We start from the raw sequence: 57,671 nt of genomic DNA, 5'->3' as shown, positions 1-57,671 counted from the left end.
CGCCGCTGACGTACAGGCCGTCGAGTTTCAGTTGGCGCAGGCTCCAGACACTGGAGGCGAGGTCGCCGACGACGGCATCCACCTCGTCGGTCGCCAGCGCCTGCAACGCCGAACTGACGTTGGGCATGGCCACCAGGTTCAGATCCGGATGGTGGGTGCGCAGGAGCTCATGGGGCGCGTAGTTTTCCACCACAGCAATCTTCAGGCCGTACAGGTCTTCGAGTTTGCGTGGTTGCGCGCCGCCGACGTGGGCGAGGATGACGATCGGGAAGTCGAGATAGGGCCGGGTGAACGACAAATAGGTCTGGCGCTCCGGCGTGGACATGATGCCCGGTAGCAGGTCGATCTTGCCTTGCTTGACCTGCTCCAGCACCACGGTCCAGCTCACGGGCTCGATGGGCGTGAGTTTGACCGCCAGGCGCTGGCGGATCACATCAATATAGTCCGCCGCCAGCCCCTGATAGCGGGACTGATCGTCGCGAAACTCAAAGGGCGGCCACGACGCATCTACACCCAGGCGCAAGTCCGGGTGAGCCGCCAGCCAGCTACGTTCTTCATCGGTCAGAGTCAGCGCGTCAGCCGTTGCGGTCCAGATCATCAGTGACAGCAAAAAAAGCACGGACGCCAGTCTGGGCATAACGCTCTCGTTATGGCACGGGGGTGATTGTTTCGAGTGTAGACGGGCTATGCGGGGGAGGGGCGGTGCGCGGAATTTAATCTGACCGGAAAACAAAACCCCCGGCCTGGGCCGGGGGTTCTGGTATCACTCGTCGAGGAAGGAGCGCAGATGCTCGCTTCGCGTCGGGTGGCGCAGCTTGCGCAGCGCCTTGGCTTCGATTTGACGGATCCGTTCACGGGTTACGTCAAACTGTTTGCCCACTTCTTCGAGTGTGTGGTCGGTGTTCATGTCGATACCGAAACGCATGCGCAGTACCTTGGCTTCACGGGCAGTGAGGCCGGACAGCACTTCGCGGGTCGCTTCTTTCAGGCTTTCAACGGTTGCAACATCGATTGGCGACTGCATGGTCGAGTCTTCGATGAAGTCACCCAGATGAGAGTCTTCGTCATCACCGATCGGGGTTTCCATGGAGATCGGCTCTTTAGCGATCTTCAACACCTTGCGGATCTTGTCCTCAGGCATTTCCATGCGTTCGCCCAGCTCTTCCGGAGTCGGTTCGCGACCCATTTCCTGTAGCATCTGGCGGGAAATACGGTTGAGCTTGTTGATCGTCTCGATCATGTGCACCGGAATACGGATGGTGCGGGCCTGGTCGGCGATCGAGCGAGTGATCGCCTGACGGATCCACCAGGTGGCATAAGTCGAGAACTTGTAACCACGACGGTATTCGAACTTGTCCACCGCTTTCATCAGACCGATGTTGCCTTCCTGGATCAGATCGAGGAATTGCAGGCCGCGGTTGGTGTACTTCTTGGCGATCGAGATCACCAGACGCAAGTTCGCTTCAACCATCTCTTTCTTCGCGCGGCGGGCCTTGGCCTCACCGATCGACATGCGACGGTTGATGTCCTTGATTTCAGCGATGGTCAGGCCGGTCTCGGTTTCCAGCGCAATCAGCTTCTGCTGGCAACGGATGATGTCCGGCTGTACGCGACCAATGGCTTCGGCGTATTTGCTCTTGCCTTTGGCCAGCGCGTCGGACCAGCTTTCGTCGACTTCATTGCCCGGGAACTGACGCAGGAAATCGGCGCGTGGCATACGTGCATCACGTACGCACAGTTGCATGATCGCGCGCTCTTGCTGACGCAGACGATCCAGGGCGCTGCGAACACGCTCGACCAAGGCTTCGAATTGCTTCGGCACCAGTTTGATCGGCATGAACAGCTCGGCCAGGGCCAGCAACTCGGCAACCGCTGCCTTGTTGTGACGACCGTGCTTTTTCAGGGCCTTGCGGGTGATTTCCATCTGATCGGCCACAGCGCCGAAACGCTGGGCAGCGATGACCGGATCCGGACCGCTTTCGGCTTCTTCTTCGTCATCCGAAGCTTCGGCGTCATCGTCGTCGGTGTCGTCGTCAGCCTTGGCGGCTTTCGCGTCGATCGGCGGCGGCACTTCGGCCGCCGGCGGCGCAATGCCGTCGTCCGGGTCGATGTAACCGCTCAGTACGTCGGACAGGCGACCACCTTCGGTGGTGACGCGGGTGTACTCGGAGAGAATGTGGTCAACCGTGCCAGGGAAGTGCGCGATAGCGCTCATCACTTCACGGATGCCTTCTTCGATACGTTTGGCGATTTCGATTTCGCCTTCACGAGTCAGAAGCTCGACCGTACCCATTTCACGCATGTACATGCGCACTGGGTCGGTGGTGCGACCGATATCGGTCTCCACCGCTGCCAACGCGGCGGCTGCTTCTTCCGCAGCGGCCTCGTCGGTATCGGCGTCGGCCAACATAAGGGCGTCCGCATCCGGAGCACTCTCGTGTACGGGGATCCCCATGTCGTTAATCATGCGGATGATGTCTTCCACCTGCTCCGGATCTGAAATATCCTCGGGCAGGTGGTCGTTGACCTCGGCGTAAGTCAGATACTTCTGCTCACGACCCAGTTTGATCAACTCAATAATACGAGACTGCTGTTGCGCTTTTCCGGACATAACACCCTATCCACTGAAGGTCTTGGCGGGCAAAAAACAAGCCGAGGATTATACCTGAGCTATGACCTCACGCGCCAGTTGAGGTCGGGTTTGATGCGGAAACATTGCGACTTAAAAGGTCGCGCAGTTGATTTTTCTCTTCGGCACTCAGTTCGCTTTGACGCGCTTTCCTGAGCAACTGTTCCAGATTTCGCTCGCGTTGGCGGGCTGACAAGCTAGTAATGGTGTCGAAAAACTGTTGTTCAAGGTTATCTCCGTCAATCAACCATTCCTTTTCAGCCAGTGCCTTGAGCAGACGCCCCTGTTCAGTGCCGTGCCATCGCGCGATCAACTGAAATGAGTTTAGCTTGGGATTCTTCTGTACGGCTTCGAGCAAGGCCACAAGCAACTGGGCATTGGTCTGGTTTTCGTCCGCAATGTGCCCGGCGTCTTCAACGCGCTCGGCCAGTTGCGGGTGATGAAGCAAGGTGCGCAGGGCGGTCAGGGTCGGCGATTCGACGCCAATCGGCGTGCGCTGACGCTGCGGTTGATCGCGATCGCCACGCTTGCCGTTCTTGTCCCAGGGCTTTTTGTCCCATTTCTTGCCGCCAGCGCCGGGTTTCTTCGGCGTCCACTCCTGCTGCGGCACGTACATGTCCTGTGCCTGCGGCTGATGGTAGTCGCTGTAATCCGGCATTGCGTCGTAGTCGATGCCCGGATCGTAGGCGGGCGGCGCTTCCTGCGGCGCACTTTGCGCCAGCTGGCTGACAGTTTCGCTGCTCAGGCCGGTGATTTCGGTCAGGCGCTGCCGCATCAGGATGCGCAAGTTCGCGCCCGGCACTTTGTCGATCAACGGTGCGGCGAGGGTGGCCATGTGCGCCTTGCCCTCGAGCGAGCGCGGATCGGCTTCTTCGGTCAATTGCTGGAAGAAATAATCCGCCAGTGGCTGCGCATGCTGATTGATTCGCGCCTTGAAGGCGTCGGTGCCTTCGGCGCGGACCAGGGTGTCCGGGTCTTCGCCCTCCGGCAGAAACAGAAAGCGCGCGCGGCGTCCGTCTTGCAGGCACGGAAGGGTCGCTTCCAGTGCGCGCCAGGCGGCATTGCGGCCGGCCTGGTCACCGTCGAAGCAAAACAATACGTTCGGCACCACGCGAAACAGGCGTTTCAAGTGTTCTTCGCTGGTCGCGGTACCCAGCGTCGCAACGGCATTGCGCAGGCCTTGCTGGGCGAGGGCGATGACATCCATATAACCTTCGACGACGATGATTTCGTCGAGGTTGCGGTTGTTTTTGCGCGCCTCATAAAGGCCGTAGAGCTCCTGGCCTTTATGGAATACCGGGGTTTCCGGTGAGTTCAGGTACTTCGGCTTGTCGTCGCCAAGCACCCGGCCACCGAAAGCGATGATTCGGCCACGGGTGTCGCGGATCGGAAACATCACGCGATCGCGGAAGCGGTCATAGCGTTTGCCGGTTTCGGCGTTCTCGATCAGCAGGCCGGCGTCGATCATGGCCTTCTGTTGCAAGGTGTCGCTGCTCAGGTGCTTGAACAGGTTGTCCCAGCCCGGCGGTGCAAAACCGAGGCCGAAATCCCGGGCGATTTCGCCGGTCAGGCCGCGGCCCTTGAGATAGTCGACTGCGGCTTTGCGTGCCGGGTGGCTCTTGAGCGCCTGCCGGTAAAAATCGGCGGCGGCGGTGAGCAGCGGGTACAGCGGCGAATCCGTCGGTTGACGCGGTTTGTGCGGGCGACCGCTTTCTTCGCGGGGGATTTCCATGCCGGCGGCTTTGGCCAGATCCTCGACGGCCTGGGGGAAGTCCAGGTTGTCGTGATCCATGAGAAAGCCGAGGGCATTACCGCCGGCGCCGCAGCCGAAGCAGTAATAGAACTGCTTGTCGGGGCTGACGCTGAAGGACGGGGTTTTCTCTTTGTGAAACGGGCAACAGGCGGTGTAATTCTTGCCGGCCTTCTTCAATTGCACGCGCGAGCTCACCACATCGACGATGTCGGTGCGGTTCAGCAGGTCGTCAATGAAGCTCTGGGGAATCAGCCCGGCCATGGCGTTCTCGTCTGCGCTGTAATGAGTCCGATGCGAAGGGCGGCCGGACGCAGGTCTTGAGTGAAACGCACACAATGGGCGGTTCGACCGGGTTCGGTTGCGTAATCGCTGTCGGGAAGTGTATCTGCCGAAAATCCACTGACGTTAGTAACAATCAGCCTTCGACTATTTGAAAGTGTTGCGCTGAATCCGCTGACGGCCAGTCAAGGGCCTCGGATAGCTCAATAAAGCGGGCACGCATGCAGGTGCCTTGGGCTGATCGTCGTGAGAGGAATCAGTGGGTGTGCTCGTCAGTAGCCTTGAAAGGCTCGTCAGAAAAGACGTGCACCGCTGGCAAAAGAGCCAGGCCTGACGCGGTGAAGCGGGTTTGTCTAGGTCGCGTGTGCGGCTTCGACGGTGAAGCATCAAGCGTTTTTACGCAAATGCCATTAGCCCGGCTGAGGGCCGGGCTTGGCAGAAGCTTGCTACGATCGTCTGCGTATTAGTACAGACGAACGGCGCGGCGCTGTTCGCGCTGAACTTTCTTGGCGTGACGCTTAACAGCGGCTGCTGCTTTGCGCTTACGCTCAGAAGTTGGCTTCTCGTAAAATTCGCGGCTACGAACTTCAGCCAGTACACCGGCTTTTTCGCAGGAGCGCTTGAAACGACGCAGAGCTACGTCGAAGGGTTCGTTCTCTTTAACTTTGACGGCTGGCATCCAGAGCTACCTTCATTCATTACCGGGGTCAACATCCTCGCGGCAAAAGAGCACTTGAAGACGTCGGTTTTTAAGGGTTGCGGATGTTAACCCCTCATCGCTCGGAATGCAAAGCCTCTGATCGAAAACCGCTAGTCGGGGCATCGCGTGGCGACTATTATGCGCGCCTTCGAATTCAGCCTAAACAAGGCGCAAACCCATGCTAGTACTGGGATTAGAAACCTCCTGCGACGAAACCGGCGTCGCATTATATGACAGTGAACGCGGTCTGCTGGCCGATGCGCTGTTCAGTCAGATCGACCTGCACCGCGTCTATGGCGGTGTAGTGCCGGAGCTGGCCTCGCGTGACCACGTCAAGCGCATGCTGCCCTTGATTCGTCAGGTGTTGGCCGAGGCTGACTGCGTGCCGACCGAGATCGACGCCATCGCCTACACCGCGGGTCCTGGCCTGGTCGGCGCGCTGCTGGTGGGTGCTTCCTGCGCGCAGGCACTGGCGTTTGCCTGGGGCATTCCGGCACTCGGTGTGCACCACATGGAAGGCCACTTGCTGGCGCCGATGCTGGAGCCAAAACCGCCGGAATTTCCGTTCGTCGCTTTGTTGGTCTCCGGCGGTCATACGCAACTGGTTCAGGTCGATGGCATCGGCCAATACAGCCTGCTCGGCGAAACGCTCGACGATGCCGCCGGCGAAGCGTTCGACAAGACCGCAAAAATGATGGGCCTCAATTATCCGGGCGGACCGGAAATCGCCAAGCTGGCCGAGAAGGGCGTCGCAGGACGTTTTACCTTTCCGCGTCCGATGTGTGATCGCCCGGGCCTGGATTTCAGCTTCAGCGGCCTGAAAACCTTTGCTCTCAACACCTGGCAGCAATGCGTCAGCGCCGGGGACGACGGCGAGCAAGCCCGTTGCGACATCGCGCTGGCGTTCCAGCAGGCCGTGGTGGAGACTTTGACCATCAAGTGCAAGCGTGCCCTGAAACAGGCCGGGATGAAGCGTCTGGTGATCGCTGGCGGCGTCAGTGCCAACAAGGCGTTGCGTGTTTCGCTGGAAAAGATGCTCGGCGATATGAAGGGCGATGTGTTTTATGCCCGTCCCGAGTTCTGCACCGACAATGGCGCGATGATCGCGTTTGCCGGTTGCCAGCGTTTGCAGGCCGGTCAGCAGGAAAGTCTGGCGATCAGCGTGCAGGCGCGCTGGCCGATGGAGCAGTTGTCGGCGCTGTGATGAGCGGCGTTCACGGGCGGTATTTAAAAATGCCGTTCGCGCCCGGCAAACAGGTCGCGTAGATTGCCGCGGTGGCGCCAGACGATCAGTAGCGTCAACGCGCTCATCGGCAATAGCGCTTCCGGTTCCTGCCAGGCCAGCAAGGGCAGGGTCAGCGGCGTGGCGATCAGCGCCGCCAGCGAGCTGGTGCGGGTCAGGTAGAACGTCAGCAGCCAGGCACACACCGCCAGCAGCGCGGCGGGCGGATACAGGCCCAGCAGCATGCCGGCAGCCGTGGCGACGCCTTTGCCGCCGCGAAAGCGGAAGTACAGCGGGAACAGGTGACCGATCACGGCGCACACGCCGATCCAGGCCTGATCCTGCAGCGAAAGGCCCATGGCCGCTGCGATCAGCACCGGCACCAGGCCTTTGCACAGATCACCCAGCAGGGTCAGGATCGCCAGTTTGCGACCGGCCAGGCGCAGCATGTTGGTGGCGCCGGCATTGCCCGAGCCACTCATTCGCGGATCCGGGTTTCCGGTGAGGCGGCTGAGCAAAATGGCGAAGGACAGAGAGCCGAGCAGGTAGGCGAGAGTCGCCAGTAACCAAAACATGCTAACTATTCCGGGCGAGGACGCCCTGATTCTAACGGCGCATTGCGCCCTTGTCGTGCAGCGGAGAGAAGTGCTTGGACAGAGTGTTTATCGAGGGCCTGGAAGTCGACACCGTGATCGGTGCCTACGACTGGGAGCGCGGCATCCGCCAGTGTCTGCGTCTTGACCTGAGCTTCGCCTGGGACAATCGTCCGGCGGCGGCCGGTGACGACCTGACCCTGGCGCTCGATTACGCCAGCGTCTCCACGCGCATCCAGGCCTTTGCCGAGCAGGCACAGTTCCAATTGGTCGAGACGTTCGCCGAGCGTCTGGTGGAAGTGCTGATGAGTGAGTTCAAGATCACTTGGGTGCGTCTGAAATTGACCAAGCCCGGCGCCGTGCCGGCGGCCAAGGGTGGCGTGGGCGTGGAGATCGAGCGCGGATGTCGCTGACTCAGATTTATCTCGGGCTCGGTAGCAATATCGAGCGTGAAACCCATTTGCGTGCAGGTCTCGACGCATTGGCGACGTTCTTGGTCGATATCCGCTGTTCGGCGGTATTCGAAAGCCAGCCAGTGGGAATCAAGAGTGGGCCGTTCTTCAACTTCGTGGTGTCGGCCTACACCGATCTGTCGCTGATGGAGCTGGATCGCCGCTTGAAGTTCATCGAGGCTGACAACGGCCGTTACGCGCCGGATCGCAAGGGTTTGCCATTGGATATCGACGTGCTGTTGTACGGCGATCTGGTGGGGAATTTCGATGGATTGACGCTGCCGCGCGCCGAAATCCTGAAAAACGCCTTTGTGCTGTGGCCGCTGTCGCTGATTGCGCCGGATCGCCTGCATCCGGGTGTGGGAAAAAGCTTCGCGACAGTGTGGGCCGAGGCGCAGATTGATCAGGTACTGGCGCCAGTGGCGTTCGAGTGGCGGGGCGAACAGCTCACGCCTGCTGATTTGATGTGAGCTGACCGACGCCTTCGCGAGCTAGCCCGCTCCCACAGAGAAGTGCATTGCAATGTGGGGGAGGGCTTGCTCGCGAAGCCTTTCAGGCTGACGCCGCTTCTTTGTAAGCCTTCAATGCCTTGAGCCGCTCGCGCTTGAGCGCCTCGCCCAGCTCCGGGCCTTTGAACCCTTTCTCCAGCAACGGCTGTACTGCCACGCCACGCGCTACCTTGGCCGCGCCGCGCAAATAATCCGCTTGTGGATAACTACGCTGCTCCAGCCCTTTGCGTCCGCGCGCATCCATTTCGCAGGCGACGATGAATTCTTCGAAACGCTGCGGCCGGCGATACACATCGAAACTGTGCAGCAGCTCCAGCAGCGTCGATGCTTTCAGTTCCAGGGCGCGATGGCCGTGGGTGTGATACTGGCCCACCAGCAACGCCAGTTCCTGGCAATCCTTCGGCGCCTTGAAGCGCTCGTTGACTGCTTTGATCAGCCGCAGGCCTTTATGCTCATGGGCAATGTGCCGAGGCCACTCGTCTTCCGGTGTCAGGCCTTTACCGAGATCGTGCAGCAGGCAAGCCCAGCGCACGGTCAGCGGTTGCTTGTGCAGGGCTGATTGCTCCAGCACGCTTAGGGTGTGCACACCGCTGTCGATTTCCGGATGATGAGCCTCGGGTTGCGGTACGCCGAACAGCGCGTCAACTTCCGGCATCAGCACTTTCAGTGCACCGCAGTCGCGCAGCACCTGGATGAATACCTGCGGCTGATCTTCCATCAATGCCCGAGAGATTTCTTTCCAGCTGCGTTCAGCCGTCAACGCTTGCAGTTCGCCGGAATCGCTGAGCTGACGCATCAACGCGAGTGTCTCGGGGGCGACCGTGAAACCCAGTCCGGCATAGCGGGCGGCGAAGCGCGCCACACGCAGTACCCGCAGAGGATCTTCGGCAAACGCCGGGGAAACGTGGCGCAAAATCCGGTTCTCGAGATCACGTTGCCCCTGATACGGATCAGTCAGATGCTGCTGATCGTCTTCGGCCATCGCATTGATGGTCAAGTCGCGGCGGATCAGGTCTTCTTCAAGCGTGACGTCGGGGCTGGCGTGAAAAGTGAAACCGCCATAGCCGCGACCGCTTTTGCGTTCGGTGCGGGCGAGGGCGTATTCCTCGCCGCTTTTGGGATGGAGAAACACCGGGAAATCCGCACCGACCGGGCGATAACCCAGGGCGAGCATTTCATCCGTGGTTGCACCGACCACCACCCAATCGACATCGGTAACCGGGATACCCAGCAAGCGATCGCGAACCGCGCCGCCAACCTTGAAAATCTGCATAAAAAACCTCCGTTAGCCTGACAGGATAACCCTTGTGTCAGGCTTTCGGAGGCCGCAAGCGGATCAAAGATGAATGACGGCGAGGTCAAGTCGGCCGTAATCCCCTTCGCTGTGTTCACTGCGTGGCGGAACGTGATGGGTTTTCATGATCTGGTCGCCTTGCAGGGTTTCCAGATGAATGTCGAAGCCCCACAGGCGATGCAGGTGTTTGAGCACCTCGTCGGTGGAGTCGCCCAGCGGTTTGCGGTCGTGCTGCTGATGGCGCAGGGTCAGCGAGCGGTCGCCACGGCGGTCGATGCTGTAGATTTGCACGTTCGGTTCGCGATTGCCGAGGTTGTACTGCGCAGCGAGGGTTTCGCGAATGATTCGGTAGCCACCTTCGTCGTGGATCGCCGGTACCAGCAGATCATCCTTCTGATCATCATCGAGAATGCTGAACAGTTTCAGGTCGCGGATCACCTTCGGTGACAGGTATTGCAGGATGAAACTCTCGTCCTTGAAGCTGCTCATGGCGAACTTGATGGATGACAACCAGTCAGTGCCCGCCAGGTCCGGGAACCAGCGCCGGTCCTCTTCAGTCGGCTCTTCGCACATGCGCCGAATGTCGCGGTACATGGCAAAGCCCAGGGCATACGGGTTGATCCCGCTGTAGTAGGGGCTGTCGAAACCTGGCTGGAACACCACGCTGGTGTGCGAGGTGAGAAATTCCATCATGAACCCATCCGTGACCAGGCCCTCGTCATACAGGTCGTTCATGAGCGTGTAGTGCCAGAATGTCGCCCAGCCTTCGTTCATCACCTGGGTCTGGCGCTGTGGATAGAAATACTGGGCGATCTTGCGCACGATCCGCACGATCTCGCGCTGCCAGGGCTCCAGCAGCGGCGCGTGCTTCTCGATGAAATACAGAATGTTTTCCTGCGGTTCGGCCGGAAAGCGTGCGTTGTCCTTGTCGCTGTATTTGTCTGCGCCTTTGGGAATGGTGCGCCACAGATCGTTGATCTGCTTCTGCATGTGCTCTTCGCGGTCCTTCTGCCGCCGGCGTTCCTCCTCGGCGGAAATCGGATACGGACGCTTGTAGCGGTCGACACCGTAGTTCATCAGCGCATGGCAGGAGTCGAGCAGGTCTTCCACCGCGTCGATGCCGTGGCGTTCCTCGCACTGCATGATGTACTGCTTGGCGAACACCAGGTAATCAATGATCGAGCTGGCGTCGGTCCAGGTGCGGAACAGGTAGTTGCCCTTGAAGAAGCTGTTGTGGCCGTAGCACGCGTGCGCTACCACCAGTGCCTGCATGCAGATGGTGTTTTCTTCCATCAGGTAGGCGATGCACGGGTCCGAGTTGATCACGATCTCGTAGGCCAGGCCCATCTGCCCGCGACTGTAGGATTTTTCGGTGCTGAGGAAATGCTTGCCGTAGGACCAGTGGTGATAACCCAGTGGCATGCCCACCGAGGCATACGCATCCATCATCTGCTCGGCGGTGATCACTTCGATCTGGTTGGGATAGGTATCCAGCGCATAACCGGCCGCGATACGGGCGATTTCGCGGTCATAGGTCTGGATCAGCTCGAACGTCCATTCGGAGCCGGTGGAAATGGGTTGGCGCTTCTGCTCTTTGGCGGTCATGTCACTAACCTGCGCTGGAAGAGTTCACGGAAGACCGGATAGATATCCCCGGCCGAGACCAGTTGCTGCTGGGCAAACGTGTCGGAAAAGGCTTCGGCGATGCGTTCGTACTCGTACCACAAGGCCTGATGTTCGCGCGGGGTGATCTCCACATAAGTGTAGTACTGCACAAACGGCATGATCTGGTTGATCAGGATATCGCGGCAGATCGGCGAGTCGTCGTTCCAGTTGTCGCCGTCGGAGGCTTGGGCGGCGTAGATATTCCACTCGTTGCTCGGATAACGCTCGGCCATGATCTCCTGCATCAGCTTCAGGGCGCTGGAAACGATGGTGCCGCCGGTTTCCCGTGAGTAGAAAAACTCCTCCTCATCGACTTCTCGGGCGCTGGTGTGATGGCGGATGAACACCACGTCGATCTTGTCGTAGTTCCGCTTGAGAAACAGGTACAGCAGGATGAAGAAGCGTTTGGCGATGTCCTTGGTGGCCTGGGTCATGGAGCCGGAGACGTCCATCAGGCAGAACATCACCGCTTTCGAACTGGGGTTGGGCTGCTTGATCAGCAGGTTGTATTTCAGGTCGAACGTGTCGAGGAACGGAACGCGATGGATACGCGCGCTGAGTTTCTCGATTTCTGCCTCAAGCTCCTGAATATCGCCGAAGTTGTCTGGCTCTTCGCGTCTCAGACGCTCAAGTTCTTCTTTGACTTCCCGCAGTTTTGCCCGGCTGCTGCCGGACAGCGCGATGCGCCGCGCGTGAGCCGAACGCAGTGTGCGGATGATATTGATGCGAGAAGGGTTGCCTTCGTTGCTGATCCCGGCGCGCACGGTCTTAAAGGTGTCGGTACCGCTCAGGTTGCGTTTGACCAGATTCGGCAGTTCGAGGTCCTCGAACATGAATTCGAGAAATTCTTCCTGAGTGATCTGGAAGACGAACTCGTCCATGCCCTCGCCGGAATTGCCGGCCTTGCCCGGCCCGCGTCCGCCGCCGCCTCCCGGTGGACGAGCGATGTGTTCGCCGGCGGTGAATTCCTTGTTGCCGGGATGCACCACGGTCTGCTTGCCGCCGCGGCCATGATGAAGCACCGGTTCGTCGATGTCGCGACCGGGAATACTGATTTGCTCGCCGTGCTCCATATCGGTAATGGAACGGCGGCTGACCGCCTCTTCGACAGCCTTCTTGATGTGATCACGGTAACGCCGCAGGAAACGTTGGCGGTTCACCGTGCTCTTGTTCTTGCCATTGAGACGTCGGTCGATCACATAGCTCATAGACCCCTCCGGGGAGCTTCAAGTCATAAGCCCCAAGCTGCAAGTGAAAGCTCTCCCGTTCCCGAAACCGGTCTCTGCTGTTCTCTTGCAGCTTGTCGCTAGAAGCTTGCAGCTGCTTTATTGCGATTTGCGGACCCGTAGGTACCATTCGGAAAGAAGCCGTACCTGTTTATCGGTGTAGCCGCGTTCGACCATTCGTGTAACGAAGTCGTTGTGTTTCTGTTGATCCTCTTTGCTGGCCTTGGCGTTGAAGCTGATGACTGGCAGCAGGTCCTCGGTGTTCGAGAACATTTTCTTCTCGATGACCACCCGCAGTTTTTCGTAGCTGAGCCAGGTCGGGTTCTTGCCGTTGTTGTTGGCCCGGGCGCGCAGGACGAAGTTGACGATTTCGTTGCGGAAATCCTTCGGATTGCTGATGCCCGCCGGTTTCTCGATTTTCTCCAGTTCTTCGTTCAGTGCCACACGGTTGAGGATCTCGCCGGTTTCCGGATCGCGGTATTCCTGATCCTGAATCCAGAAGTCCGCATACAGTACGTAGCGGTCGAAGATGTTCTGCCCGTATTCGCTGTAAGACTCGAGGTACGCGGTCTGGATCTCCTTGCCGATGAATTCGATGTAACGCGGCGCCAGGTATTCCTTGAGGTAGCGCAGATAGCGCTCGCGGGTTTCGGCCTGGAACTGCTCCTGTTCGATCTGCTGTTCCAGCACGTAGAGCAGGTGCACCGGGTTGGCGGCGATTTCATGCGGGTCGAAGTTGAACACCTTGGACAGGATCTTGAACGCAAACCGGGTCGACAGACCGTTCATGCCCTCGTCGACGCCTGCCGAGTCGCGGTATTCCTGAATCGACTTGGCCTTCGGATCGGTGTCCTTGAGGTTTTCGCCGTCGTAGACGCGCATCTTCGAATAGATGTTGGAGTTTTCCGGCTCCTTGAGGCGTGACAGCACAGTGAACTGCGCCAGCATCTTCAGGGTGTCGGGTGCGCAGTGGGCTTTGGCCAGGGAGCTGTTGAACAACAACTTGTCGTAGATCTTCACCTCGTCGCTGACGCGCAGGCAGTACGGCACTTTGACGATGTAGATCCGGTCGATGAAGGCTTCGTTGTTCTTGTTGTTGCGGAAGGTGTGCCACTCCGATTCGTTGGAGTGCGCGAGCAGGATCCCGGTGAAGGGGATCGCGCCCAGACCTTCGGTACTGTTGTAGTTACCTTCCTGGGTGGCGGTCAGCAATGGGTGCAGCACCTTGATCGGTGCCTTGAACATTTCGACGAATTCCATCAGGCCCTGGTTGGCCCGGCACAGCGCACCGGAATAGCTGTAGGCGTCGGCGTCGTTCTGTGGGTATTCCTCGAGTTTGCGGATATCGACCTTGCCCACCAGTGCCGAGATGTCCTGGTTGTTCTCGTCGCCCGGTTCGGTCTTGGCCACGGCGATCTGGTTGAGGATCGACGGGTACAGCTTGACCACGCGGAACTGACTGATGTCGCCGCCGAATTCGGCCAGGCGCTTGGTCGCCCATGGCGACATGATGGTGTTCAGGTAGCGCCGTGGAATGCCGAAGTCTTCCTCGAGGATCGCGCCATCTTCGGTAGCGTTGAACAGACCCAGAGGCGATTCGAATACCGGCGAGCCCTTGATCGCGTAGAAGGGCACTTTTTCCATCAGTTGTTTCAGCTTCTCGGCTAGGGACGATTTACCGCCGCCGACGGGGCCGAGCAGATAGAGGATCTGTTTCTTCTCTTCCAGGCCTTGGGCGGCGTGGCGGAAATACGAAACAATCTGGTCGATGCATTCTTCCATCCCGTGGAAGTCTTCAAAGGCCGGATAGCGCCGGATCACCTTGTTGGAGAAGATGCGCGACAGCCTCGAGTTGGTCGAGGTGTCGAGCAGTTCCGGTTCGCCGATAGCCATTAACAGACGCTCGGCGGCGGAAACGTAGGCGCTGCGATCCTTTTTGCACAGTTCCAGGTACTCCTGCAGCGAGAGTTCTTCCTGGCGTGTGGACTCGAAGCGTTGTTGGAAGTGGCTAAAGATACTCATGACGTCACCTCGCTCGATACGTGGAGCCGACGCCGGATCAGTCAGTCGATGCTGGCAAGCAGCCGCGGTGGCCGCTTGTTTACCCCCCAGAACACTTTCGCGGTCGACAACCTTGAAAGTCACTCCCGATGACCCGTGCGCCGGTGTACCGGCTCTCCCCTGTTTTGGATGGCCTGGGCTTAAGGATAGTTGGGAATTCGCGAGGTAAAGGCGAGATACGTAATTATGTGTGGCAGACCGTTCGTCTGCCCCGCGCAGGCCCACGGCAGCCGGGGCCTGCACGTGACAAAAAAATTATTCGGCGGTGCCTTGCGCGGTTTCCGACGGATAAGTCGTACGCCACAGCTCGAAGCCGCCGTCCATGCTGTAGACGTCGGAGAAGCCTTGGCTGACCAGATAGGCCGCAGCGCCCTGACTGGAATTGCCGTGGTAGCAGACGACAACCGTCGGTGCGTCGAGATCGGCACCTTGGATGAAGGCGTGCAGCGAGTGGTTGTCCAAGTGCTTTGAACCGCTGATATGCAGGGCGGCATAAGTCGCAGGATCGCGGACATCGACCACCACGGCGCCTTGCTCGCGCAGGGCCTGGGCCTGTTCCGGGGGGATTCGTTTGAATTCGCTCATGGCGGGTTCCTGTTGCTCGGCTGAAAGCGCAGTCTAACGCGGCGCGCTGACTGGCGATGGTTCGGGGATAAGTGGTGCGACGGTTGGCGCAAGGCCGCCGTGTGCATCGCATTTGCACGACACGCGCTCGCCGCTGTCGACGTTCATCAGGGTCAGGCTGCCACCCCAGACACAACCGGTATCCAGCGCCGAGATACCCGGTTCATGGACATCGCCTTCCAGCGCCGCCCAGTGGCCAAAGATGATACGCAGGCCACGGGTTTTGCGCTCTTTATGCTGAAACCAGGGTTTGTAGCCTGGCGGGGCGGTGTCGAGGCCTTCCTTGCTTTTGAGATCAAGCTTGCCGTCGGCGGTGCAAAAGCGCATGCGGGTGAAATAGTTGGTGATGACGCGCAGGCGGGTCACGCCGGTGAGATCGCTGTCCCATTTCGCCGGTTCGTTGCCGTACATGCCATCGAGGTACAACGGAAGCAGGTTGTCGTCACGCAGTGCGGCTTCGGCTTCGGCGGCATACTTCAAGGCCTTGCGCAGGGACCATTGCGGGGGAATGCCGGCGTGGACCATGGCGACGTCGCGCTGCTCGTCGTAGTGCATGAGTTTCTGCTGGCGCAGCCACTCGAGCAGGTCGGTCGCGTCCGGCGCTTCGAGAATCTCGCGCAGGGTGTCGGACTTCTTCAGGCGCTCGATATTGTTAGCGGCGGCGAGCAGGTGCAGATCGTGATTGCCGAGGACGCAGACCAGCGATTCACGCATGCCATAGAGGAAGCGCAGGGTCTCCAGCGATTGCGGGCCACGGTTGACCAGATCGCCGACCAGCCACAGCCGATCGTGTGCCGGGTCGAACGCCACTTGTTTGAGCAGGCATTTGAGCGGTTCGAGGCAGCCTTGCAGGTCGCCGACGGCGTACGTCGTCATCAGTGCAGGGCTCCGGGCACGGCAAGGCGGAAGGGCTTGATGACTGCGTCGAAATGTTTGCCGTCATTGGCGACCATTTCATAGGTGCCCTGCATGGTGCCGACCTTGGTGGTCATGACCGTGCCGCTGCTGTAGGTGTGACTTTGGCCTGCAGCGATCAGCGGTTGCTGGCCAACGACACCGGCGCCGCGGACTTCCTCGACATGGCCGTCGCCATCGGTAATCACCCAGTGCCGGGACATCAGGCGCGCGGGCTGCTCGCCATTGTTCTGCACGGTGATGGTGTAGGCGAAGGCGAAGCGGTCGTGCTCGGGTTGCGATTGGTCTGCCAGATAGCGGGTAACGACGCTGACATCGACCTGGTAACGGGAATCGGACATGCAAAAGGCCTTAACGAAGCGGAACGCGGGGCGTAGCTGATGGGGATTCAGTCTAGGCAAGTATCGGGCAGTAAACCAGAGTGGCGTCCTGCCCGATAGCGTTCATCGCCAGTCAGTCGGCGACGGGAGAGGCCGGAACCTGTTCGGCGAGCTGGTCGGCCAGGCGCACGAATGCGGCCAGGTCCAGTTGCTCGGGGCGCAGGCTGCCGTCAACACCGGCGGCCTCGATCTCGGCAGCGGTCATCAATTGCTTGAGGGTATTGCGCAGGGTCTTGCGACGCTGGTTGAACGCTTCGCGGACGACGCGCTCCAGCAGGCGATGATCCTTGGCCGGGTGTGGCAGTACCGTATGCGGCACCAGGCGGACAATGGCCGAGTCGACCTTCGGCGGCGGGTTGAATGCGCCCGGGCCAACGTTGAACAGGTGTTCCACGCGGCAGTGGTACTGAACCATGATCGACAGGCGACCCCAGTCACCGCCACCCGGGCCGGCCGCCAGACGCTCGACCACTTCTTTCTGCAGCATGAAGTGCATGTCGCGAATGATGCCGGCGTTGTTCAGCAGGTGAAAGATCAGCGGCGTGGAGATGTTGTACGGCAGGTTGCCGACCACTCGCAGGCTGTTCGGCGCGGCATTCAACGTATTGAAGTCGAACTTCAGCGCATCGCCCTGATGCAGGTTGAAGTTGCTCTTGCCGGCGAACTGCTGGTTGAGGATCGGAATCAGGTCCTTGTCCAGTTCCACCACATCGAGTTGCGCGCCGGAGCTGAGCAGGCCGGCTGTCAGTGCGCCCTGGCCCGGGCCGATTTCCAGCATGCGGTCGTCAGGTTTGGCGCTGATGGAGCGCAGGATGCGGTCGATAACGCCGGCATCGTGCAGGAAGTTCTGGCCAAAGCGTTTGCGCGCCTTGTGTTGGTATTGCTCGGTCATAAACGGGTCTCGGCCATCTGGTAGGCGGTTTCCAGGGCGACCTGCAGGCTGCCGGTGTCGATCTTGCCGCTGCCGGCCAGATCCAGGGCGGTGCCGTGGTCGACCGATGTACGGATGATCGGCAAGCCAAGGGTCACGTTGACGGCGGCGCCGAAGCCTTTGTACTTCAGCACGGGCAGGCCCTGGTCGTGGTACATCGCCAGCACTGCGTCGCAGTGCTCCAGATATTTGGGGGTAAACAGAGTGTCGGCAGGCAGCGGGCCACGAAGGTCCATGCCCTCGCCGCGCAGGCGCTCCAGAGTGGGTTCGATGATGTCGATTTCTTCATGGCCCAGGTGTCCGCCTTCGCCGGCGTGCGGGTTGAGCCCGCAGACCAGGATGCGTGGCCGGGCGATGCCGAATTTTTCTTGCAGGTCGCTGTGCAGGATCCGCGTGACTCGCTCCAGCCGCTGCGGCGTGATCGCATCGGCGATGTCGCGCAGGGGCAGGTGCGTGGTGACCAGTGCCACACGCAAACCGCGGGTGGCGAGCATCATCACGACCTGCGCGGTGTGGGTCAGGTCGGCGAGGAATTCCGTGTGCCCGGAGAACGCGATGCCCGACTCGTTGATCACACCTTTGTGCACCGGAGCGGTGATCATCCCGGCAAAGTCGCCGTTCAGGCAGCCGTTGCCGGCGCGGGTCAGGGTTTCGAGAACGAAAGCGGCGTTGGCCTTGTCCAGTTGCCCGGCAACCACGGGGGCGCTGAGCGGAGTATCCCAGACGTAAAGGCTGTTGGCGGGTGCAGGAACATCCGGCCACTGGCCAGGCGCAACGTCCAGCAAATTGACGACCAGCCCCAGTTGCGCGGCCCGCTCGGAGAGCAGGTCGCGGCTGGTAATGGCAATCAGGGGATGTGGCTGGGCTTGCGAGGCGAGCAGCAGGCACAGGTCGGGACCGATGCCGGCTGGTTCGCCGGGTGTCAGCGCAAAACGCTTGGGTTTCACTGCGCTGCCTGGTCTGCACCAGGGAGTTTGATCTCTACGTACGCTTCGTCACGGATCTGACGCAGCCAGGTTTGCAGCTCTTCGTCGTACTTCTTGTTACGCAGAACCGTCATCGCCTGTTGCTCGCGAGCCTGCTCGGTGCTGTCGGTGGCGCGACGGCCAAGGACTTCCAGCACGTGCCAGCCGTACTGGGTCTGGAACGGCTTGGACAGCTGACCTTGCGGGGTCTTGGCCATCACTTCGCGGAATTCCGGTACCAGTGCGTTCGGGTCGATCCAGTTCAGGTCGCCGCCGTTGAGCGCGGAGCCCGGGTCTTCGGAGTAGTTCTTCGCCAGTTCAGCGAAATCTTCACCGGCCAGGATACGCTCGTACAGCGATTGCACCAGGGCTTTGGTCTTGGCTTCGTCGCGGATCGGGCTTGGCTTGACCAGGATATGGCGCACATGCACTTCATCACGCATCTGCGCTTCGCCACCGCGTTTTGCCAGCAGCTTGAGGATGATGAAACCACCCGGAGTGCGTGCAGGTTGGGTGATGTCGCCAACGGCCATGCTGCTCAACTCGCGGTCGAACGGCGGTGGCAGTTGCGCGGCTTTACGCCAGCCCATGTCGCCGCCTTCCAGCGCGTTGTCGCTGCCCGACTTGGCAACGGCCATCTGACCGAAGTCAGCGCCTTGCTTGAGCTGCTGGTAAACCTCCATCGCCTGACGTGCAGCGCTCTGAATGGCTTCAGAGTTGGCACTTTCCGGGGTCGGAATCAGGATGTTGGCCAGGTGCAGTTCTTCGGACAGTTGCATCTTGCCTAGGTCGGAAGCGAGGAAGTTCTTCACTTCCTGCTCGGAGACCTGAATGCGCTCTGCCACGCGGCGTTGACGCACGCGGCTGATGATCATCTCGCGCTTGATCTGGTCACGGGCGTCGTCGTAGTTCAGACCGTCGTGAGCCAGGGCTGCGCGGAATTGCTCCACAGTCATGTTGTTGCGCTGGGCAATGGTGCCGACAGCCTGATTCAGCTCTTCATCGGTAATGCGGATGCCGGAACGTTCGCCGATCTGCAGTTGCAGGTTTTCGACGATCAGACGCTCCAGCACCTGCTGGTCCAGCACGCCCGGAGGCGGCAGACCGCCGCCACGCTTGGCGATGGTCTGTTGAACTTCATGGACGCGTTGATCCAGTTGGCTCTGCATGACCACATCGTTATCGACGATGGCGACCACTTTATCAATGGATTGCACGGCGGCGTTGGCCGCCGTGCCCAGGAACAGCGCGCCCAGCATCAGCGGGCGCAGACAATCAGAAAGCTTGGTCTTCACGTTCACGATAACCTTGAATGCCTTTGTCGAGGAAGCTCTCTACCTTGGCGCCAGTCAGGCCGCCGAGTCCCTTCAGAACAATTTGGAGGAAGACGCCATGGTCGCCTTTTTCGTTTTGCGGAGCTTCCTGACTGAATTCGTCGTAGGAAACCCAGTAACGGTTGATCAGGCGCAGTTTCCAGCAGCAGTTGTCGTACTCAAAACCACCAAAGGCTTCCAGCGTACGGTTACGGTTGTAGTCGTACTGCCAGCGGCTGATCGCGTTCCACTGTGGAACGATCGGCCAGATGACCGAGAAGTCATGCTGCTTGATCTTGTAGTAGTCCTTCACGTAGCCATCTGTGCCTGGAGTGCCGTAGCTAACGTTGCCCACCGTCCACTTGCCGGTACTTTGGTCATAACGTACCTGATCGTTGCGATAGCGATAACCGGCGTTGATAACCTTGTTCGGGTTGTCTTCAGGCTGGTAGTGGAACATCGCACTGCCGGAACGTGGGCTTCGGCTATCCGGATCCCAGTTGTAGTCAGCCGTGGTGCGCCAGTCGCGGTTCCAGCGGTATTCGTATTCCAGTGCATACGGCGATACTTTGGATTTCGCGTCTTCACGAGTGCTTGCATCGATACCCGGCAACTGTACTTCACGATCCTTGAAATACATGGCCTGGCCAACACTGATACGTTGACGTTCAAACCCGTTGTCTTCGATCCAGCGACTGGTCACGCCCAGCGACAGCTTGTTCTCGTCGCCGACGCGGTCGGCACCGGTGAAGCGGTTGTCACGGAAAAGAGACGAATAGCTGAACGTCGATTCGCTGGTGTCGAAAATCGGAATGTCTTCCTGATCAACCTTTGGTACGTAGAGGTAGAACAGGCGAGGTTCCAGGGTCTGCCGATAATCCTTGCCGAACCACTGAGTATTGCGATCGAAGTACAGGCCACTGTCGATGCTGGCAATCGGAACGGCACGGTTCTGATTGCGATCATACGTTCCCAGGAGCTTGTCCTGCGCTGCGGTTTGCTTGTCGATCTGGGTTTTGCCGGTGCTGTCCAGATCCAGGTCATATTGCGTGTACTGGTATTTCAGCGTTGGCTTCAGGAAGCCATAAGACCAGTTCAGCGGCAAGCTGACAGCAGGCGCCAGGTTCAGGCGATTACCGTTGGCGCGAGCCAGCCCCTGCACGTTTTCATCAAGACGATCGGCACCGACTGGAAAACCGTTGGCATCAAACGGGCCGCCATCCTTGTCGAAAACCTTGCCCGATCTCAGATCCCGGTCGAATCGAACGAGCTCGGTGTTGTACGAGAAGTTCAGACCTTCCGGATGATAAGGCAGCAAACCGCCAAGGGTGATTTGCGGCAAGCGATCATACGGCGTGATATTCGAAATGGTCGCCAACTGATAAGCCTGGGCGTTCAAGCTTGCCGTGTAGTTATCGCCACGATAGGAGACGGACCCCATCTGGTTCACGTAGTCGGAGCTCTTGACGCCGATCTGGTCGGTTTCCAGGTCCTGGAAGTAAAACGGGTCGCTGATTTTGGTGTAGTCGACGCGGGTCAGCACACGGGAATCGAGTCCGCCTGTGTGTTGCCAGTTGTACATGTAGCGGGTTTTTTCGGAGTCGGTCTGCTTGTCGCGCTCGTTGCTCTCGTCGTTGAGGTACGCCGCACCGAACTGACCTTCGCTGGACTTGGTGAGGTAGCGGAATTCGCCTTCCATCAACAGCCCGTGCTTGGCCATGTAACGCGGGTACAACGTGGCATCGTAGTTCGGCGCCAGGTTGAAGTAGTACGGGGTCACCAGCATGAAGCCAGTATCGCTGCCGGTGCCGATGGTCGGCGGCAGGAAACCCGACTGGCGACGGTCGTCGATCGGGAAGTAGATGTACGGCGTGTACAGAACCGGGATGTCTTTTACGCGCAGCGTCACGTTGGTCGCGGTACCGAAACCGGTGGCCGGGTTCAGGGTGATGTTGTTGCCCTTGAGCTGCCACGCGTTGCTGTTCGGTTCGCACGTGGTGTACGTGCCGTCCTTCAGACGGATGATCGCGTTTTCGGCACGCTTGGCGTACAGCGCGTTACCGCGGATGCGCGATTTGTGCATCACGTATTCGGCGTTGTCGACCTTGGCTTCACCGGTGTCGAGCTGCACATCGGCATGGTCGCCGACGATCAGCGCGCCGTTGTCACGGATACGCACGTCGCCATTGAGTTCGGCGCGGCTTTCGGCCTGATACAGGCTGGCCTCGTCGGACTCGACCTGCATGCTGCCCTGACGCAGGACGACATCGCCGGCCAGCGTACCGACTTGATCATCGGTGTTATAGCGCGAGGCTTTCGCGCCGATAAAGGTCGGGGCGTCACTTTTATTCGTCTTGTCATTCATGCCAGGACGAATCGGTTCGATATAGGCACCAGAGCAGTAAGGTCCGGTCTCGGCCAATTGGGCGGCGGTGAGCTTCTCGCGCGGAACCCAGTCGAGGTGACTGAAGTCTTCGCTACGGGATTTCAGGCCACGGCCCTTGGCTTCGGTGACGAGGACCGGTTTGGCGCCAGTGTCGGCAACCGAACCGTTCTCGGCCGGGGCTTCGCCGGTGGCGCTGACGGCACTGCCGTCATGCACCGGACGCGGTGGCAATGCAGCCGCCGGCGTCTTGGGCGAACAGTCCCAGCCACCCGTAGCCGAGACGGAGCAGTCATACTGCTCGGCGGCAACAACGAATTGACTGGCCAGAGGTTGCATAGCCAGCAGACTGCCGGTTACCAACAACGGAAATTTTTTACGAAACGCGGGGGATTTCAATGCCATCTTATTAGTCCGGGCTTCCTGCGTGCCATCTGCCCGCGGTGTGGGCCGCACGCCTCTCGATGGTCTGAAAAAGATGCTGGATAATAAAGCATGACCCGCTTGACGGCTAGCGCCGTCGGAGACCCTTGCAATGCCTGACCAAGATGTACGCTTGCAACACCTGAAAGTTTGGCTCGATGAACAGCTGGAAAACCTGTTTGCAGATCAAGGCTGGGGCGCCGTGCCCCCGGCCACGTTGACTGCGGCCAGCAGTGACGCGAGTTTCCGCCGCTATTTCCGTTGGGAAGGTGCGGGTCGCAGCTTCGTCGTGATGGACGCGCCGCCGCCCCAGGAAAACTGCAAACCGTTCGTGGACATCGCCTTTTTGCTGGCGAAATCCGGCATTAACGTGCCGAAAATTTATGCCGAAGACCTCGAACGCGGATTTCTTTTGCTCAATGACCTGGGCAACAAGACCTATCTCGATGTGATCGACAGCGAAAATGCCGACGCGTTGTTCCGCGATGCCCTGCAATCTCTGTTGGCTTTTCAGCAATTGCCGATGGTGGCACCGCTGCCGAGCTATGACGTCGCGCTGCTGCGCCGTGAGCTGGAACTGTTCCCGGAGTGGTACGTGAAGCGTGAACTGGGCATCGAGTTCGATGCGACTCAACAGCAGCAGTGGCAGCGCATCAGTGATCTGCTGATTGACAGCGCTCTGGCGCAACCGAAGGTGTTGGTGCACCGCGACTACATGCCGCGCAACCTGATGATCAGCGAACCGAATCCGGGGGTGCTGGATTTTCAGGATGCGGTCTATGGTCCGGTGACCTATGACGTGACCTGCCTGTTCAAGGACGCCTTCCTCAGCTGGCCTGAAGAGCGCGTACGCGGCTGGCTGGAAAGCTACTGGCAGCAAGCCGCTGCACTGAACATCCCGGTGCAGCCGGATTTTCAAGATTTTCTGCGCGCCAGCGACCTGATGGGCGTGCAGCGTCACCTGAAAGTCATCGGCATCTTCGCCCGCATCTGCCACCGCGATGGCAAGCCGCGCTATCTGGCCGACGTGCCGCGCTTCTTCTCTTATATAGAAGCGGTGATTGCCCGGCGTCCTGAACTGGCGGAGTTGCAAGCGCTGTTTACCCGCCTGCGAGGTGGAGCAACGGCATGAAGGCAATGATTCTGGCGGCAGGCAAAGGCGAGCGCATGCGCCCGCTGACCCTGACCACACCGAAACCGCTGGTGCGTGCCGGTGGCGTGCCGTTGATCGAGTATCACCTGCGTGCCTTGGCGGCCGCCGGTTTCAACGAAGTCGTGATCAATCACGCCTGGCTCGGTCAGCAGATCGAGGATTACCTGGGGGACGGCACTCAATTTGGCCTGAGCATTCAGTACTCGCCGGAAGGCGAACCGCTGGAAACCGGTGGCGGGATTTTCCGTGCGTTGCCGTTGCTTGGCGACGATGCGTTCCTGGTGGTCAATGGCGACATCTGGACCGATTACGACTTCAGCGTCCTGCATCAGCCGATCACCGGTCTGGCGCATCTGGTCCTGGCGGACAATCCGGCGCATCACCCGACCGGGGATTTCTCGCTGGTCGATGGGCGTGTGAATGATGGTCAGGCGGATGCCGCGACGCTGACCTATAGCGGTATCGCTGTCCTCCATCCGCAGCTGTTCGACGGCTGCGCCGACGGTGCCTTCAAACTGGCACCGCTGTTGCGCAAAGCCATGGCGGCAGGCGAGGTGACCGGCGAGCGGCTGAAAGGTCATTGGGTGGATGTCGGGACGCACGAGCGTCTGGCTGAGGCCGAAACCTTGATAGAAGCGAGTCGCTGATATGTTGTGGCCAGGGACTCTGATTGGAGCCGGAGCGGGTTTTGCGATCGCCAGCATTCCGGGGGCCATGCTTGGGGCGTTGCTGGGACAGGCGCTGGATCGGCGTCTGCATTTGCAGAGCTGGGGGCACTTGCGGGAAAAGCTCGGCGGCCGGCCGATGCTGCGCAACGACGAATTGTTGTTCGTGTTGCTCGGGCGTCTGGCCAAGAGCGACGGGCGCGTGACCGACGGCCATATCCAGCAGGCGCGCAACGAAATGCGCGCCCTGGAAATGAGCGAGCCGGCCACGCGTCGGGCCATTGCGGCGTTCAACCGTGGCAAGTCCGGCAGCGATAACCTGCGCGGTTATCTGCGGCGCCTGGGCGGCCAGCCCCATGCGGCCGAAGGTGTATTGCGCGCCTGTTGGCGGATGGTCTGGGCCGATGGCCGTGCCGGCGTCAGCGAGCGTGAACTGTTGGCGCAATGGGGCAAGTGGCTGGGCTGGACGACGCATCAGGTGCAGGCGCTGGCCAGTGATTACGAACCGGGCAAGCGGCCAATCGTCAGCGCGGCGGTAAGCTACCAGGAGGCGATGCGTTTGCTGGGCGTGTCGGCGACCAGCGAACCGGCGCAGATCAAACGGGCGTACCGGCGTCTGCTCAGTCGTCATCATCCGGACAAAGTGGCGGGTAGCGGAGCGACGCCGGCGCAGGTGCACGAGGCGACCGAAAGGACGCGCGAGTTGCACAATGCCTATACGTTGATTCGTCAGCGGCGCGACTTTCGCTAGGCGTTAGCGGTTTGCTGTTTGTGAGGGCCTCTTCGCGAGCAGGCTCGCTCCCGGACTGGATCGTGTTTCTGCAGTTGGAATGCGATCGAGTGTGGGAGCGAGCCTGCTCGCGATTGGGGGCTATTGGGTTTTGCGGTCAATCCACGTTCTGCGGATTCAACCAGCCACGCACCCGCCGGAACAACTGCTCCTGCTCCGCCTTGTTATCCGGCAGCGCCTTGAGCGCCACCTGGCTGAAAGCCGAGGTCTTCAAACGCTTGCTCGCCTGCATGCGCTGCAGCGCCGCGTGACGATCCAGTGGCTTGTCCATGTAGAAAATGTCCGCCGTCGGCAGTTTCAAGGCAGGCGTCAGTTCCACCAGTTGTGGCTTGGCCTTGGTCGGTGCCTGCGCGTCGATCATGATGAATTTCTCCACCTGCGCCGTTTGTTTTTCGCTCAGGTAACGGGCGGCCCAATAGGCGCCGGTACCGTGACCGAGTACGACAATACTGCGGACACTTTGCTGTTCGGCGTAGGCAATCGCCGCGTCGATACGCGCGAAGATTCGTTCGGCGTCCGCCTTGGAGTGTTCTTCAGTCGTTTCGGCGACCACCTGATCGGCGACGTCCGCTTCGCCGCCGGCAGCCTGTTCGATGGGTTGCGCGGTGGTCGAGTCCTTGCTGCCGGACTCCGCGGCTTTCGGCGCCACCGGTGTTTCGACGACGCGCGGTGCAATGGCATCGCTTTGCAGGTCGGGCAGCGTGATACTCAGGCTGCTCCACTGCGCGTCCGGCAATTTCTGCCGCAACGGGCCGATTGCTTGCGGCCAGTCAGCTGTTTCGCCAGCGCCGGGGATGATAATCACCGCACCTTTGGGATCGGCGGTGTTGGCCGGTTTCCACAGGGCCAGAAAGGTGTCGCTGCCGGCCTGTAATTGTTGCTGTTCCTGCGCCGGCACTTTACGTTCCAGTGCGGCGGCCTCTTCCTGACTACGCTCAAGCAGTGGCTGGCGTTCGACCGGTTTTTCTTCGGCCGGTTTCTCGGCCGCTGGAGCAGGGTCGGCGGCGTTGACGGAAAACGCACAAGGCAGGATCAGCGACAGGCACAATGCTGGCATTGCCAGGCGGTAAACAGAGGGCATCGGTTATTCCAGGCCAGAAAGTATCCCGGCAGCCTAATGGGTTGGTCAGAATTTGTCAGTGTACGAGACTTCAATGAAGCGATTTTGCTGCCTGTGGGTTATCGGCTGTTTGTGGTTTCCCTTGATGGGCTGGGCGGCGCCTGCGTCCCCGGCGCACGTTGCGCAATTGTCCGCGAGTCAGCAGCAGTGGCTGGCACAACATAATGAATTGCGGGTCGGGCTGGTGCTGCAGGCGCCGTACGCGCAATACGACCGGCGTTTGCAGAAGCTCTCCGGGGCCAACGTCGAGTTGATGAAGTGGCTGGCCCAGGCCCTTAATGTCGAATTGAGCTGGCGCAATTTTCCCGATCTGGGACGACTGGAGAGCGCCTTGCGCGAAGGCGAAATCGACGTCGCCCCGGGCCTGAGCCAGACCCCGAGTGCGCTGCGCCTGTGGCAGTTTTCCGACCCGTATATGCGCGTGCCGCAACTGGTGGTCAGTGATCAGAAGGCCAGCGGTGTGGTGGATCTGGAGAAACTCGACAGCCAGACCCGTGTCGCGGTGCGCATGCCCAGTACCACCGCGGATTATTTGCGCGGCACCTATCCCCATCTGAATCTGCAAGGCGTGCCGCTGGAGCGTCAGGCGTTGCAGCTACTGTTGAGTCAGCAGGCGTCCTACGCGGTGGTCGATGAGGCGCAGCTCGGGCGGCTGTCAGCCGAGCCAGAGTTCGCCGAGCTGGTGGTGGTCGGTGACATTGGCCTGCCGCAATTGCTGCGGGTCGGTACGCGTCGTGACTGGCCGGAGCTGGCCGGTATCGTCCAGAGTGCCTTGCGCGCGATCCCGGCCAAGGATCTGGAGCGCCTGCACAGCCAATGGTTGCAACCCAAGTACCCGCGACTGTCGGAGTCACCGGGGTTTTGGCAGAACCTCAGTCTGTTGTTCGCGGTCATGTTGCTCAGCTGCGTGGCGATCGTGTTCTGGCAACGGCGCCAGCAGCACAGCCTCGAGCAGCGCTTGCTCGCCGCACGGGAAGACATTGCCCTGCGCGCGGCCAGCGAAGAAGCGCTGCGGCTCACGCAGTTTTCCATTGATCAAAGCACGGTCGGCATTCTCTGGGTCAACTGGGACAGCCATGTGCGCTACGCCAACCGGGCGGCGGAAGTCATGCTTGGTTATCCCGTCGGCGGTCTGATCGAGCGACCGCTGATCGACTTCGAGCCGGGTCTGCACATGGACCGATGGCTCAACCTGTGGAAGCGCGCGCGGGCCAGTGAAGAAGGGCCGCTGAGCTTTGAAACCAGCTGCGTGCGTGCCGATGGCGGCATCCTGCCGGCGGACGTGTCACTGAGTTTTCTGCGATTTCGTGACAGCGAATACCTGGTGGTTTATCTCACCGACGTCACCGAGCGCCGCCGCGCACTCGCCGCGTTGCAGGAAAGCGAGGCGCGCCTGCAAGGCATTGCCGCCAACGTCCCGGGTCTGGTGTTCCGCCTGGAGCGGGCACCGGTGACCGGACAGATCGACTTTGCCTACATCAGCGAGGGCAGTGAAAGCCTGGTCGGTTACGCGCCGGCCACCATTGCCCATCGCGACATGGGCTTGCGCAGCCTGGTGCACCCGGACGATAAAGCCAGTTACCACCGGACCCAGGATCAGGCGCTGGACACCGACAGCGACTGGTCGTGGCAGGGCCGCATCCTCACGCGTCAGGGCCAGCAGCGCTGGGCCGAGATCAAGGCGATCACCCGGCAACTGGAGGACGGCGCTTATGTCTGGGACGGCATCGTCTGGGACATCACCGAAAGCAAGCGCATCGAACTGGAACTGGCCGCCTCCCGCGAGCAATTGCGCGAACTGTCGGCGCACCTTGAGAGCGTGCGTGAAGAAGAGAAGGCGCGCATTGCCCGGGAGGTGCACGATGAGCTGGGGCAAATGCTCACGGTGCTGAAACTGGAAACGTCGATGTGCGAATTGGCCTACGCGCAGCTCGATCCTGGTCTGAACGAACGGCTGAACAGCATGAAGCGCCTGATCGCCCAGTTGTTCCAGTTGGTGCGGGATGTGGCGACGGCGCTGCGCCCACCGATTCTCGATGCCGGGATTGCCTCGGCGATTGAATGGCAGGCGCGGCGCTTCGAGGCGCGCACGCAGATTCCGTGTCTGGTGCAGGTGCCGGACAATCTGCCGGCGCTCAGCGATGCCAAGGCGATCGGGCTGTTCCGGATTCTGCAGGAGGCACTGACCAATGTGATGCGGCATGCCCAGGCGCATACTGTGGAACTGACGCTGGCGCTGGAAGGCGATGAATTGCGTCTGACCGTCAGCGATGATGGCGTAGGATTCGTCGCCGCTACCGGTCGGCCGACTTCGTTCGGGTTGGTGGGCATGCGCGAGCGGGTGCTGATCATGGGCGGGCGGCTGGCGCTGGAGAGTGAGCCGGGGGAGGGCACCAGCCTGACTGTGTGGGTGCCGGTGAGTGAGGTTTGAAGGTGTGTGGTGTTTGCGCTGACGCTATCGCGAGCAGGCTCGCGCCCACAGGGTTTGGTGTGTGCCTGAAATCTGGAGAAAAAACTTGATCCGTGTACTGGTAGCCGAAGACCACACCATCGTCCGCGAAGGCATCAAGCAATTGATCGGCCTGGCCAAGGATCTGCAAGTGGTGGGGGAGGCGAGTAATGGCGAGCAGTTGCTGGAAACCCTGCGCAGTGTGCCGTGCGAGGTGGTGTTGCTGGATATCTCCATGCCCGGGGTCAATGGCCTGGAAGCGATTCCGCGGATTCGCGCGCTGAACAACCCGCCCGCCATTCTGGTGCTGTCGATGCACGATGAAGCGCAGATGGCCGCCCGTGCCCTCAAGATCGGTGCGGCCGGGTATGCAACCAAGGACAGTGATCCGGCCCTGTTGCTGACCGCCATCCGCAAAGTGGCGGCGGGCGGCCGTTACATTGATCCGGAACTGGCCGATCGCATGGTTTTTGAAGTCGGCCTGACCGATACGCGGCCATTGCACTCGCTATTGTCAGAGCGCGAATTCTCGGTGTTCGAACGCCTGGCCCAGGGCGCCAATGTCAATGACATCGCCCAGCAACTGGCCCTGAGCAGCAAAACCATCAGCACCCACAAGGCGCGGCTGATGCAGAAGCTCAACATCACCTCACTGGCCGAGCTGGTCAAATACGCGATGGAACACAAGCTCCTTTAGCAACGCTGCACAAACCTGTGGGAGCTGGCTTGCCAGCGATGACGGAGTGCCGATCACATTAATGCCGGCTGACCCACCGCTATCGCTGGCAAGCCAGCTCCCACAGGTTTCTCTGTACGGCCTGAGAATTTGGGCATATCTGTTAGCGACACGCGCTTTTGCTTGTTCTTGCAGCTTGCAGCTCAACCCTCGCCACTGCCTTATCCATTAGCGCCATCCTTGTAGGGCAATCCCTACCCCCAACCTTCCATCCGGCTGAGGCGATTCTCTCCTGCGCCCCGATTTGCGCGCCTGTCAGCAGCCACTAGGCTTAACCCACAAGCAGTCATCAACAACAAAGGTGTGGGTATGAGCCAGGTCGATTCAAACGCAGGGGCCAGTGATGTGCTGGTCAGCTTTCGTGGAGTGCAGAAGAGCTACGACGGCGAGAACCTGATCGTCAAAGACCTCAACCTGGACATTCGCAAAGGCGAGTTCCTGACCCTGCTCGGGCCGTCCGGTTCGGGCAAGACCACCAGCCTGATGATGCTCGCCGGCTTTGAAACACCGACCGCCGGAGAAATCCTGCTGGCCGGGCGCGCAATCAATAACGTGCCGCCGCACAAGCGCGACATCGGCATGGTGTTTCAGAACTACGCGCTGTTCCCGCACATGACCGTAGCGGAAAACCTCGCCTTCCCGCTGACCGTGCGCGGCCTGAACAAGAGCGACGTCAGCGACAAGGTGAAGAAAGTCCTCAGCATGGTCCAGCTCGACGCTTTCGCCTCGCGCTACCCGGCGCAACTGTCCGGTGGTCAGCAGCAGCGGGTAGCACTGGCGCGGGCGCTGGTGTTCGAACCGCAACTGGTGTTGATGGACGAACCGCTGGGTGCACTCGACAAACAGCTGCGCGAACACATGCAGATGGAGATCAAGCACCTGCACCAGCGCCTCGGCGTGACCGTGGTCTACGTGACCCACGACCAGGGTGAAGCGCTGACCATGTCCGATCGCGTGGCGGTCTTCCACCAGGGCGAAATCCAGCAGATCGCTCCGCCGCGCACCCTCTACGAAGAACCGAAAAATACCTTCGTCGCCAACTTCATCGGCGAGAACAACCGCCTCAACGGTCGCCTGCTCAGCCAGAGCGGCGAGCGCTGCGTGGTCGAGCTGGGCCGTGGCGAGAAGGTCGAGGCACTGGCGGTCAACGTCGGCCAGACCGGCGAACCGGTGACCCTGTCGATCCGTCCGGAGCGCGTCAGCCTCAACGGCTCGAGCGATCAATGTGTCAACCGCTTCTCAGGGAGGGTGGCGGAATTCATCTATCTGGGCGACCACGTCCGGGTGCGTCTGGAAGTCTGTGGCAAGACCGACTTCTTCGTGAAACAACCGATTGCCGAGCTCGATCCAGCGCTCGCGGTCGGGGACGTGGTTCCGCTTGGCTGGCAGATCGAGCACGTGCGCGCGCTTGATCCTCTTCTAGAGGCGAACTGATCGCCCCGGCAATACCAACACCAACCCTGCACGTGGAGAGAACAATAAATGTTGAGATCCCTGAAGTTCACCGCCCTGACCCTGGGCCTGATGGGTGCGGCCAGCGCGATGGCGGCTGGCCCGGATTTGACCGTGGTGTCGTTTGGCGGGGCGAACAAGGCCGCGCAAGTCAAAGCCTTCTACGCACCGTGGGAAGCGGCGGGCCATGGCAAGATCGTCGCCGGCGAGTACAACGGCGAAATGGCCAAGGTCAAAGCCATGGTCGATACCAAGAGTGTGTCGTGGGATCTGGTCGAAGTTGAATCGCCGGAACTGTCCCGTGGCTGTGACGAAGACATGTTCGAGCAACTCGACCCTGCGCTGTTCGGCAAATCCGAAGACTACGTCAAAGGCGCCATCCAGCCGTGCGGCGTGGGCTTCTTCGTCTGGTCGACCGTCCTTGCGTACAACGCCGACAAGCTGAAAACCGCACCGACCAGTTGGGCCGATTTCTGGGACACCAAGAAATTCCCGGGCAAGCGTGGCCTGCGCAAAGGCGCCAAGTACACCCTCGAGTTCGCACTGATGGCCGACGGCGTAGCGCCGAAAGACGTCTACAAAGTGCTGGCTGGCAAGGATGGTCAGGACCGTGCGTTCAAGAAGCTCGATGAACTGAAGCCGAGCATCCAGTGGTGGGAAGCCGGCGCGCAACCGCCGCAGTACCTCGCTTCCGGTGACGTGGTCATGAGCTCGGCCTACAACGGTCGTATCGCTGCGGTGCAGAAGGAATCCAACCTGAAAGTGGTGTGGAACGGCGGCATCTACGACTTCGACGCGTGGGCCATCCCGAAAGGTCTGGACGCCAAACGTGCGGAAGCGGCGAAGAAGTTCATCGCCTTCTCGGTCCAGCCGCAACAGCAGAAGACCTACTCGGAAAACATCGCCTACGGCCCGGCCAACACCCAGGCGGTTCCGCTGCTGGCCAAGGATGTCCTGAAAGACATGCCGACCACCCCGGAAAACATCGCCAACCAGGTGCAGATCGACGTCAGCTTCTGGGCTGACAACGGCGAGCAACTGGAGCAGCGCTTCAATTCCTGGGCTGCGAAATAACCGAGGGCTCGCTCTCCTGTGGGAGCGAGCTTGCTCGCGAAAGCGCCAGTACATTCAACATTGATGTCGACTGATGCGCCGCCTTCGCGAGCAAGCTCGCTCCCACATTTGGATCTGTGTGCATCAATCGATCGAGGTGGTTCGCCACCTCTGTAACGATCAAAGATTTGCGGAGTACGTCATGGCCATCGCCGTTCCCCTGAACGAGGGCACCAGCCCCACCTTGAAGCAGAAGCTCAAGCGCGCCGAGCGAGTCAACCGCTGGAAGGCCCAGGCGTTGATTGCGCCGCTGGTGCTGTTTCTGTTGCTGGTGTTCCTGGTGCCGATCGTGGCGCTGCTCTACAAAAGCGTCGGCAACCCGGAAGTGGTCGGCGGCATGCCGCGCACCGTGGCGGCCATCGCCAGCTGGGACGGCCGCGGCCTGCCCGCTGAGCCGGTGTACAAAGCCGCTGGCGAAGACCTCGCCGAAGCCCGGAAAAACCAGACGCTGGGCGATTTGTCCAAGCGCTTGAACATGGAATTGGCCGGCTATCGCAGCCTGCTGACCAAAACCGCCCGTGCGCTGCCCTTTGTCAGCGAACCGGCCTCTTATAAAGAAGCACTTGAAGGCCTCGATGAGCGCTGGGGCGATCCGGCCTACTGGCAAGCGGTCAAGCGCAACACCAGCAGCATCACCCCGTATTACCTGCTGGCGGCGGTCGATCACCGCATCGACGACCTCGGCGAACTGGCCCCGGCCACCCCGGATCAGGCGATCTACCTCGACATCTTCGCCCGCACATTCTGGATGGGCCTGGTGATCACTGTGATCTGCTTGCTGCTCGCCTATCCACTGGCTTATCTGCTGGCCAACCTGCCATCGCGCCAGAGCAACCTGCTGATGATTCTGGTGCTGCTGCCGTTCTGGACCTCGATTCTGGTGCGGGTCGCGGCATGGATCGTGTTGCTGCAATCGGGCGGGCTGATCAACAGCGCGCTGATGGCAATGGGCATCATTGATAAGCCGCTGGAGCTGGTGTTCAACCGCACCGGGGTCTACATCTCGATGGTGCACATCCTGCTGCCGTTCATGATCCTGCCGATCTACAGCGTGATGAAAGGCATCTCACCGACTTACATGCGTGCCGCGATTTCGCTGGGCTGCCATCCGTTCGCCAGTTTCTGGCGGGTGTACTTCCCGCAGACCTACGCTGGCGTCGGTGCCGGTTGCCTGTTGGTGTTCATCCTCGCCATCGGCTACTACATCACCCCGGCGCTGCTCGGCAGTCCGAACGATCAAATGGTCAGCTACTTCGTCGCGTTCTACACCAACACCAGCATCAACTGGGGCATGGCCACGGCGCTGGGCGGCTTGTTGTTGCTGGCAACCGTGGTGCTTTATCTGATCTACAGCTGGCTGGTGGGCGCCAGTCGCCTGCGCCTGAGCTAAGGGGAATTTGAAATGCTGAGTCCTTACATGTCGCCCATCGAACGGGTGTGGTTCTACAGCTTGCGGATTCTCTGCGGCCTGATCCTGCTGTTCCTGATTCTGCCGGTGCTGGTGATCGTGCCGCTGTCGTTCAACTCCGGCAGTTTTCTGGTGTATCCGCTGCAGGGCTTTTCCCTGCACTGGTATCAGGACTTCTTCGCCTCGGCGGAGTGGATGCGCTCGCTGAAGAACAGCATCATCGTCGCCCCCGCCGCGACCGTGCTGGCGATGGTCTTCGGGACACTGGCCGCGATCGGTCTGACCCGTGGCGACTTCCCCGGCAAAGCGCTGGTGATGGCGCTGGTGATTTCGCCGATGGTGGTGCCGGTGGTGATCATCGGTGTGGCGAGTTATCTGTTTTTCGCACCGCTGGGCTTGGGTAACAGTTTCTTCTCGCTGATCGTGGTGCACGCGGTGCTCGGTGTGCCATTCGTGATCATCACCGTGTCGGCGACGTTGCAGGGTTTCAACCATAACCTTGTACGGGCGGCGGCCAGCCTCGGCGCTTCGCCACTGACCACGTTCCGCCGGGTGACCTTGCCGCTGATTGCGCCGGGGGTCATTTCCGGGGCGCTGTTCGCCTTCGCGACGTCGTTCGATGAGGTGGTGGTGACGCTGTTCCTCGCCGGCCCGGAGCAAGCGACCTTGCCACGGCAAATGTTCAGCGGGATCCGCGAAAACCTCAGTCCGACTATCGCCGCCGCCGCTACGTTGCTGATCGCCTTCTCGGTGATTCTGCTGCTGACCCTGGAATGGCTGCGTGGGCGCAGCGAAAAACTGCGTACTGCTCAGGTTTAAGGGCCGAATCAAAAGCTTACCCCCTCACCCCAGCCCTCTCCCCCAAGGGGGCGAGGGGGAAAGGGAGCAGATCTTCATGGTCTTCAAAACCTGTGTTCGACCGGTATCGCACGTCGATGTACTCCGAGAGAACGGCACGGTCAGTCCCCTCTCCCTCTGGGAGAGGGCTAGGGTGAGGGCTCTTGCTCTAGCCCTCGATGGCTCATTCACCACCTGAATACCAGACAACCCCAAACCCTCGACTACGCTTGTGCTCAGCTCCCACATCTATAAGAGGCTGCGCACGATGAGTCTGTCCCAGTTCAAAATCGCTCACAAACTGATCACCGGCGCCGCAGCCATCGAGCAACTGGCGGCGGAACTCACGCGCCTGGATATCGACAACCCGCTGATCGTCACCGACGCCGCACTGGTCAAATCCGGCACCGTGGAGCTGGCGCTGTGCCAATTGGGTGGGCGCGAATACGAGATTTTCGACCGAGTGCTACCGGACCCGGAAATTGCCATCGTCGAAGACTGCATGCGCGTTTACCGCGAGGGCGGGCATGACGGCTTGATCGGCCTCGGTGGCGGCAGTGCCATCGACATCGCCAAAAGCGTCGCGGCGTATGCCGGTTACCACGGCGCGCTGGAAGATCTGTTCGGCGTCGAGCAGGTGCCGCGCAAAGGCCCGCCGCTGATCGCCATCCCGACCACCGCCGGCACCGGTTCGGAAGTGACCAACGTGGCGATTCTTTCCGACAAGGTCGCGCAACTGAAGAAAGGCATCGTCAGCGACTACCTGTTGCCAGACGTGGCGCTGGTCAGCCCGCAAATGACCCTGACCTGTCCGCGCAGTGTCACTGCCGCCAGCGGAGTCGATGCGCTGGTGCATGCCATCGAATCCTATCTGTCGGTCAACGCCTCGCCGATTACCGACTCGCTGGCCATCGGCGCAATCAAACTGATCGCCCGGGCGCTGCCCAAGGCTTACGCCAATGGCGCCAATCTGCAGGCCCGCGAAGACATGGCCACCGCCAGCCTGATGGCCGGCATGGCGTTCGGCAATGCCGGGGTCGGCGCGGTGCATGCGTTGGCGTATCCACTGGGCGGTCGCTTCAACATCGCCCATGGCGTGAGTAACGCCTTGCTGCTGCCGTACGTCATGACCTGGAACAAGATGGCCTGCGTCGAGCGCATGCAGGATATCGCCGAAGCCATGGGGGTGAAGACGGCTCATCTGAGCGCCACGGAGGCGGCGGATAAAGCCGTGCAGGCCATGACCGATTTGTGTGCGGCGGTAGAGATTCCGCCGGGCTTGCGCAGTTTCGGTGTGCCCGAAGACGCGATCCCGGCGATGGCAGTGGAAGCCGCAGGGATCGAGCGTTTGATGCGCAACAACCCGCGCAGGCTCAGCGCTGCGGACATCGAAAAGATCTACCGCGCGGCGTACTGAGTCGCGGTCGGTCTCGCTCATGGCATAACCCAATCATCGTGGTCACGGTGCGCGCGCGGAAACTTGAGGTATACAATGCGCGCCATCGTGATTTAGCTCAGAAAAGGTGCGTCATGCAGCCCTTCGTAATTGCTCCGTCGATTCTCTCCGCCGACTTCGCCCGCCTCGGCGAAGAAGTGGACAACGTTCTGGCCGCCGGTGCCGACTTCGTCCACTTCGATGTCATGGACAACCACTACGTGCCGAACCTGACCATCGGGCCGATGGTCTGCGCGGCACTGCGCAAGTACGGCATCACCGCGCCGATCGACGCGCACTTGATGGTCAGCCCGGTGGATCGCATCGTCGGCGACTTCATCGAGGCCGGCGCCACCTACATCACCTTCCACCCGGAAGCCACGCTGCACGTCGATCGCTCGCTGCAACTGATCCGTGAAGGCGGCTGCAAATCCGGCCTGGTGTTCAACCCGGCGACCCCGCTGGACGTGCTCAAGTATGTGATCGACAAGGTCGACATGGTCTTGCTGATGAGCGTCAACCCGGGTTTCGGCGGGCAGAAATTCATTCCCGGCACCCTCGACAAACTGCGCGAAGCGCGGGCGATCATTGATGCTTCGGGCCGCGACATCCGTCTGGAAATCGACGGCGGCGTCAACGTCAACAACATCCGTGAAGTCGCCGCGGCCGGTGCGGACACCTTCGTCGCCGGCTCGGCGATCTTCAATGCGCCGAACTATCAGGAAGTCATCGACAAGATGCGTTCCGAACTGGCGCTGGCGCGCCCATGAGCGGTTTTGAGCAGCTGTTCCCGGGGCAACTGCCACGGTTGGTGATGTTCGATCTGGATGGCACGCTGATCGACTCGGTTCCCGACCTGGCGGCGGCGGTGGACACCATGCTGCTCTCCCTCGGGCGCAAGCCTGCCGGCATCGAGTCGGTGCGCGAGTGGGTCGGCAATGGCGCACCGGTGCTGGTGCGCCGGGCGCTGGCCGGCGGCATCGATCATTCGGCGGTGGATGACGTCGAGGCCGAGCACGCGCTGGAAGTGTTCATGGAAGCTTACGGCGCCAGCCATGAGCTGACCGTGGTCTATCCCGGTGTGCGCGACACCCTCAAATGGCTGAACAAGCAAGGCGTGGCGATGGCGCTGATCACCAACAAGCCAGAGCGTTTTGTCGCGCCGCTGCTGGATCAGATGAAGATCGGCCGCTACTTCAAATGGATCATCGGCGGCGACACCCTGCCGCAGAAGAAACCCGACCCTGCCGCACTGTTCTTCGTGATGAAAATGGCCAACATCCCGGCCTCGCAATCGCTGTTCGTCGGCGACTCGCGCAGCGACGTGCTGGCGGCGAAAGCGGCGGGGGTCAAATGCGTGGCGCTCAGCTACGGCTACAACCACGGCCGACCGATTGCCGAGGAAGCCCCGGCGCTGGTGATCGACGATCTGCGCAAGCTAATTCCCGGTTGCCTCGGTACAGCCGCTGAGATAACGTTGCCCGACGCTGCTCAATCCCATTCTGGAAACGCCATCGTGGTGGTCACTCGCAAACTCTGGATGAAAGTCATCAAGGCCCTGGCCCGCTGGCGTTGGCGCGCCTGACTGTTTCCTGGCCGGCCCGCCGGCGCGTTTGCACACCTGACTGTTAGCACCTCACACCACGAGGCACCTCATGATCCGCGAAGAATTCCTGCGCTTGGCCGCCGACGGCTACAACCGCATTCCGCTGGCCTGCGAAACCCTGGCCGACTTCGACACGCCGCTGTCGATCTACTTGAAACTGGCCGACCAGCCCAACTCCTACCTGCTCGAATCGGTGCAGGGCGGCGAGAAATGGGGCCGTTACTCGATCATCGGCCTGCCGTGCCGCACCGTGCTGCGGGTTCACGATCATCACGTGAGCATCACCGTCGACGGCGTCGAGACCGAAAGCCATGACGTCGAAGACCCGCTGGCCTTCGTCGAAACCTTCAAGGCCCGCTACAACGTGCCGACCATCGCCGGTCTGCCGCGTTTCAACGGTGGCCTGGTCGGATACTTCGGTTATGACTGCGTGCGTTATGTCGAGAAACGCTTGGGCAAATGCCCGAACCCGGATCCGCTGGGTGTGCCGGACATTCTGTTGATGGTTTCCGATGCGGTGGTGGTGTTCGACAACCTCGCCGGCAAGATGCACGCGATCGTCCTCGCCGACCCGGCGCAAGCCGACGCTTACGAGCAGGGTCAGGCGCAATTGCAGGCACTGCTGGAAAAACTGCGTCAGCCGATCACTCCGCGCCGCGGTCTGGATTTCAGCAAGCAGCAAGCGACTGATCCGGTGTTTCGTTCGAGCTTCACCCAGGACGATTACGAAAAAGCCGTCGACACCATCAAGGAATACATCCTTGCCGGTGACTGCATGCAGGTCGTGCCGTCGCAGCGCATGTCGATCGACTTCAAGGCTGCGCCGATTGATCTCTATCGCGCCCTGCGGTGCTTCAACCCGACGCCGTACATGTATTTTTTCAACTTTGGCGACTTCCACGTCGTCGGCAGTTCGCCGGAAGTGCTGGTGCGGGTTGAAGACAACCTGATCACCGTGCGCCCGATTGCCGGTACGCGTCCGCGTGGTGCTACCGAAGAAGCGGATCTGGCGCTGGAAGAGGATCTGCTGTCGGACGACAAGGAGATTGCCGAGCACTTGATGCTGATCGACCTCGGGCGTAACGACACCGGGCGGGTTTCGGAAATCGGCTCGGTGAAACTCACCGAGAAAATGGTCATCGAGCGTTATTCCAACGTGATGCACATCGTTTCCAACGTCACCGGCCAGTTGAAGGCCGGGCTGACGGCGATGGACGCACTGCGGGCGATTCTGCCGGCCGGCACCTTGTCCGGTGCACCGAAGATTCGCGCGATGGAAATCATCGACGAACTGGAGCCGGTCAAACGTGGTGTGTACGGCGGCGCGGTCGGTTACTTTGCCTGGAACGGCAACATGGACACCGCGATTGCCATTCGCACGGCGGTGATCAAGAACGGCGAACTGCACGTGCAGGCCGGCGGCGGCATCGTTGCCGACTCGGTGCCGGCGCTGGAATGGGAAGAAACCCTGAACAAGCGCCGTGCGATGTTCCGTGCTGTGGCCCTGGCTGAGCAGACACCGGACGCCTGAGCCACGCAAAACACTGGTAGGCCTTCGCCTGCTGGTGATTTCGGCCTGACATTCACCTTTAATGTTGGCTGATCCACCGCCATCGCGAGCAGGCGCAGGCCTACATTGAGTTGTGCTCGGACCTAAAAAAACGCGGCGCCTGTGAGGGCGCCGCGTTTTTTATGCCGGCAAATCAGAAATCGAGGCTGACCCCGACGTTCACCCCTTGCTGGGTAAAGTCGTCATCCTTGCGCACGTTGTAGCTGGCGCGCAACGCCAGATCCTGAGTGAGCTTGTGGCTCACGCCCAGGTTCAGGCGATTGAGGTTGGTCTGCGGCTCGTAGCCTTCGAGGGTGAAACGGTTGTTCGGCAGGCTGTTGAGGTTGATGGTCAGGTCTTGCCGGTCGTCGTTGTACTCACGCTCGTGAGCGAACTCGCCGAACACTTGGGTCTGTGCAGTGATCTGGTACTTGCCCTGGATGCCCAGGCCCAGACGCCGCGAGTTGCGCGACTGGTCATCGAAGGTCAGCGCGGTGGAATCCGCGCCTTTTTCCGAGTAACCATCCACTTCGGTCTTGCCGAAATCGGCGCTGACGAACGGCGACAGGTGCCATGGACTGCTGGCCTGCTGCGCGATGTCGTAGCCGATGCGGCCGCTGATCGCCAGGACGTAGCCGTCGGTATCGCCTTTCTCTCCGCGCTCGTTGACCCCGAGCTGGAATTTACGCTTGAGGCTGTCGTAGTCGAGTTTGCCGGCGGTCATCGCCAGATCGCCCCACCAGCGGTTTTGCTGGTACTGGGCGAATGCGGTGCCCATGTAGGCGTTGAGTTTGTATTCCGAGTCGGCGTCGCCGGCTTCGAGTTTCTGGTTATAGAAACCCGCGGCCACACCGACACGCCAGGCTTCGTTGACGCGATAGCTGCCGCCGATGTTCAGGTTATAGCCGTTGCCGTCGGCACTGGCAGCGCTGTGCTGGCCGTCGAAATCCTGATGTTGACCGCCGCCGGCAACGATGGCGCGCCATTGGCCGATGCCCTGCCAGTTTTCCCAATCGGCCAGCCACTGGTTACGCAGTTCATCCTGATGCGCACGCAATGAACCCTGGGCCATTTCCGGCAGCAGGGTCAGTTCCCACGGTGCTGCCAGCAGTGAGTAGGCGTAGTCGGCAATCAGCCGCTGGCCGGTTTCGGTCGGGTGCACCGCGTCGTTGTAAATCAGCTTGGTCGGATCCGGGGTGGCGCTGTTGATGCCGTATCGGGCGTTTTCTGTGCAACTGTTGCCGCTGAAGCAGGTGGCCGTGAGGTTCTGGTCCGTCGCGAGGCCGAACTGCGCCGGGTTGGCGAAGGCCTCTTTGAGCAGCACCGGAATGTTCAGGGGAATGATTTCAGCGTTGATGCCCTGCAGCTGGCTGACCAGCTCGGTGTTGAACTGGGCGCTGAGCTGCGAGGTGAAAGCCTGCAGCGGCGAGCCATTGACCGCCGGGGTCAGGCCGATGTCTGGCAGCAGCCAGACCATGATGTATTTGGCGCCGGCACCTTGCAGCGTACGTACGCTATCGGCCAGGCGAGCGGCCGCCGAGTTGGCCTGGTCAAGACTGAGCACGCGACCCTGGAGGAAGTCGTTACCGCCACCGGACAGGTAATACAGCGCGTTCGGGTCGGCGCGGAAGCCGTTCGAGGGCAGGTAACCGGCGCGGGTGCGCTCACCGGTAGCCGATTGTGTGGTGATCGAGTCGAGAATCTGGTCGGTACGGTATCCGCCCACCGCCCAGTTGTTGCCATCCGCCAGCCCTTCGCCGGCACGCACCGCCGAGGACGAAGACGCGGTTTGATCAGGGCTGAAACCCAGTTTGCCGCCGATGATCTGGGTGGAGTTGAGGTCGCGGTTTTCGCCAGTGCCATCCTGGTACAGCGGGCCGGTGCGGTTGGTGTAGCGCTGCGTGGCGCCGGCCGGGCCGCCGGTGTCGCTGAAGGTCCCGGCATCGTTCAGGCTGTCGCCGAAGACGATGAAACTGGAATAAGGATTGGGTGCCGCATTGGCCTGGGCGCAGGCCAGAGCCAGCAGGCATCCGGCGAGCGGTACAAACAACGTCTGTTTGATCATGAGCAAGTCCGTTTATTTATTGTTTTAGGTGAACGAAACGACAGTACCAAAAACTCCCGGCATTTTGCCATCGGTCGCGAAGCCTCCCTTAGTTTTGTCCCCCGTCAGCACCGCCATATTGCACGCTCTGCCCAGCTAAGTTACTGTGCCGGAACGTATGAACGAGACCTTCCCCGTGTTGATCGTCAGCAAACTACTGGATCAAGTCATCAAGGCACACGCCCGTTGGCGTTGGCGCGCCTGAATCTTTTTTGCCGGCCCGGCCGGATCTGTATCGCTTTGCCTTCCTTGCCTGTTTGAAATGCCGCTGTGCCGACGCCCTCTGCGCGTCCGACATCGTGCAGCGCCCTGCGGGCAAGTCATTCGAAGGCTGTCTTCAAGTCAGAATTCAAGAGGTTCGAAACGCCATGTTGCTGATGATCGACAACTACGACTCCTTTACTTACAACGTTGTGCAATACCTCGGCGAGCTGGGTGCCGAGGTCAAGGTCGTGCGCAACGACGAACTGACCATCGCCGAAATCGAAGCGCTCAACCCCGAGCGCATCGTTGTGTCCCCCGGCCCCTGCACACCGACCGAAGCCGGCATCTCCATCGAAGCCATCAAGCACTTTGCCGGCAAACTGCCAATCCTCGGCGTTTGTCTGGGCCACCAGTCCATCGGCCAGGCCTTTGGCGGTGACGTGGTGCGTGCCCGGCAGGTGATGCACGGTAAGACTAGCCCGGTATTCCACGAGGACAAGGGCGTTTTTACCGGTCTGAATCATCCGTTGACGGTTACCCGCTACCACTCGCTGATCGTCAAGCACGAGACCTTGCCCGATTGCCTGGAGCTGACCGCGTGGACGCAACACGATGACGGCAGCGTCGACGAAATCATGGGCCTGCGTCACAAGACCCTGAACATTGAGGGCGTACAGTTTCACCCCGAGTCGATCCTGACCGAACAGGGCCATGAACTGTTTGCCAACTTCCTCAAACAAACCGGCGGCACGCGCTAAGGACTTCCCATGAATATCAAGACAGCCCTGAGCCGTATCGTCGATCACCTCGACCTCAGCACCGATGAAATGCGCGACGTGATGCGCGAAATCATGACCGGCCAATGCACTGACGCGCAGATCGGCGCGTTCATGATGGCCATGCGCATGAAGAGCGAGAGCATCGACGAGATCGTCGGCGCCGTGTCGGTGATGCGCGAGCTGGCCGACCAGGTCGAACTCAAGACCCTCGACGGTGTGGTCGATGTGGTCGGCACCGGCGGTGACGGTGCCAATATCTTCAACGTGTCGACGGCGTCTTCGTTTGTCGTCGCGGCCGCCGGTTGCACCGTGGCCAAGCACGGTAATCGTGCAGTCTCGGGCAAGAGCGGCAGCGCCGACTTGCTGGAAGCCGCCGGCATTTACCTGAACCTGACGCCGGTCCAGGTGGCCCGTTGCATCGACAACGTCGGCATCGGTTTCATGTTTGCCCAGACCCACCACAAAGCCATGAAGTACGCCGCCGGCCCGCGCCGCGATCTCGGCTTGCGTACGCTGTTCAACATGCTCGGCCCGCTTACGAATCCGGCCGGTGTGAAACATCAGGTGGTGGGCGTCTTCACTCAGGCGCTGTGCCGGCCATTGGCCGAGGTCTTGCAACGTCTGGGCAGCAAACATGTGCTGGTGGTGCATTCGAAGGATGGTCTGGACGAATTCAGCCTCGCTGCGCCGACCTTTGTTGCCGAGCTGAAAAACAACGAGATCACCGAGTATTGGGTCGAGCCCGAGGACTTGGGCATGAAGAGCCAGAGCCTGCACGGGCTGTCGGTCGAAGGACCGGAGGCGTCGCTGGCGCTGATCCGCGATGCACTGGGCAAGCGCAAAACCGAAAACGGCCAGAAAGCCGCTGAAATGATTGTGCTCAATGCCGGTGCAGCGCTGTACGCCGCCGATCTGGCCACGAGTTTGAAAGAAGGCGTGGCGCTTGCGCACGACGCTCTGCACACCGGCCTCGCTCGGGAAAAACTCGAGGAGTTGGGTGCCTTTACCGCGGTATTCAAAGTGGAGAATGAGGGATGAGTGTACCGACGGTTCTGGAAAACATTCTGGCGCGCAAAGTCCAGGAAGTCGCCGAGCGCAGCGCTCGCGTCAGCCTGAGCGAGCTGGAAGGTCTGGCCAAGGCGGCCGATGCACCCCGTGGTTTTGCCCAGGTATTGCTGGCGCAGGCGAAGAAGAAGCAACCGGCGGTGATCGCCGAGATCAAGAAGGCTTCGCCGAGCAAAGGCGTGATCCGCGAAAACTTCGTGCCTGCCTACATCGCCAAAAGCTACGAGAAGGGCGGGGCGACCTGCTTGTCGGTGCTGACCGACATCGATTACTTCCAGGGCGCCGATGCTTACCTGCAACAGGCCCGTGCCGCGTGCAGCCTGCCGGTGATCCGCAAGGATTTCATGATCGACCCCTACCAGATTGTCGAAGCCCGTGCCCTCGGCGCCGACTGCGTGCTGTTGATCGTCTCCGCACTGGATGACGTGAAAATGGCCGAGCTGGCGTCGGTGGCCAAAGGCGTTGGTCTTGATGTGTTGGTGGAAGTGCACGACGGCGATGAACTGGAGCGTGCGTTGAAAACCCTCGACACGCCACTGGTCGGGATCAACAACCGCAACCTGCACACCTTCGATGTCAGCCTGGAAACCACACTCGACCTGCTGCCACGCATTCCTCGCGATCGTCTGGTGATCACCGAGAGCGGCATCCTCAACCGCGCCGATGTCGAGCTGATGGAAATCAGCGACGTCTACGCGTTCCTGGTGGGCGAGGCGTTCATGCGCGCTGAAAGCCCGGGCACCGAACTGCAGCGGTTGTTCTTCCCGGAGCGCGGTGGTCCGGTAGTCAGCGGTTCGACCCTCGACTGATCGATTCTTCGCAGGCGCCCGTACTTCCTGTGGGAGCGGGCTTGCCCGCGAAGGCGGCATAAGATTCACCTCAGACTCAACGTCCTATGGAAACCTTATGATCCCCACCTCCCTGACCATCGAAGCCGGCCTGCAAGCCGAACAGGACTTGCTTGCCTCCATCTGCGCCGGCGACGCCGAATTCGGTTTGCTGTTCTGGCAACCCAGCGATCACGCCTTGGTCATGCCACGCCGCCTCAACCGTCTGCCCGGTTTCGAGCAAGCCTGCGACATTTCTGCCGCTGCCGGCTGGCCGGTGCTGCTGCGTGAAACCGGTGGCGAGCCGGTGCCGCAATCCGCTTCAACCATCAACATCGCGTTGGTCTACGCTCCGCCCCGCAGCGAAGGCGACCTGAACCGCATCGAAACCGGTTACCGGCGATTGTGTGATCCGATCTGCGAATTGCTGGATGAGCTGGGTGGTCAGTCGTCCCTGGGTGAAGTTGACGGTGCGTTCTGCGACGGTCGTTTCAACGTCAATCTCGATGGGCGCAAGATGGTCGGCACGGCTCAGCGCTGGCGCCAGAGTCAGGGCGGACAACGCCCGGTCGGTCTGGTACACGGTGCGATGCTGATGGATAACGAGCGCGAGTCGATGGTGGCGGCCGTCAATCGCTTCAATGAAGCCTGCGGTCTGGAGCAGCGGGTGCGGGCTGAAAGCCACATTGCCCTGCACGAGAAGTTCGCCGCGCCAAATGCATTGGCGCGTCTTGATGAGCTGTTTCGTCTGATGCTGGCGCAGGTCTACAGCGCCTGACGTTGCGCGCTTAGCGGGTGCCGAAGACCACCATGGTCTTGCCTTTCACATCGACCAGGTTGCGTTCTTCAAGATCCTTGAGCACGCGACCGACCATCTCCCGCGAACACCCGACAATCCGCCCGATTTCCTGACGGGTCACCTTGATCTGCATGCCGTCCGGGTGAGTCATGGCGTCCGGTTGCTTGCACAGCTCCAGCAGGCAGCGGGCCACACGACCGGTGACGTCGAAGAACGCCAGGTCGCCGACCTTACGCGTGGTGTTGCGCAGACGTTGTGCGATTTGTCCGCTGAGGACGTAAAGAATGTCCGGGTCCTGTTGGGACAGTTCGCGAAACTTGGCGTAACTGATTTCGGCCGTTTCGCATTCGACCTTCGCCCGCACCCAGGCACTGCGCTCCTGTTCCTGGCCCGCCTGTTCGAACAGGCCCAGTTCACCGAAGAAGTCTCCGGCGTTCAGGTAGGCGATGATCATCTCGCGGCCGTCGTCATCCTCGATCAGGATCGTCACCGAGCCCTTGATAATGAAATACAGCGTGTCCGAGCGATCACCCGCACAAATGATATTGCTCTTGGCCGCATGGCGACGGCGCTGGCAATGCATCAACAGCTTGTCGAGGTTCTTGATTTTGGGTGTGGGGGTAATAGCAACCATGGTTGTATCCCGAAAAGACTGCACGGTGATGTTTGATTTTTTATGAGGCGCTGAAGGCGGTCGCTACACAGGCTGACAATTGGCGCCAGCGAATTGGCGCCAGCTTACCAGACACTTCGTCGAAAATTCGAGAAATTACCTACGCCGTAGACGCATGCGTCCCACGATCGGCGCCCACTGTCAGAATGAATCCCTGTGCTAAGCTGGCGACCCTTTTTTTACAGTGGAGTCTTGGCGATGAAGGCACGCATCCAATGGGCTGGCGAAGCCATGTTCCTCGGCGAATCCGGTAGCGGTCATGTCGTGGTGATGGACGGTCCGCCGGACGCCGGTGGTCGCAATCTGGGGGTTCGGCCGATGGAAATGCTCCTGCTGGGTGTTGGCGGTTGCAGCAACTTCGACGTGGTCAGCATTCTGAAGAAATCCCGTCAGGCCGTTGAAAGCTGTGAAGCCTTTCTCGATGCCGAGCGTGCGACCGAAGATCCGAAGGTGTTCACCAAGATCCACATGAAGTTCGTGGTCAAGGGCCGGGGCTTGAAAGAAGCCCAGGTCAAACGCGCCGTCGAGCTGTCTGCGGAAAAGTACTGCTCGGCCTCGATCATGCTCGGCGCTGCGGGCGTGGACATTACCCACGAGTACGAAATCGTCGAACTCGGTTGAACCGACACTCAACTATCATAAAAGCAGTGCAGACTCTGGCGATCCCCCCGCTGACGTCTGCATGATGCGCCACTTTTTTCAGGGCAGTGACCGGTCAGCCGACGGGTCATCCGCCTGTACATATAACCAGAATCGCCATCGTGAAGAGGTGTTAACCGTCCTACGCAAGTGCGTTGTTCGCATTTGACGGGCATGCTTGATCACGCGGCTGCGCCGCAAGCACAGAGAGTTTCCAACGGTGAAAAGCAAACTCAAGCTCCACGGGTTCAATAACCTGACCAAGACCTTGAGCTTCAACATCTATGACATCTGTTATGCGGAAACCCCGCAAGACCAGCAGGCCTACGTCGAGTACATCAATCAAGAGTACAACGCGAAACGCCTGACGCAGATTCTCACGGAAGTTGTCGAGATCATTGGTGCCAACATCCTGAACATTGCCAGTCAGGACTACGAGCCTCAGGGCGCCAGTGTCACGATTCTGATTTCTGAAGAACCAGTGACCCCGACCGAAAGTCAGATCGAAGAGTCTCCGGGCCCCTTGCCCGAAATCATCCTTGCCCACCTCGACAAGAGCCACATTACGGTGCACACCTACCCGGAAATCCATCCGGACGACGGTATTGCGACGTTCCGTGTGGACATCGACGTGTCGACGTGTGGTGTGATTTCACCGCTCAAGGCGCTCAACTTTCTCATTCACCAGTTCGATTCGGACATCGTCACCGTGGATTATCGTGTGCGCGGCTTCACCCGTGATGTTGAAGGCAACAAGCACTTCATCGACCACGAGATCAATTCAATCCAGAACTACCTGTCCGAAGACACCCGCGACGCTTACCAGATGACCGACGTGAACGTGTATCAGGAAAACCTGTTCCACACCAAAATGCTGCTGAAGGACTTCGAACTGGACAATTACCTGTTCGGCGACGCCACCAGTAACCTGTCCTCTGAACAGCGTGCTCAGGTGACCGACCGGGTGAAACACGAAATGCTGGAGATCTTCTACGCGCGCAACATGTCAGCGTAAGATCTTCGGGCACAAAAAAGGCGACTACTTTGCGGTAGTCGCCTTTTTTATTGCCAAAATACCGGGCCCTGTGGGAGCAGGCCTGCCAGCGATGAGGCCCTAACGCACCCGGGCCATCAGATCCGATAAGTGCTCTTGGTCATCACCTTGGCCAACAGACTCATCCCGAACTTCACCGGCGCCGGAAAACGGAAACCACCCGCATCCAGGGCACTCTCCGCATGATGTTCTTCGTCGATGCGCATCTGCTCCAGAATCGCCCGGGACTTTTCATCCTCGGCCGGCAACTGTTCCAGGTGCTCGTTCAAATGCTTGCACACCTGATGCTCGGTCGCCGCGACGAACCCGAGGCTGACCTTGTCGCTGATCAACCCGGCCACGGCACCAATCCCGAACGACATGCCATAAAACAATGGATTGAGCACGCTGGTATGACTGCCCAACTGGTGAAGGCGCTGTTCGCACCACACCAGATGATCAATCTCTTCTTCGGCGGCATGTTCCATGGCTTCGCGCACCTGGGGCAACTTGGCGGTCAGCGCCTGCCCCTGATACAGCGCCTGGGCGCAGACTTCACCGGTATGGTTGATGCGCATCAGGCCCGCGACGTGGCGCGTGTCTTCATCGCTCATTTGCGTGTCCGGCTGCAGAATTGCTGGCGACGGACGGTACGGCTGACCACTGAAGGGCAGCAGGGTGCGCATCGCGGCATCGGCTTGTAGCAGCAGACGGTCAATTGGCGAGTAGTGACGTTGGGTAGTCATGCTGACCTCCGGGAAGAATCTCGCGGCCAGTTTAACCGAATCGGCCGGGGAACGTTTGCGCTGGGTCATTTGCCGTACGGTACGGGATTTGTGCGTTCATGCTTTGAGTGGGAGCGGGCTTGCTTGCGAAGACGTCGGTACATGCAAAATATTCATGGCAGATACTCCGCTTTCGCGAGCAGGCCCGCTTCCACGGGATGTCCGGTGAATCAGCCCGGCGGCCAGTTCATCTGGCGCTGACCGAGCACATGCATATGGATGTGATAGACAGTCTGCCCACCCTTTTCATTGCAGTTCATCACCACCCGGAAGCCTTCCTCGCAGCCCAGCTCCAGGGCCAGGCGCTGGGCAGTGAACAGAATGTGTCCGGCCAGTGCCTTGTCGTCTTCGGTCAGGTCATTGAGGGTGCGCACCGGTTTCTTCGGGATCACCAGGAAATGCACCGGTGCCTGAGGGGCGATGTCGTGGAACGCCAGAACCTGGTCGTCCTCGTAGATGATCTTGGCCGGAATCTCCCGGTTGATGATCTTGGTGAACAGAGTATCCACTGCTGTTTTCTCCGTTGTGGGGGCTGGCCTGAGTGTACTCATGGGAAATGACCGCGCCCAGTGTTTTGCCGTAGGACCGTTCAGCGCGGGCAGTAAGCCTTGTTGACCATGCCGACGATGGTGCGGTTGAGCCAACGCGAACCAAGGCGCGGCAGGAAGGCGAACCAGCGGTTGCGCCGTCCGGGAATGATGATTGCGCGGTTTTTCTCCAGTGCGCGCACGGTGTACAGCGCGACTTCCTCGGGGCTCATCAGCAGCTTGCTGTTCTTGAGTTTGTCGTCGTTGAGCTGTGCGGTGCGGAAGAACCCGGTGCGGGTCGGTCCGGGACAAAGGACTGACACCTTGACCGCGCTCTGTTTGAGTTCAACCCGTAGCGCTTCGGAGAAGTGCAGTACGTACGCTTTGCTGGCGTAGTAGGTGCTCATCCACGGACCGGGATTGAACGCCGCCACCGAGGCGACATTGAGAATCTGCCCGCCACCCTGCAGGGCCATGCTGTTGCCGATGGCGTGACACAAGCGGGTGAGGGCGAGGATGTTCACTTCGATCAGATCCTGCTCGGTCATCCAGTCCTGGGCCAGAAACGGGCCGCAGGTACCGATGCCGGCGCAGTTGACCAACAGGTCGATCTGCCGGTCGCCTTCTTCCAGTTCCAGCAGGAAACCGGACAGGCGCAAAGGCTCGCCGAGGTCGCAGGCACGGAATAAAACCTCCACGCCAAACCGTTGGGTCAGTTCGATCGCGATACTTTCCAGCTGATCACGCTGTCGGGCCACCAGGATCAGGCTGCGGCCGCGCCGGGCCAGCGCTTCGGCCATGGCCAGACCGATGCCGCTGGAGGCGCCAGTGATCAGTGCGTAACGGGTCATGCAATTCTCCATCGCAACAGCTCCGCGCCGGCGACGCGGGTGTCACGGCGGGGAGCGCTGTTCATTCTTTCGCAGAGTCTACAGGGGCCTGCGCCGCTTCGGCTGCATCGTCAACGGAATTCGCTGCCGGCTCGACCTCCACGTCGACCTCGTCGGTGGTCACCGAGCCACTTTCGTAGCTGCTTTCCAGAGTGGTTTCGTATTCCTGCTGGATGGCCGAGATGCCGCCCAGCATGCCACCCACGAAAAACAAGCCGATAAAGACGATCCACAGAGAGCACAGCACTTTGACGGCCGTGGTGTTCGGCGGCGGCGGCGGCCCATAGCGATTGGCGTGGGTGTTGCCCGGCATGACCATGATCACCAGCGGGAAGAAACTGCCCACGAACGGTACAAGGGTCAGTAGCCATAGCCAGCCTGACCAGCCGATATCGTGCAGACGCTGAACGCTGAACAGGATGCCGACAATCATGAACGCCAGGAACAGGAAGAAGGCGAAGATGCCACCGATGATCAGGCCGGTGGTCGAGTCAGTACTCACCAGGCCCAGACCGATCAGGGCGAACACGCTGACGATTGGCAGCGTCACCAGGCTCAGCACCATCGACCAGGCGAGGTAGCGCAGCCGTCCGATCCGCCCTTCGACGCTGAAGGGTTTGAGTGTGGCGAACGCCGGCAGGTTTTCCCCGACGCTGGCGCGGGGCGGTGCATAGGGTGAATCCGGCTCTGCGACGGCAGGGGCGTGATCCTGCACGTCCGACAGATTAAGCTCGATCGCCGTTTCGGCTTCGATTCGTGCGTCGATCCCGGTCTTGCTCAGCGCCTGCAGATAAGCTTGCGCGTCGTTGTGCGACAAATCGCGCTTGAGTGCCACGGTGCGGCCATAGAACAGGCGTTCGATGGCGGCCACGTCGCTTTTGAACAGGTTGGCCAGATTGAGCTTGGCCGTGGTGATATCGACACCGGGCTGCAGAGCACCGTCGAAAACGATCTTGTAACGGGGGTCGCTCATTACCGAGGCATCCTTGTCGCGAATGGTTTGAAAAGGTCATCAGTGTAAGGCCAGTCCCTGAGGCTGGCCGGATTTTTACCCACGTGGCCAGTGTTTCGCCAACTGGGTCGTGCGTCCCTGGGCCTGACGGTATTCAGCATCGAGGCGCGCGATCAGTTGATCAACGCTCGGCAGATCACTGATGTCGCCAACGCCCTGACCCGCAGACCATACGGTTTTCCAGGCTTTGGCTTCATCGTTGAGCGGCTTGAGCTTGTCGCCGAAATTAACTTCGCCCTTGCCTTGCAGCGCAGCCAGATCGAAACCGGCGGCTTCCAGGCTCTGGCGCATGAAGCTCGCCGGAACCCCCGACACGGCGGGAGTATGGATGATGTCCGCCGCTTTGGCAGTCAGCAGCATGTCTTTGTAGGCGTCAGGTGCATGACTTTCGGTGGTGCCGATAAATCGCGTACCGAGGTAGGCCAAATCCGCGCCCAGCAACTGAGCGGCCAGAATCTCGTGACCGTGGTTCAGACAACCTGCCAGCAACAACGTTTTATCGAAGAACTGGCGGATTTCGGCGATCAGCGCAAACGGACTCCAGGTGCCGGCGTGGCCCCCGGCGCCAGCCGCCACCGCAATCAAACCGTCGACACCGGCCTCGGCCGCCTTTTCGGCATGGCGGCGGGTGGTCACGTCATGGAACACCAGGCCACCGTAGCTGTGCACTGCGTCCACCAGTTCCTTTACTGCGCCGAGGCTGGTGATGACGATCGGCACTTTGTGCTCGACGCAAATGTTCAGATCCGCCTGCAAGCGCGGGTTGCTGTTGTGGACGATCAGGTTCACTGCATAAGGGGCCGGATTATCCAGGGTCGCCAGCCCCGCTTCGATCTGTTCCAGCCAGGCTTTGAACCCGCTGCTTTCACGCTGGTTCAGCGCCGGAAAACTGCCGACCACGCCATTGCGGCAGCAGGCGAGCACCAGTTCCGGGTTGGAAATCAGGAACATCGGCGCTGCTACTACAGGCAGGCGCAGACGTTGTTCGAGCAGAGCGGGCAGCGACATTATGAACACCCCAAGGATCTGTACTTGTTGAAGTTAGAACGGCTTGACCACGACCAGAATTACGATAGCCAGCAATATCAGAACCGGCACTTCATTGAACCAGCGATAAAAGACATGGCTGCGGGTGTTCTCGCCACGGGCAAAACGTTTTACCTGAGCGCCGCACATGTGGTGGTAGCCGATCAGCAACACGACCAGAGTCAGTTTGGCGTGAATCCAGCCACCCATGCTGAAAATGCTCGGGTTCAGGTAAATCAGCCAGCCGCCGAAGATCAGCGTGGCGATCATCGCCGGGCCCATGATGCCGCGATACAGCTTGCGTTCCATGACGCTGAAGCGTTCTTTGCTGATCGTGTCTTCGCTTTGCGCGTGATAAACGAACAGCCGCGGCAAGTAGAACAGCCCGGCAAACCAGCACACGACGCTGACGATATGAAACGCTTTGATCCATAGATAGAGCATTTTTGGTTATTCCCAGGTTCACGGTAGCCCGGATAGTAGAGGCTTGAGCGTCCGCACGTCACCTTGACGGTTGTCGCAGGGCCGCGCGGCCCCTATTATCGATGGCTTTCCAGTGGGTTCTTTGAGGGCAGGTTATGGTCAAGGTCGGTATCGTCGGCGGCACGGGTTACACCGGTGTCGAACTGCTGCGTCTGTTGGCGCAGCATCCGCAGGCAGAAGTGGTTGTGATCACTTCCCGATCCGAGGCCGGTCTGGCCGTGGCTGATATGTACCCGAACCTGCGCGGCCACTATGACGGTCTGGCGTTCAGTGTGCCGGACATCAAGACGCTGGGCGCGTGTGACGTGGTGTTCTTCGCGACGCCGCACGGAGTCGCGCATGCATTGGCCGGTGAATTGCTGGCAGCGGGCACCAAGGTGATCGACCTGTCCGCAGACTTCCGTCTGCAGGACGCCGATGAATGGGCCAAGTGGTACGGCCAGCCGCACGGCGCGCCGGCGCTGCTCGACGAAGCCGTCTACGGGCTGCCGGAAGTCAATCGCGAGCAGATCAAGAAAGCCCGTCTGATCGCGGTGCCGGGTTGCTACCCGACCGCTACGCAGCTGGGTTTCCTGCCGTTGCTTGAAGCCGGTCTGGCTGACGCTTCGCGTCTGATCGCTGACTGCAAGTCCGGCGTCAGCGGTGCCGGTCGTGGCGCCGCTGTAGGCTCTTTGTACTCCGAGACGTCGGAAAGCATGAAAGCCTATGCGGTGAAAGGTCACCGTCACCTGCCGGAAATTCGTCAGGGCCTGCGCCGCGCCGCCGGTAAAGACGTCGGTCTGACCTTCGTGCCGCACCTGACCCCGATGATCCGTGGCATTCACTCCACGCTCTACGCGACTGTTGTTGATCGCTCGGTGGATCTGCAGGCGCTGTTTGAAAAGCGTTATGCCAACGAGCCGTTCGTCGATGTGATGCCGGCCGGCAGCCATCCGGAAACCCGTAGTGTGCGCGGCGCCAACGTCTGCCGCATTGCGGTGCATCGTCCGCAGGATGGCGACCTGGTGGTGGTGTTGTCGGTGATCGACAATCTGGTCAAAGGCGCGTCGGGTCAGGCAGTGCAGAACATGAACATCCTGTTCGGGCTGGACGAGCGTTTCGGTTTGTCCCACGCCGGCATGCTGCCGTAACACGTTAAGCCGCACAGCAAAAAGGCCCGTCAAACGGGCCTTTTTGCATTCTGGGCAGTTGGTCGGGTTTATTGATATACCGTAACAATAGTTGACCGATTTTCTAGGACAAGCGGATAATGCGCGTCATCACGCATTATGGCGGCGTAACGCCGGGAGATAGTCAGCATGAGCGTCGAATCCTTCACCCCCACGGCTTTGCAATTCACCCAAGGTGCTGCGCACAAGGTGAAGAGCCTGGTCGATGAAGAGGGGAATGATCGCTTGAAGCTGCGCGTATTCGTTACGGGCGGCGGTTGTTCAGGGTTTCAGTACGGTTTCACCTTCGATGAAGATGTGGCCGAGGACGACACCATCGTCGAGCGCGAAGGCGTGAGCCTGGTGGTTGATCCGATGAGCTTCCAGTACCTGGCCGGTGCCGAAGTCGACTACCAGGAAGGTCTGGAAGGTTCGCGCTTCGTGATCAAGAACCCGAACGCCACCACGACCTGTGGTTGCGGTTCTTCATTCTCGATCTGATCGCACTGCGCTACACACAACAAAACGCCACAGAGCCTTACGGTTCTGCGGCGTTTTTTGTTGTCTGCGTTTTGCTTAGTTAGGGTAGATCGCACCGAGTACGCGCAGGCCTTTTGCGCCGGTGACACTCGGGCGGTTGGCGGCTATGCCTTCGAGGCAGCAATGGGCCAGCCAGGCGAAGGCCATGGCCTCGACCCAGTCTGGATCGACGCCGTGGCTGGCAGTGCTGGCGACGATTGCATTCGGCAGTAGATCCGCCAGGCGTTTCATCAGCGTGGCATTGTGTGCGCCGCCGCCGCAAACCAACAACTCTTGCGTGTCCGATTGAGCGCTCTGCAGCGATTCGACGATGCTCAGCGCCGTCAATTCGAGCAGCGTGGCCTGGACGTTCTCTGCGGCGAAGGTCGGCAGTTTCGAGAGGTGTCGCTCCAGCCAAGGCAGGTTGAACACTTCCCGGCCGGTGCTTTTCGGGCCTTTGGTAATAAAGAACGGGTCACTGAGCAGAGCTTTCAGCAGGGCCGGTTCGACGCGGCCAGTGGCTGCCCATTGGCCGTTGCGATCGTAGTTTTCACCCCGTTGCTGATGAATCCAGGCGTCCATCAGCACATTTCCCGGGCCACAGTCGAAACCGGCTACCGGCTTGCTCGCCTCAATCAGGCTGAGATTACTGAAACCGCCGACATTCAAGACGGCCTGGTTACCGCTACGCTCTTCGAACAACGCCTCATGAAAGGCCGGCACCAGCGGTGCGCCCTGGCCGCCAGCTGCGACGTCGCGGCTACGGAAGTCGCTGACAACGGTGATACCGGACAATTCAGTCAGCAGGGCCGGGTTGCCAATCTGCACGGTAAAGCCACGTGCCGGCTCATGGCGAATGGTCTGCCCGTGGCTGCCGATGGCGCGAATGGCTTGCGGTTTGAGTTGCTGTTGTTCAAGGAGGGTGTGAATACCTTGCGCGGCGAGTTTCACCCAGTGTTGCTGGGCAATCGCCGAGCGGGCGATCTCGTCGGGGCCGCTGGCGCACAAGCTCAAGAGCTCAGTGCGCAGGGAGTCAGGCATGGGAATGTAGTGGGTGGCGATCAGTTTGATCGCCGAGGTTTGCTCGATCAGGGCGATGTCCAGCCCGTCGAGACTGGTTCCGGACATCACACCGATATACAGGGCCATGACTTAGCGCTTGCTCGAGGCCAGCATGGTGGCCTTTTCCTGGTCCATGCGCGCCATCAGTGGCTGGCTCTGCGCCAGGAAGCGGGCACGTTCGGACTTGGCGATCGGGTCGGCCATCGGCAGCTTCTGGCCCAGTGGATCGACGTGTACGCCATTGACCTGGAATTCATAGTGCAGGTGCGGACCGGTGGACAGGCCCGTGGTGCCGATGTAACCGATCACTTGGCCCTGCTTGACGGTACCGCCGGTTTTCACGCCTTTGGCGAAACCTTGCATGTGGCCGTACAGCGTGCGGTAGGTATTGCCGTGCTGGATGATCACGGTATTGCCATAGCCACCACGGCGACCGGCCAACAACACTTTTCCGTCACCGGCAGCCTTGATTGGTGTGCCGCGCGGAGCAGCGTAATCGACGCCTTTATGGGCGCGGATCTTGTTGAGGATCGGATGTTTGCGGCCCATGGAAAACTTTGAGCTGATGCGGGCGAAGTCCACCGGCGTGCGGATGAACGCCTTGCGCATGCTGTTGCCATCGGCGGTGTAGTAACTGCTGTTGCCTTGTTTGTTGGTGTAACGCACGGCGGTGTAGGTTTTACCGCGGTTGGTGAAGCGTGCAGACAGGATGGGACCGGTTCCGACTGCCTTGCCGTTGACCACCTTCTGCTCGTAGATGACGTCGAATTCGTCGCCCTGGCGGATGTCCTGAGCGAAGTCGACGTCGTAGCCGAAGACGCTGGCCATATCCATGGTCAGGCTGTGGGAGAGGCCTGCACGGGCGGCGGACTGCGACAGCGAGCTGTTGATGACACCGTGTACATAAGCGGTGCGAACCGTAGGTTTTGCGGTGACCCGGTTAAACGCGTAACCCTTGTCGTTCTTGGTCAGGGAAATGGTTTCGACGTCGCTGACCTTGCTGTGCAGGCTGGCCAACTGGCCTTCAGGCGTCAGTTCAAACTCCAGCTTCTGGCCGTGTTTCAACTGACTGAACTGCTTGGCTTGCTTGTCGCTGGCGAGTACTTCGTGCACTGCGGCAGCCGGAAGGCCGACCTTTTCGAACAGCGTGGACAGGGTGTCGCCCTTCGACACGACGACTTCCCGATGGCCGGGAGCTTTTGGTTTTTCGGCGACCTTGGCTGGCTCTGGCGCGGCTTCAGCGGTTTCCGAGGCAGTTTCGTCAGGGTTTTCGATCTGGGCAAACGGCGAGGCTGCTGGCTCATTTGTGGCTTGAACCGCGTCAGCAGCGTCTTGATCTTGTGTCAGTTGTTCAGCAGGACTTTCCAGTTCAAGGCTCAGGGTCGTCTTTTTGGCTTCAACATCACTGGAAGGGAATACCAGGAGTGCCAGGCTGAGAAGGGCGGCGATACCACTTGCTGCGAGCAGGTGGGTCTTCGGGTAAAGCGGTGGCGCTTTAGACGGTTCTGTGGTCATAAGTAATTTTGACTTTGAAAAAAGATGAATTGGAAAAGATGAATGACATGATGAAGATGAAATAACTGTATAAAATATAACCAAATCATCTCTGAAGCAAGTCTACAGACAGTCTGTCTGTGGATTGGTGTCCGTGCGCCGGGCAAAACTTGTAATTGGTGCGCGATCTTGTATGGTTGGTTCCCTTTGAATCTGAGCCTTGCGGGTCTGTTATGAAGTCGGTTGAAGAGCAGCTAGCGCTGATTAAACGTGGTGCGGAAGAACTATTGGTCGAGTCCGAGCTGATCGAGAAGCTCAAGCGCGGCCAACCGCTGCGTATCAAGGCTGGTTTCGATCCGACAGCGCCGGATCTGCACTTGGGTCATACCGTGCTTATTAATAAGTTGCGCCAGTTCCAGGAGCTGGGGCATCAGGTGATCTTCCTTATAGGTGACTTCACCGGAATGATCGGTGACCCGAGTGGAAAGAGCGCCACGCGCCCTCCGCTGACTCGCGAGCAGGTTCTGGAAAACGCCGAGACTTACAAGACTCAGGTATTCAAGATTCTCGATCCGGCGAAAACCGAAGTCGCGTTCAACTCCACCTGGATGGACCAGATGGGGCCTGCAGACTTCATTCGCCTGACGTCGCAGTACACTGTTGCGCGGATGCTTGAGCGCGATGACTTCGACAAGCGCTACACCACCAATCAGCCAATCGCTATTCACGAATTCCTCTATCCGCTGGTGCAGGGTTACGACTCGGTTGCTCTGCGTGCCGATGTCGAGCTGGGCGGTACCGACCAGAAGTTCAACTTGTTGATGGGGCGTGAGCTGCAGCGTGGATATGGTCAGGAGGCTCAGTGCATTCTGACCATGCCGTTGCTTGAAGGCCTGGATGGCGTGAAGAAGATGTCCAAGTCGTTGGGCAACTACGTCGGCATTCAGGAAGCACCGGGCGTCATGTACAGCAAGTTGGTGTCGATTCCGGATGCGCTGATGTGGCGCTACTTCGAGCTGCTCAGTTTCCGCTCGATGGATGAGATCAATGCGTTGCGTGCCGATGTCGAGGCGGGCGCCAATCCGCGCGATGTAAAAATCAAGTTGGCTGAAGAGATCGTGGCACGTTTCCATGGTGAAGAGGCTGCGGCCAATGCTCACCGCGCCGCGGGCAACCGTATGAAGGATGGCGAACTGCCGGATGATTTGCCTGAAATCGAGCTTGCGTCTACTGAGGACATGCCGATCGCGGCTGTCCTTAATAAAGCGGGCCTGGTGAAGAACTCGGCAGCGGCGCGTGATTTGTTGTCGTCGGGTGGGGTGCGTGTAGATGGTGAAGTGGTTGATCGCTCCTTTATATATGTACTGGGCGCTACCCACGTTTGCCAGGCCGGAAAGAAGGCATTTGCACGTATTACGCTGAAATCTGAATAAAATTGAAATTAGGGATTGACGGCGAATTCTAGAAGTCTATAATTCGCCCCACTTCCGGCGCAGTCGAAACGGAAAACTCCTTGAGATTCAATGAGTTACGCAGTTTTCGACAGCGACTTGCTTCAGTTCATCGAAGCCTGGAAGGAGTTGGAAATACCGGTTGATCTGGCGCTTTCAACGGTTCGATCTTCTCGGTCGAAAGCGGAGAAAAAGAGGTGTTGACAGCAGCGAGTAACGCTGTAGAATTCGCCTCCCGCTAACGAGAGATCGGAAGCGCAAGTGGTTGAAGTTGTTGAGGAAATCTTCGAAAACTTCTGAAAATAATCACTTGACAGCAAATGAGGCTGCTGTAGAATGCGCGCCTCGGTTGAGACGAAAGATCTTAACCAACCGCTCTTTAACAACTGAATCAAGCAATTCGTGTGGGTGCTTGTGGGGTCAGACTGATAGTCAACAAGATTATCAGCATCACAAGTTACTCCGCGAGAAATCAAAGATGTAACCAACGATTGCTGAGCCAAGTTTAGGGTTTCTTAAAA

The 57,671-nt window shown here is 59.9% G+C and carries 52 protein-coding genes (1 of these 52 running past the window's edge); 25 read left to right on the top strand and 27 right to left on the bottom strand.

Going from position 1 to position 57,671, the window contains the following annotated elements; genetic code table 11:
- The 4 genes from HV782_RS26600 to rpsU all read right to left on the bottom strand — a co-directional run.
- Positions 1–637, bottom strand: partial view of a bifunctional diguanylate cyclase/phosphodiesterase gene (locus tag HV782_RS26600; protein WP_186746546.1) — the 5' portion only. Its footprint begins 3,110 nt before the window's first position; only the first 637 of its 3,747 coding nucleotides appear in the window; the start codon lies at positions 635–637; its stop codon lies off the left edge, out of view.
- 126 nt (positions 638–763) lie between these two features.
- Positions 764–2,611 (bottom strand): RNA polymerase sigma factor RpoD, encoded by a 1,848-nt coding sequence (gene rpoD / locus HV782_RS26595; RefSeq protein ID WP_108592083.1) that lies wholly within the window; start codon positions 2,609–2,611, stop codon positions 764–766.
- A 67-nt stretch (positions 2,612–2,678) separates the two neighbouring features.
- Positions 2,679–4,643, bottom strand: coding sequence for a DNA primase (dnaG, locus tag HV782_RS26590; RefSeq protein ID WP_123469284.1), 1,965 nt, complete (start codon positions 4,641–4,643; stop codon positions 2,679–2,681).
- 481 nt (positions 4,644–5,124) lie between these two features.
- Entirely contained in the window at positions 5,125–5,340 is a 216-nt protein-coding gene (rpsU, locus tag HV782_RS26585) for a 30S ribosomal protein S21 (RefSeq protein WP_002551877.1), read from the bottom strand.
- Positions 5,341–5,539: 199 nt separating this feature from the next.
- On the opposite strand from rpsU, the gene tsaD reads away from it, so the two are divergent.
- Positions 5,540–6,565, top strand: a complete 1,026-nt coding sequence (gene tsaD, locus HV782_RS26580; RefSeq protein WP_123469282.1) for a tRNA (adenosine(37)-N6)-threonylcarbamoyltransferase complex transferase subunit TsaD — start codon at positions 5,540–5,542, stop codon at positions 6,563–6,565.
- Between the two features lie 23 nt (positions 6,566–6,588).
- Here the strand turns inward: tsaD and plsY are convergent, their stop codons facing one another.
- On the bottom strand, positions 6,589–7,158 hold the full coding sequence (gene plsY, locus HV782_RS26575; RefSeq protein WP_123469280.1) for a glycerol-3-phosphate 1-O-acyltransferase PlsY: 570 nt from the start codon (positions 7,156–7,158) through the stop codon (positions 6,589–6,591).
- Between the two features lie 74 nt (positions 7,159–7,232).
- On the opposite strand from plsY, the gene folB reads away from it, so the two are divergent.
- Entirely contained in the window at positions 7,233–7,589 is a 357-nt protein-coding gene (folB, locus tag HV782_RS26570; protein WP_064390789.1) for a dihydroneopterin aldolase, read from the top strand.
- The gene (gene folK, locus HV782_RS26565) at positions 7,580–8,098 is read left to right on the top strand and encodes a 2-amino-4-hydroxy-6-hydroxymethyldihydropteridine diphosphokinase (RefSeq protein WP_128613903.1); all 519 of its coding nucleotides are present in this window, start codon (positions 7,580–7,582) and stop codon (positions 8,096–8,098) included. The genes folB and folK overlap by 10 nt, the downstream gene beginning before the upstream one ends.
- A gap of 82 nt (positions 8,099–8,180) precedes the next feature.
- On the opposite strand, the gene HV782_RS26560 is transcribed toward folK, so the two are convergent.
- From HV782_RS26560 to HV782_RS26510, 11 genes are all read right to left on the bottom strand, one after another.
- Positions 8,181–9,410, bottom strand: a complete 1,230-nt coding sequence (locus tag HV782_RS26560; RefSeq protein WP_186746549.1) for a multifunctional CCA addition/repair protein — start codon at positions 9,408–9,410, stop codon at positions 8,181–8,183.
- Positions 9,411–9,473: 63 nt separating this feature from the next.
- Positions 9,474–11,036, bottom strand: a complete 1,563-nt coding sequence (locus HV782_RS26555) for a SpoVR family protein (RefSeq protein WP_123469274.1) — start codon at positions 11,034–11,036, stop codon at positions 9,474–9,476.
- On the bottom strand, positions 11,033–12,304 hold the full coding sequence (locus HV782_RS26550) for a YeaH/YhbH family protein (protein WP_007910114.1): 1,272 nt from the start codon (positions 12,302–12,304) through the stop codon (positions 11,033–11,035). Before HV782_RS26550 ends, HV782_RS26555 begins: the two co-directional genes overlap by 4 nt.
- Before the next feature lie 117 nt (positions 12,305–12,421).
- Entirely contained in the window at positions 12,422–14,344 is a 1,923-nt protein-coding gene (locus tag HV782_RS26545; protein ID WP_003228848.1) for a PrkA family serine protein kinase, read from the bottom strand.
- A 294-nt stretch (positions 14,345–14,638) separates the two neighbouring features.
- Complete coding sequence (gene glpE, locus HV782_RS26540) at positions 14,639–14,968, bottom strand: thiosulfate sulfurtransferase GlpE (RefSeq protein ID WP_123469272.1); 330 nt, start codon at positions 14,966–14,968, stop codon at positions 14,639–14,641.
- Between the two features lie 33 nt (positions 14,969–15,001).
- The gene (locus HV782_RS26535; protein WP_123469270.1) at positions 15,002–15,883 is read right to left on the bottom strand and encodes a symmetrical bis(5'-nucleosyl)-tetraphosphatase; all 882 of its coding nucleotides are present in this window, start codon (positions 15,881–15,883) and stop codon (positions 15,002–15,004) included.
- Positions 15,883–16,263: a Co2+/Mg2+ efflux facilitator ApaG/CorD gene (gene apaG / locus HV782_RS26530; protein WP_123469268.1), complete on the bottom strand. Its 381-nt coding sequence runs from the start codon at positions 16,261–16,263 to the stop codon at positions 15,883–15,885. The genes HV782_RS26535 and apaG overlap by 1 nt, the downstream gene beginning before the upstream one ends.
- 112 nt (positions 16,264–16,375) lie before the next feature.
- A complete protein-coding gene (rsmA, locus tag HV782_RS26525) occupies positions 16,376–17,194 on the bottom strand; it encodes a 16S rRNA (adenine(1518)-N(6)/adenine(1519)-N(6))-dimethyltransferase RsmA (protein WP_123469266.1) in 819 nt (272 codons plus the stop codon).
- Positions 17,191–18,180 (bottom strand): 4-hydroxythreonine-4-phosphate dehydrogenase PdxA, encoded by a 990-nt coding sequence (gene pdxA, locus HV782_RS26520; RefSeq protein WP_186746552.1) that lies wholly within the window; start codon positions 18,178–18,180, stop codon positions 17,191–17,193. Before pdxA ends, rsmA begins: the two co-directional genes overlap by 4 nt.
- Positions 18,177–19,499: a peptidylprolyl isomerase SurA gene (gene surA, locus HV782_RS26515; protein WP_177490682.1), complete on the bottom strand. Its 1,323-nt coding sequence runs from the start codon at positions 19,497–19,499 to the stop codon at positions 18,177–18,179. Before surA ends, pdxA begins: the two co-directional genes overlap by 4 nt.
- Positions 19,474–22,299 carry an LPS-assembly protein LptD gene (locus HV782_RS26510; protein WP_186746554.1) on the bottom strand — a complete coding sequence of 942 codons (2,826 nt, stop codon included), beginning with the start codon at positions 22,297–22,299 and terminating at the stop codon, positions 19,474–19,476. Before HV782_RS26510 ends, surA begins: the two co-directional genes overlap by 26 nt.
- Positions 22,300–22,429: 130 nt before the next feature.
- Here HV782_RS26510 and HV782_RS26505 point away from each other — a divergent pair, with 130 nt between their 5' ends.
- From HV782_RS26505 to HV782_RS26495, 3 genes are read left to right on the top strand one after another with little or no spacing between them, the layout of a single operon-like run.
- Positions 22,430–23,449, top strand: a complete 1,020-nt coding sequence (locus tag HV782_RS26505; RefSeq protein ID WP_186746557.1) for an aminoglycoside phosphotransferase family protein — start codon at positions 22,430–22,432, stop codon at positions 23,447–23,449.
- Positions 23,446–24,117, top strand: a complete 672-nt coding sequence (gene murU / locus HV782_RS26500) for an N-acetylmuramate alpha-1-phosphate uridylyltransferase MurU (protein WP_186746559.1) — start codon at positions 23,446–23,448, stop codon at positions 24,115–24,117. Before HV782_RS26505 ends, murU begins: the two co-directional genes overlap by 4 nt.
- 1 nt (position 24,118) lies before the next feature.
- On the top strand, positions 24,119–24,886 hold the full coding sequence (locus HV782_RS26495) for a TerB family tellurite resistance protein (protein ID WP_123469256.1): 768 nt from the start codon (positions 24,119–24,121) through the stop codon (positions 24,884–24,886).
- Positions 24,887–25,022: 136 nt separating this feature from the next.
- Here the strand turns inward: HV782_RS26495 and HV782_RS26490 are convergent, their stop codons facing one another.
- Positions 25,023–26,006, bottom strand: coding sequence for an alpha/beta hydrolase family protein (locus HV782_RS26490; protein WP_186746561.1), 984 nt, complete (start codon positions 26,004–26,006; stop codon positions 25,023–25,025).
- Between the two features lie 73 nt (positions 26,007–26,079).
- Here HV782_RS26490 and HV782_RS26485 point away from each other — a divergent pair, with 73 nt between their 5' ends.
- The 10 genes from HV782_RS26485 to trpE all read left to right on the top strand — a co-directional run bounded on the left by HV782_RS26485 (position 26,080) and on the right by trpE (position 38,612).
- Positions 26,080–28,476 (top strand): PAS domain-containing sensor histidine kinase, encoded by a 2,397-nt coding sequence (locus tag HV782_RS26485; RefSeq protein WP_186746563.1) that lies wholly within the window; start codon positions 26,080–26,082, stop codon positions 28,474–28,476.
- Positions 28,477–28,561: 85 nt separating this feature from the next.
- Positions 28,562–29,191, top strand: a complete 630-nt coding sequence (locus tag HV782_RS26480) for a response regulator (RefSeq protein WP_123469250.1) — start codon at positions 28,562–28,564, stop codon at positions 29,189–29,191.
- Positions 29,192–29,539: 348 nt separating this feature from the next.
- Complete coding sequence (locus HV782_RS26475; RefSeq protein WP_123469248.1) at positions 29,540–30,664, top strand: ABC transporter ATP-binding protein; 1,125 nt, start codon at positions 29,540–29,542, stop codon at positions 30,662–30,664.
- A gap of 48 nt (positions 30,665–30,712) precedes the next feature.
- Entirely contained in the window at positions 30,713–31,756 is a 1,044-nt protein-coding gene (locus HV782_RS26470; protein WP_128616097.1) for an ABC transporter substrate-binding protein, read from the top strand.
- Positions 31,757–31,937: 181 nt separating this feature from the next.
- Entirely contained in the window at positions 31,938–33,185 is a 1,248-nt protein-coding gene (locus HV782_RS26465) for an ABC transporter permease (protein ID WP_128616096.1), read from the top strand.
- A 12-nt stretch (positions 33,186–33,197) separates the two neighbouring features.
- On the top strand, positions 33,198–34,022 hold the full coding sequence (locus HV782_RS26460; protein WP_041070101.1) for an ABC transporter permease: 825 nt from the start codon (positions 33,198–33,200) through the stop codon (positions 34,020–34,022).
- Positions 34,023–34,308: 286 nt separating this feature from the next.
- The gene (locus tag HV782_RS26455) at positions 34,309–35,457 is read left to right on the top strand and encodes an iron-containing alcohol dehydrogenase (RefSeq protein ID WP_123469240.1); all 1,149 of its coding nucleotides are present in this window, start codon (positions 34,309–34,311) and stop codon (positions 35,455–35,457) included.
- Between the two features lie 113 nt (positions 35,458–35,570).
- The gene (gene rpe / locus HV782_RS26450; protein WP_186746565.1) at positions 35,571–36,245 is read left to right on the top strand and encodes a ribulose-phosphate 3-epimerase; all 675 of its coding nucleotides are present in this window, start codon (positions 35,571–35,573) and stop codon (positions 36,243–36,245) included.
- Entirely contained in the window at positions 36,242–37,060 is an 819-nt protein-coding gene (locus tag HV782_RS26445) for a phosphoglycolate phosphatase (protein WP_186746567.1), read from the top strand. The genes rpe and HV782_RS26445 overlap by 4 nt, the downstream gene beginning before the upstream one ends.
- 70 nt (positions 37,061–37,130) lie before the next feature.
- Entirely contained in the window at positions 37,131–38,612 is a 1,482-nt protein-coding gene (trpE, locus tag HV782_RS26440) for an anthranilate synthase component I (protein ID WP_186746570.1), read from the top strand.
- 172 nt (positions 38,613–38,784) lie between these two features.
- Here trpE and estP read toward each other — a convergent pair whose 3' ends face one another.
- Positions 38,785–40,695, bottom strand: a complete 1,911-nt coding sequence (gene estP, locus HV782_RS26435; RefSeq protein ID WP_186746579.1) for an esterase EstP — start codon at positions 40,693–40,695, stop codon at positions 38,785–38,787.
- Between the two features lie 407 nt (positions 40,696–41,102).
- On the opposite strand from estP, the gene HV782_RS26430 reads away from it, so the two are divergent.
- The 4 genes from HV782_RS26430 to HV782_RS26415 all read left to right on the top strand — a co-directional run bounded on the left by HV782_RS26430 (position 41,103) and on the right by HV782_RS26415 (position 44,387).
- A complete protein-coding gene (locus HV782_RS26430; RefSeq protein ID WP_123469233.1) occupies positions 41,103–41,696 on the top strand; it encodes an aminodeoxychorismate/anthranilate synthase component II in 594 nt (197 codons plus the stop codon).
- A 9-nt stretch (positions 41,697–41,705) separates the two neighbouring features.
- Entirely contained in the window at positions 41,706–42,755 is a 1,050-nt protein-coding gene (gene trpD, locus HV782_RS26425) for an anthranilate phosphoribosyltransferase (RefSeq protein WP_096817925.1), read from the top strand.
- Positions 42,752–43,591, top strand: a complete 840-nt coding sequence (trpC, locus tag HV782_RS26420) for an indole-3-glycerol phosphate synthase TrpC (protein WP_186746581.1) — start codon at positions 42,752–42,754, stop codon at positions 43,589–43,591. The genes trpD and trpC overlap by 4 nt, the downstream gene beginning before the upstream one ends.
- 97 nt (positions 43,592–43,688) lie before the next feature.
- Complete coding sequence (locus HV782_RS26415) at positions 43,689–44,387, top strand: lipoate--protein ligase family protein (protein ID WP_186746583.1); 699 nt, start codon at positions 43,689–43,691, stop codon at positions 44,385–44,387.
- A 10-nt stretch (positions 44,388–44,397) separates the two neighbouring features.
- On the opposite strand, the gene crp is transcribed toward HV782_RS26415, so the two are convergent.
- Positions 44,398–45,042, bottom strand: a complete 645-nt coding sequence (gene crp, locus HV782_RS26410; protein ID WP_008088598.1) for a cAMP-activated global transcriptional regulator CRP — start codon at positions 45,040–45,042, stop codon at positions 44,398–44,400.
- Between the two features lie 237 nt (positions 45,043–45,279).
- Here crp and HV782_RS26405 point away from each other — a divergent pair, with 237 nt between their 5' ends.
- Together HV782_RS26405 and speD are read left to right on the top strand one after the other, a co-directional pair.
- Positions 45,280–45,702, top strand: a complete 423-nt coding sequence (locus HV782_RS26405; protein ID WP_123469228.1) for an OsmC family protein — start codon at positions 45,280–45,282, stop codon at positions 45,700–45,702.
- Positions 45,703–45,940: 238 nt separating this feature from the next.
- Entirely contained in the window at positions 45,941–46,735 is a 795-nt protein-coding gene (gene speD, locus HV782_RS26400) for an adenosylmethionine decarboxylase (protein WP_186746585.1), read from the top strand.
- Between the two features lie 116 nt (positions 46,736–46,851).
- On the opposite strand, the gene coq7 is transcribed toward speD, so the two are convergent.
- From coq7 to hemJ, 6 genes are all read right to left on the bottom strand, one after another.
- Positions 46,852–47,499 carry a 2-polyprenyl-3-methyl-6-methoxy-1,4-benzoquinone monooxygenase gene (gene coq7 / locus HV782_RS26395; RefSeq protein WP_123469224.1) on the bottom strand — a complete coding sequence of 216 codons (648 nt, stop codon included), beginning with the start codon at positions 47,497–47,499 and terminating at the stop codon, positions 46,852–46,854.
- Between the two features lie 209 nt (positions 47,500–47,708).
- The gene (locus tag HV782_RS26390; RefSeq protein WP_003228789.1) at positions 47,709–48,047 is read right to left on the bottom strand and encodes a histidine triad nucleotide-binding protein; all 339 of its coding nucleotides are present in this window, start codon (positions 48,045–48,047) and stop codon (positions 47,709–47,711) included.
- 80 nt (positions 48,048–48,127) lie between these two features.
- A complete protein-coding gene (locus HV782_RS26385) occupies positions 48,128–48,916 on the bottom strand; it encodes an SDR family NAD(P)-dependent oxidoreductase (RefSeq protein ID WP_128616089.1) in 789 nt (262 codons plus the stop codon).
- Between the two features lie 61 nt (positions 48,917–48,977).
- Entirely contained in the window at positions 48,978–49,928 is a 951-nt protein-coding gene (locus tag HV782_RS26380; RefSeq protein ID WP_186746587.1) for a DUF805 domain-containing protein, read from the bottom strand.
- A 75-nt stretch (positions 49,929–50,003) separates the two neighbouring features.
- On the bottom strand, positions 50,004–50,975 hold the full coding sequence (locus HV782_RS26375; RefSeq protein WP_186746590.1) for an NAD(P)H-dependent flavin oxidoreductase: 972 nt from the start codon (positions 50,973–50,975) through the stop codon (positions 50,004–50,006).
- Between the two features lie 33 nt (positions 50,976–51,008).
- Entirely contained in the window at positions 51,009–51,437 is a 429-nt protein-coding gene (hemJ, locus tag HV782_RS26370; RefSeq protein ID WP_053124346.1) for a protoporphyrinogen oxidase HemJ, read from the bottom strand.
- A gap of 134 nt (positions 51,438–51,571) precedes the next feature.
- Between hemJ and argC the strand changes: the two genes are divergently transcribed.
- Complete coding sequence (gene argC, locus HV782_RS26365; RefSeq protein WP_123469215.1) at positions 51,572–52,606, top strand: N-acetyl-gamma-glutamyl-phosphate reductase; 1,035 nt, start codon at positions 51,572–51,574, stop codon at positions 52,604–52,606.
- 168 nt (positions 52,607–52,774) lie between these two features.
- The gene (gene erpA, locus HV782_RS26360) at positions 52,775–53,125 is read left to right on the top strand and encodes an iron-sulfur cluster insertion protein ErpA (protein WP_003228776.1); all 351 of its coding nucleotides are present in this window, start codon (positions 52,775–52,777) and stop codon (positions 53,123–53,125) included.
- 75 nt (positions 53,126–53,200) lie between these two features.
- Here erpA and HV782_RS26355 read toward each other — a convergent pair whose 3' ends face one another.
- Together HV782_RS26355 and HV782_RS26350 are read right to left on the bottom strand one after the other, a co-directional pair.
- Entirely contained in the window at positions 53,201–54,292 is a 1,092-nt protein-coding gene (locus tag HV782_RS26355) for an anhydro-N-acetylmuramic acid kinase (protein WP_186746592.1), read from the bottom strand.
- 3 nt (positions 54,293–54,295) lie between these two features.
- Positions 54,296–55,720, bottom strand: a complete 1,425-nt coding sequence (locus tag HV782_RS26350; protein ID WP_186746593.1) for a peptidoglycan DD-metalloendopeptidase family protein — start codon at positions 55,718–55,720, stop codon at positions 54,296–54,298.
- A gap of 212 nt (positions 55,721–55,932) precedes the next feature.
- Here HV782_RS26350 and tyrS point away from each other — a divergent pair, with 212 nt between their 5' ends.
- A complete protein-coding gene (tyrS, locus tag HV782_RS26345) occupies positions 55,933–57,132 on the top strand; it encodes a tyrosine--tRNA ligase (RefSeq protein ID WP_186746594.1) in 1,200 nt (399 codons plus the stop codon).
- Positions 57,133–57,671 lie beyond the last annotated feature (539 nt).

The organism is Pseudomonas monsensis, assembly GCF_014268495.2.
Taxonomy (GTDB): Bacteria; Pseudomonadota; Gammaproteobacteria; order Pseudomonadales; family Pseudomonadaceae; genus Aquipseudomonas; species Aquipseudomonas monsensis.
This window is presented reverse-complemented; position numbering and strand designations above follow the sequence as displayed.

Bases quoted from the DNA above. Each gene is read 5' to 3' on its own strand.
- HV782_RS26415 (WP_186746583.1), top strand. From the start codon at position 43,689: ATGATCCCCACCTCCCTGACCATCGAAGCCGGCCTGCAAGCCGAACAG.
- HV782_RS26350 (WP_186746593.1), bottom strand. From the start codon at position 55,720: ATGACCACAGAACCGTCTAAAGCGCCACCGCTTTACCCGAAGACCCAC.
- apaG (WP_123469268.1), bottom strand. From the start codon at position 16,263: ATGTCCGATTCCCGTTACCAGGTCGATGTCAGCGTCGTTACCCGCTAT.
- HV782_RS26495 (WP_123469256.1), top strand. From the start codon at position 24,119: ATGTTGTGGCCAGGGACTCTGATTGGAGCCGGAGCGGGTTTTGCGATC.
- trpD (WP_096817925.1), top strand. From the start codon at position 41,706: ATGAATATCAAGACAGCCCTGAGCCGTATCGTCGATCACCTCGACCTC.
- erpA (WP_003228776.1), top strand. From the start codon at position 52,775: ATGAGCGTCGAATCCTTCACCCCCACGGCTTTGCAATTCACCCAAGGT.
- plsY (WP_123469280.1), bottom strand. From the start codon at position 7,158: ATGTTTTGGTTACTGGCGACTCTCGCCTACCTGCTCGGCTCTCTGTCC.
- folK (WP_128613903.1), top strand. From the start codon at position 7,580: ATGTCGCTGACTCAGATTTATCTCGGGCTCGGTAGCAATATCGAGCGT.
- HV782_RS26490 (WP_186746561.1), bottom strand. From the start codon at position 26,006: ATGCCCTCTGTTTACCGCCTGGCAATGCCAGCATTGTGCCTGTCGCTG.
- HV782_RS26475 (WP_123469248.1), top strand. From the start codon at position 29,540: ATGAGCCAGGTCGATTCAAACGCAGGGGCCAGTGATGTGCTGGTCAGC.
- rpoD (WP_108592083.1), bottom strand. From the start codon at position 2,611: ATGTCCGGAAAAGCGCAACAGCAGTCTCGTATTATTGAGTTGATCAAA.
- HV782_RS26430 (WP_123469233.1), top strand. From the start codon at position 41,103: ATGTTGCTGATGATCGACAACTACGACTCCTTTACTTACAACGTTGTG.
- argC (WP_123469215.1), top strand. From the start codon at position 51,572: ATGGTCAAGGTCGGTATCGTCGGCGGCACGGGTTACACCGGTGTCGAA.
- HV782_RS26405 (WP_123469228.1), top strand. From the start codon at position 45,280: ATGAAGGCACGCATCCAATGGGCTGGCGAAGCCATGTTCCTCGGCGAA.
- HV782_RS26535 (WP_123469270.1), bottom strand. From the start codon at position 15,883: ATGACGACGTACGCCGTCGGCGACCTGCAAGGCTGCCTCGAACCGCTC.
- HV782_RS26560 (WP_186746549.1), bottom strand. From the start codon at position 9,410: ATGCAGATTTTCAAGGTTGGCGGCGCGGTTCGCGATCGCTTGCTGGGT.
- murU (WP_186746559.1), top strand. From the start codon at position 23,446: ATGAAGGCAATGATTCTGGCGGCAGGCAAAGGCGAGCGCATGCGCCCG.
- glpE (WP_123469272.1), bottom strand. From the start codon at position 14,968: ATGAGCGAATTCAAACGAATCCCCCCGGAACAGGCCCAGGCCCTGCGC.
- crp (WP_008088598.1), bottom strand. From the start codon at position 45,042: ATGGTTGCTATTACCCCCACACCCAAAATCAAGAACCTCGACAAGCTG.
- HV782_RS26380 (WP_186746587.1), bottom strand. From the start codon at position 49,928: ATGAGCGACCCCCGTTACAAGATCGTTTTCGACGGTGCTCTGCAGCCC.
- dnaG (WP_123469284.1), bottom strand. From the start codon at position 4,643: ATGGCCGGGCTGATTCCCCAGAGCTTCATTGACGACCTGCTGAACCGC.
- estP (WP_186746579.1), bottom strand. From the start codon at position 40,695: ATGATCAAACAGACGTTGTTTGTACCGCTCGCCGGATGCCTGCTGGCT.
- tsaD (WP_123469282.1), top strand. From the start codon at position 5,540: ATGCTAGTACTGGGATTAGAAACCTCCTGCGACGAAACCGGCGTCGCA.
- HV782_RS26375 (WP_186746590.1), bottom strand. From the start codon at position 50,975: ATGTCGCTGCCCGCTCTGCTCGAACAACGTCTGCGCCTGCCTGTAGTA.
- tyrS (WP_186746594.1), top strand. From the start codon at position 55,933: ATGAAGTCGGTTGAAGAGCAGCTAGCGCTGATTAAACGTGGTGCGGAA.
- coq7 (WP_123469224.1), bottom strand. From the start codon at position 47,499: ATGACTACCCAACGTCACTACTCGCCAATTGACCGTCTGCTGCTACAA.
- HV782_RS26485 (WP_186746563.1), top strand. From the start codon at position 26,080: ATGAAGCGATTTTGCTGCCTGTGGGTTATCGGCTGTTTGTGGTTTCCC.
- trpC (WP_186746581.1), top strand. From the start codon at position 42,752: ATGAGTGTACCGACGGTTCTGGAAAACATTCTGGCGCGCAAAGTCCAG.
- hemJ (WP_053124346.1), bottom strand. From the start codon at position 51,437: ATGCTCTATCTATGGATCAAAGCGTTTCATATCGTCAGCGTCGTGTGC.
- HV782_RS26510 (WP_186746554.1), bottom strand. From the start codon at position 22,299: ATGGCATTGAAATCCCCCGCGTTTCGTAAAAAATTTCCGTTGTTGGTA.
- rpe (WP_186746565.1), top strand. From the start codon at position 35,571: ATGCAGCCCTTCGTAATTGCTCCGTCGATTCTCTCCGCCGACTTCGCC.
- rpsU (WP_002551877.1), bottom strand. From the start codon at position 5,340: ATGCCAGCCGTCAAAGTTAAAGAGAACGAACCCTTCGACGTAGCTCTG.
- HV782_RS26470 (WP_128616097.1), top strand. From the start codon at position 30,713: ATGTTGAGATCCCTGAAGTTCACCGCCCTGACCCTGGGCCTGATGGGT.
- HV782_RS26385 (WP_128616089.1), bottom strand. From the start codon at position 48,916: ATGACCCGTTACGCACTGATCACTGGCGCCTCCAGCGGCATCGGTCTG.
- HV782_RS26505 (WP_186746557.1), top strand. From the start codon at position 22,430: ATGCCTGACCAAGATGTACGCTTGCAACACCTGAAAGTTTGGCTCGAT.
- rsmA (WP_123469266.1), bottom strand. From the start codon at position 17,194: ATGACCGAGCAATACCAACACAAGGCGCGCAAACGCTTTGGCCAGAAC.
- HV782_RS26555 (WP_123469274.1), bottom strand. From the start codon at position 11,036: ATGACCGCCAAAGAGCAGAAGCGCCAACCCATTTCCACCGGCTCCGAA.
- HV782_RS26545 (WP_003228848.1), bottom strand. From the start codon at position 14,344: ATGAGTATCTTTAGCCACTTCCAACAACGCTTCGAGTCCACACGCCAG.
- HV782_RS26455 (WP_123469240.1), top strand. From the start codon at position 34,309: ATGAGTCTGTCCCAGTTCAAAATCGCTCACAAACTGATCACCGGCGCC.
- trpE (WP_186746570.1), top strand. From the start codon at position 37,131: ATGATCCGCGAAGAATTCCTGCGCTTGGCCGCCGACGGCTACAACCGC.
- HV782_RS26445 (WP_186746567.1), top strand. From the start codon at position 36,242: ATGAGCGGTTTTGAGCAGCTGTTCCCGGGGCAACTGCCACGGTTGGTG.
- HV782_RS26465 (WP_128616096.1), top strand. From the start codon at position 31,938: ATGGCCATCGCCGTTCCCCTGAACGAGGGCACCAGCCCCACCTTGAAG.
- HV782_RS26460 (WP_041070101.1), top strand. From the start codon at position 33,198: ATGCTGAGTCCTTACATGTCGCCCATCGAACGGGTGTGGTTCTACAGC.
- HV782_RS26355 (WP_186746592.1), bottom strand. From the start codon at position 54,292: ATGGCCCTGTATATCGGTGTGATGTCCGGAACCAGTCTCGACGGGCTG.
- HV782_RS26550 (WP_007910114.1), bottom strand. From the start codon at position 12,304: ATGAGCTATGTGATCGACCGACGTCTCAATGGCAAGAACAAGAGCACG.